Source organism: Flavobacterium sp., from assembly GCF_041911335.1.
Lineage (GTDB): Bacteria > Bacteroidota > Bacteroidia > Flavobacteriales > Flavobacteriaceae > Flavobacterium.
In genome coordinates this window covers 1-57,391 of the sequence record NZ_JAYRPD010000053.1, presented here as the reverse complement: position 1 = coordinate 57,391, position 57,391 = coordinate 1, and the positions used below count along the sequence as shown (strand labels likewise).

Sequence of the window (57,391 nt, the reverse complement as noted above, 5' to 3'; positions counted from 1 at the left end):
CTTCACCGTTTTCAATTAACTCTTTGTTTTTGGTTTCAGCTGCTTTGTTATGATTTAAAATGGCGCTTACAAAATGAAAAGCACCCATCATATTTCCCGTATCGGTCATGGCAACTGCAGGCATTTTGAACTTTGCTGAAGCTTTTACCAAATCATTAATTGCAATAGTGGATTGTAATACCGAAAACTGAGTGTGATTGTGCAAATGAGCAAAAGCAGCGTCTTTTAAATCCGCTTTTGTTGCATCTGAAATAGTGGCTTGCTCTTCTTCGCTTTGGATTTTTTGCAATCGCGCTCTGATTTCGTCCGAAGCTTTTTTGAGATTGATATGTTTTAATCCAATAAGCTGAATTTCGCCTGGATTATTTTCACGAAAACGTCTAAAATATTCTGGCGTTACGTCTAATTCTTCTTTGGTAAACACTTCTCTTTTGATTAATTCCAAAAAACAACGAGTAGTTGCTTCCACGTCGGCAGTAGCGTTGTGTGCTTCTGCGAAGGGTTGATTAAAAAGATATTGATGTAATTCGGTAAGTGTTGGCAATTTGAATTTACCTCCACGACCTCCCGGTAATTTTAATAAATCGGCAGTAGTTTCAGTACACGTATCTAAAACGGGCATTTTAGTTAAATCGGTTCCAATGCCAAATCGATGAAATTCGCAACCCATGATATTCACGTCAAACCCTACATTTTGCCCAACAATGAATTTTGCTTTTGAAAGTGCGATATTGAATTTCTCTAAAACTTCTGATAGTAGAATTCCTTGCTCCATTGCTAACTCGGTAGAAATACCATGAATTCTTTCGGCATCATAAGGAATATTGAAACCTTCGGGCTTAACCAAATAATCTTGGTGCTCGATTAAATTTCCCATTTCGTCATGCAATTGCCATGCAATTTGTATACAACGAGGCCAGTTATCGGTATCCGTTATTGGTGCCGACCAACTGCGAGGTAAACCTGTGGTTTCTGTATCGAAAATTAAGTACATCTATCTGATAATTAAGCTAAAGAAAAAAAACAAAAGCAAATTTTGAATAAAAACAAAAATACATTTTAAGTTATTGAATGCCAATTTAAGTTATCAACAAAACAAAAAACCACCTGAATCACTCCAGATGGTTTTGATATTTTTGGGTTGAATTTTTAGAATGTAGAGATTGGAATCTTATAAAAAACTCCTTCAGAGAACGTAATTACTTCTCCTTCTTCATTAACCGCATTGAATTTATAACTTCCGGTGAACAATCCGTTTTCAACTTCTTCAATTTCAATTTCTCCATTACTTTGTTGAATGTTGATTACTCTAAACGTAGCATTATTATTTCCTCCAACAATCGTAATTAAATCTCCTGGTCTATAACCAACACCTCTAGCTACAACTGTAATCGCTGTAACCGTCCCATTTGTAGTTTGAGTAGCTACTCTTAATCCAGAACCAGAACCACCTGTGGTTTGAGCTCCAGCTGAATTAGTTTGATAAGCTGTTCCTCTATTAATCATTCCAGAAACCTTAAATGCTGGTCCAGAATATAAACCTGTATCATAATAATCTTCAAAACCATCCACATCATTAGAATAGGAAGCAAAATTATCTTGATTTGTAGTTCCTAATACATAAACTCCAGGATCAGTACTAGAAGTTTCTAAAGTTACCGTTTCATACTGGTTAAATGCCGTAATTATCATTCTGCCATCCGCATCAACAGATACCCTTGCATCATTTGCTCTCCAAAAAACATCATTTTGTTTCGCTTGGAAAGCAGGCGTGTTGGTTTGAATATCTTGCTGACATGAAGCAAAAACTACAACAAGCGCTATAAAAGAAACTATTTTTCTCATTTTAATTTGTATTCGTTTAAATATGTAGGTAACAAAAATAACTTTTTTATTGAAATAAATACATTTTACACAAAAAAATATTTTATACTAACTTATACATTTGTATTGCAAAGTTTTATATATTTGCACCCTTAAATAACCGAGGTCGAGAACCTCAAATTAATCACAAGATTATGTCAGTAAAAATTAGATTACAAAGACACGGAAAAAAAGGGAAACCTTTTTATTGGGTTGTTGCAGCAGATGCAAGATCAAAAAGAGATGGTAAATTCTTAGAGAAAATCGGAACTTACAATCCAAACACTAACCCTGCAACTATCGATTTAAACATCGAGAAAGCTGCACAATGGTTACACAACGGTGCTCAGCCAACTGACACTGCAAGAGCAATTTTATCTTACACAGGTGCTTTATTAAAACACCACTTAGATGGAGGAGTTCGTAAAGGTGCTTTAACTCAAGAACAAGCTGATGCAAAATTAGCTGCTTGGTTAGAAGAAAAAGCTGGTAAAGTTGAAGCTAAGAAATCAGGTTTATCAAAAGCTGAAGCTGATGCAAAAGCTAAAGCTTTAAAAGCAGAACAAGAAGCAAACGCAAAACGTATTGCTGCTCAAGCTGAGGCTGCAAAAGCTGCTGAAGCTACAGAAGAAGTTGCTGAAGAAGTGGTTGAGGCTGCTGCTGAAGAAGCTCCTGCTGTTGAAGAAAACAACGAAGAAACTCAAGCATAATTTTATAGCGATTCCATGCGTAAAGAAGATTGTTTCTATTTAGGTAAAATCGCGAAAAAATTTAGTTTCAAAGGGGAAGTATTGGCGTATTTAGACACCGACGAACCCGAATTGTATCAAAATTTGGAATCAGTTTTTGTTGAAATCAACAAAAGTCTGGTTCCATTTTTTATTGAAAGTAGTTCGCTTCATAAAGATAAATTCTTAAGAATCCGATTTGAAGACATCCAAACGGAAGAAGAAGCTGACGAAATCATGGGAAGCGAATTATACCTTCCACTTTCAATGTTACCAAAATTAGAAGGAACTCAATTCTACTATCACGAAGTAATTGGATTTGATGTAATTGATACCCGTTTAGGAAATATTGGAAAAATTGCCGCTATTAATGACAGTGGTGCTCAACCCCTTTTTGAAATCGATAAAAACGGAACTGAAATTTTAATTCCGCTTATTGATGATTTCATCATTGCACTTGACAGAGCAAACAAAACCATTACTTTAGAGACTCCTGAAGGCTTGGTTGATTTATATCTTGGATAATTCCAATGACTTTTACATTCAAACAATTTCACGTTAATCAAGATCGTTGTGCTATGAAAATTGGCACAGATGGTGTTTTGCTTGGCGCTTGGACTCCGTTAATCAATAATCCGTACAATGTTTTGGATATTGGTGCTGGAACTGGAATTTTGTCTTTAATGCTAGCCCAAAGAAGTAACGCAGAACAAATTGACGCGATTGAAATTGACGAAGATGCTTACGAACAATGTGTTGAAAATTTTGAAGCTTCGCCTTGGAGTGATAAATTATTTTGTTTTCATGCGGGTTTAGATGAATTTGTGGACGAACCCGAAGATGAATACGATTTAATTATTTCCAATCCACCTTTTTATACCGATGATTATAAATCAGATAATGTTTCGAGGGATTTAGCACGCTTTGAAGATGCTTTGCCTTTTGAAGAATTAATTGAAGCTGCTGCCTTATTGCTTTCAGATAACGGGATTTTTTCTGTGATTATTCCTTATAAAGAAGAAGAGCGATTTGTTGCTATGTGTAAAGAATTGGATTTGTTTCCTTTAAAAATGACTCGTGTAAAAGGCACACCAACATCGGAAATTAAAAGAAGTTTACTGGCTTTTTGCCGAATAGAACAAACGCCATTGATTGATGAGTTAGTTATTGAAATTTCTAGACATAATTATACTCGAGAATACATCGAATTGACGAAGGATTTCTATTTGAAGATGTGATTATGTTTTAGAATGTTTATAAGAATCTAAACTTTTTTGGAGTATAGTAATAATTTGATTTTTAAGCGTCTCAGGCTCCAAAACAACAACTTCTGAACCCATAGATAAAAGTTCCATTACAAAATCATAAGTTGGGCTAATATACAATTCGATTACACACTCTTTAGCATTTTCAAAAATTATTTTTTGAGAATGATGCAAAGGTAATGTTTTGATGTAATTCGCTTGTTCGTGAGACAACCATAGTTTAATTTTTTCAGGCTTGATTTCATTCGTAATTATCCCAAAAGAATATTTGAATTTCTCTTCTGCATCAAAATTATTAGGATGTTTATACCTTTTTCGAGTTATTTTCAAGTTTGTGATTCGCTCAAGACCAAAAGTCTTAAAAACGCTATCTTCTGGATCTTGTGCCACGAGATACCAACGATTTTTCGCTTCTTTTAGAGCCAATGGATATACTGTGCGAATTTTTATTTCGTTAATTTCCTTCCAAAATTTTTCATGTGTAAATTCAATTATAAATTGATTTTTAATTGCGTGCAACAAACCATGCATGTTATCTGTTCCTGATAATCTTCTTTTTTCAATAATTATTTGATTAGAAATAGAATCCGACAAATTTAATGCGTTGAAAATTTGAAAAGATTCTATCAATCGTTCCGTTTTGCCTTCATCGGCATCCTCTACAATTTGATATATATTATGAGAACGAGAATATTCAATATCAATGTTATAAATTTCACTTATCTCTTTTACATCTCGTTCAAAAGTACGCTTAGAGATTTCATAATTCTCCTCATTATCTAATGAATGTTTTTTCAAATAAACCTGTAAATCTTTAAAAGAACAAGGATTAGAGCGCAATTTATTAATAATAAGGTGATGGCGTTTGATAAATTGTTTTTTGGACATTGAATACGATTATTAATGTTTTCCTACAATTGGATTGTACTTTTTTCTTAATTCTTGTTCTATTTTGTGCATTACTAAATCATAATATTCCGTTTTAACTTCTACAAAACTTAACCTAAGGTTTAATCCATATAGATGTATTCTTTCCTCTAACTTCAAAGCAGATGTGGTGCTATTAGCAGGTTTCTTAAAATGTTCCAATACTCTTTTTTTAATATTTTCAGATTTACCAATATAAAATGGAATCCATTCTAAGAAATTAATATCTTCTTGATTTATTATCCTTCCTTTTACTGTTCTTGGTGTTTTAGCAATTTCATCTTTATCCCATTTCATTTTAAAATCATCAAAACTAACAAATTGTTTATCTTTTTTAATTTCAAAAAAATAGATTCCTTGAACCTTATTCACTTCACTAAGCATTTCGTACAAATTCGTGTCTTTTTTTAACTCAAATTCTAAAATTTCTTTAAATTTTAAGGTCGAAGTATATTCTATAATATCTTTTGAAAGATTTTTAAGTGCGTCTTCAATTTTTGTTTCCATTTAAAATTTTGTTTAATCAATTATTGATATTAAATATTCATAAGTAGCTTCCCAGTCTGGAAACTTTTCAGAACCAAAATGAATATGAATTCCAGAAAAATTTTCCACTCCATTACAAATTCTGTCATCAATAAGAAATTCACCTATATTTAAATCTTTTCTATGAGTAAGAATAAGCCTTTTAGATGCCACTTCTCCAAAATGCTTCTCAATCCAAATTCTTTTCCCAGTAAATGAATGAGGTGCATTCCACATCGGGGTTGATAAAAAGTAAACGTCAAATTGCTCAAAAAGCTTAGAAACTACATCTACTGCTCCGTTTACCAAAGGCAAGTTATGAAAAAAATCGTCATTTGCTTCACAAATTTCATCTACTTTATTATTTCTAATTGTTGCTTGAATGTGATCGCTTACATGATTTCTATTATTTATTTCCGAATCATAATTTTCTAATGCTTTATCAAAATCAGCAACAACTCCATCCATATCTATATATAAAATTTTCTTTTTCATTGTAATGTTCAATTATTTTAAATTACTTATTTCAGATATTTTACTAATTCCCAAATCCAATTGCTTTTCTTAATTTAGGCTTATAATTTGTTTCAACTTCAAAATTAAATATTTCTGCTAAAGACAGGGAGTTATCTACTTCTATATCATGTCCCAATTTTTTCAACAAATCATTGGTTTTGTTTACTGTTAATGGTTTAAAGTCATAAATAGCTGTTAGTCGACCTTTACGAAGCAATGCTTTATCAATATTCTTTAAATCTGTATTAAATGTAGCTATTACTTGAATCCCTAAACTTTCACCCAACAACCCATCTGTCATATTTAATAAAAACGAAAGTCTAGAGTTATGTTGATTTTCTCTTGATATAATTAAATCTTCCGCATCTTCTATAACTAAAACACAATTTGGATTATCTAATAAGAATTCTGTAAATGCTAAATCATCAAGATTACCTGCTATTTTTGGAGATAAAAAAATCACCTGTTTATTTTGTTGATGAATTAAATACTTCACATAAGTACTTTTTCCTGTTCCTGGCAAGCCATGAAACAAATATAATCCTTTGGTGTTTAATTTTTTTAAATTCTTAACAACCAACTGATGTGTCTTTTTAAAATCATCATTGTAATGTAAATCAATATTTATTTTTGGCTTTTTTATATCAATTTTTTTTGTTAACAAACCTTTGTTATTACTTATAATAAAACTTATTTGAGCTGTTCTTTTTAGCTTAAGTTGAAACTTCAATAATTTATCTTGCAACTCTTGGGCTTCGTTTTCTAAACTTGGCTCAAAAACAATATAAACTGACTGCTGATAAAGGTTTAATATAATTTGATTTTTTAATAAAAAAAAGTGGTCTGAATAAAAGTTCTTCTTTTTTTGAGGATGATATGTTTGATTATAATGTGTTTTAATAATATCTTCAAACATCTCTTTAGCAATCCACTGCCTCATAGCAGTAATATCAATGTTATCTATCACTTTTATATTAGGAATTTCATTAAAATAACCAAAATACATTCTCAAAAGATTTATATAGTTTCCTCCACCATTAAAAACATCAAATGAACTTACATTTAATTTTAACTGATTTATTTGTTTTGCGCTATCTAAATTTTCCATAAATACTTTATTTATTAATAATTTAAAGCAAACTTATTTGTCTATAACGACAAAATATGACGTTGAAATATCTTTTTTTAAAAATTTATAGCTTTTCATATGTAATTAGTGAAAAATCTATATAAAAAGAAACCCTAGCCCAGATAGTAGCGGCATCCTTTTTGTTTTTCAAGCATTTCTTTTACAATGAAATAACGATTTGTTTTTAAAATTCGATAAAACAAAAAGATATAGCGGATAGCTGGAAAAAGCTTCTTATAAAATTATAACACTTGTTCGTTGATTTGTTAAAAATCTTTACTTACTTTTGTGACTTTCAAATCAAAAACTATGAGACCAGACTTATTTCAATCTCCAGATTATTATTTATTAGACGAATTATTATCTGACGAACATAAAATGGTGCGTGATGCTGCACGTGCTTGGGTAAAAAAAGAAGTATCTCCAATTATTGAAGAATACGCGCAAAGAGCAGAATTTCCAAAACAAATTGTAAAAGGTTTAGGAGAAATTGGAGGATTTGGTCCATACATTCCAGTGGAATATGGTGGTGCTGGATTAGATCAAATTTCTTACGGCTTAATCATGCAAGAAATTGAAAGAGGAGATTCGGGTGTACGTTCGACTTCTTCAGTTCAATCTTCTTTGGTAATGTATCCAATTTGGAAATACGGAAACGAAGAACAAAGAATGAAATATTTACCAAAATTAGCCACTGGAGAATTCATTGGTTGTTTTGGTTTAACTGAGCCAGATTTTGGTTCAAATCCAGGTGGAATGGTAACTAATTTTAAAGATATGGGCGATCATTATCTTTTAAATGGTGCTAAAATGTGGATTTCGAATGCGCCTTTCGCTGACATTGCAGTAGTTTGGGCTAAAAACGAAGAAGGAAGAATTCACGGATTAATCGTGGAAAGAGGAATGGAAGGTTTTTCAACTCCAGAAACTCACAATAAATGGTCATTAAGAGCTTCTGCTACTGGAGAGCTTATTTTTGACAACGTAAAAGTTCCAAAAGAAAACTTATTACCAAACAAATCTGGATTAGGAGCACCACTAGGATGTTTAGATTCAGCTCGTTATGGAATTGCATGGGGAGCGATTGGAGCCGCAATGGATTGTTATGATACGGCTTTACGTTATTCAAAAGAACGTATTCAGTTTGACAAACCAATTGGAGCTACACAATTACAACAAAAGAAATTAGCTGAAATGATTACTGAAATCACAAAAGCACAATTATTAACTTGGAGATTGGGTGTTTTAAGAAACGAAGGAAAAGCTACTTCAGCTCAAATATCGATGGCAAAAAGAAACAATGTTGACATGGCGTTAACAATTGCTCGTGATGCGCGTCAAATGTTAGGTGGAATGGGAATTACAGGTGAATATTCTATCATGAGACACATGATGAACTTAGAATCTGTAGTTACTTACGAAGGTACACATGACATTCACTTGTTAATTACAGGTATGGATGTTACAGGTTTCCCAGCATTCAAATAATTAAACAATAGATAAAATTGATACAAAATGCTTCTCTTTTTAGGGAAGCATTTTTACTTTTGTAATGTACGGATTCAAAACCATAAGAAGTCAGAAATTCGTATATGACAATAAAAATTGCCCTATGAATATTCAAACCATAAACAAATCGATTCAAAATCAGAAAGAACAATTATTAAATCATTCGTTATACAATAAAGTAAAAACGATAGACGATTTGCATTGTTTCTTAGAAAACCACATTTATGCGGTGTGGGATTTTATGTCGTTATTAAAAGCATTGCAAAACAAATTGACTTGCACTACTACTCCTTGGTTACCAATTGGAAATCCAGAAATTCGTTATTTAATTAATGAAATTGTTGTAGCCGAAGAAACCGATTTAACATTGGATGGAACACGTCAAAGTCATTTTGAAATGTATTTAGATGCGATGACGCAATGTGGTGCTTCAACAACTCAAATCAATTCTTTTTTGAAGAATGTGGAAGAAACAAAAAACATTTTTGTATCCATAAAACAAGGCGATTTACATCCGAATGTGAAAGCGTTTTTAGATTTTACTTTCCGTGTGATTGAACAAGGAAAACCGCATGAGATTGCAGCTGCTTTTACTTTTGGAAGAGAAGATTTGATTCCGAATATGTTTACCGAAATCTTGAAAAACTTTCAGCAAAATTTCCCTGAAACCGATTTATCAAAACTAATTTACTATTTCGAAAGACATATTGAATTAGATGCCGACGAACACGGACCAATGGCAATGCAAATGATTACTGAACTTTGTGGTGATTCAGAACAAAAATGGAAAGAAGTACAAGAAGTTTCGGTTTTAGCTTTAGAAAAGAGAATCGGACTTTGGAATGCAATTGAAGAGCAAGTAGAACACAAACATGAATTAGTATAAAATGAAAAGCGAGAATTTCTTCTCGCTTTTTTATTGTTCTGGTGCTATTTCAATTTCTAAACCTTCTAAATCTTCTGTAATTGGAATTTGGCAACCTAATCTCGAATTATCCTTTACGTGATAGGCTTCCCAAAGCATAGCTTCTTCATCTGGATTACGTTCTAAAGAAACCACATCATTTAAAACATAACACTGACAAGAAGCACACATCGCCATTCCACCACAAACACCTACGGTTCCTTCTTCGGCTAATTCATACGAACGAATTAACTCCATGATGTTCATGTTCATGTCGGTTGGGGCTAACACTTCGTGTTTAACTCCGTTTCTGTCGGTTATAAAAATTTTTACGTCTTGTGGCATTATTTGTTTTTTTTCTTTAATTGTTCAATATCAAGTAAATCTTTCAATCTTCCTGTTGCCATTTTATTTTTCATCAAATTTTCAAAATCGATATAAGGTACTTTAAAGTTTTCTAGATTTAGAAATAAACGATTTTTGAAAGCTTCATTAAAATTTAAACCGGTCACTTTAGTTAATATTTCAATTTTTCTTGGTTCTACTCCAATGCTCCAAACATCAAATTTATCACTTTCAAAATCTTCAATTGAAAAAATAGGCGCTCCAAAATCTTTATAAACCAATTGTAATTTGTTGTAATTTTCAACTGTTTGATTAATCCACAAATCCATATCACCCGTACTTCTGCCATAGCCATGCAAGATTACAGCATATCCTCCAACCAATAAATAATCGACATCATGTTTATCTAAAAGTTGTAAAAATTCTAAAAAATCAATATTGAATAAGTTCGGCATGTTTTCTTGAAGAAAAAACGGTTCTATCTACTTTCTTATCAGGAGTTGTATCAAAAATAGAATTTATAATATCACAAGCATAATTTAAACGTTCAAGAGGTGTTTTGTCTTCATAAAAAGTCACATGATCATCTGCTTCTTCAAAAGATGATTTACTCACAACGCTCCTGTCCATTCTTATACTTTCCACATTACAAATATAAAAATTTAATCAATCGATTTTACAACTGCTTTTTCAGCTTCTTTTCTAGTTCCATCAAAACCATCTACTCCTGAAACGGTGGTGTATTTCAATACGTAACGTTTTCCTGGATTGATTCTGTTGTAAACACTTTGGCACATTAAAGTAGCTTCGTGGAATCCACATAAAATTAGTTTTAATTTTCCTGGATAAGTATTTACGTCACCAATGGCATAAATTCCGTCGATGTTGGTTTGATAATCTAATGCGTTATTTACTTTGATAGCGTTCTTCTCGATTTCCAATCCCCAGTTGGCAATTGGTCCTAACTTTGGTGTTAACCCAAAAAGTGGAATAAAATAATCACATTCGACTTTCATTCTAGCACCGTTAACTTCAATATCAACAGCGGTAATTCTTTCACTACCGTTAAATCCAACAACTTCAGCCGGAGTAACTAATTTAATTTTACCCGCATTCTTTAATTCTTGTACTTTTTCAACCGAATCTAAAGCACCACGAAATTCGTTTCTTCTGTGAACTAAAGTCACGGAATTTGCTACACTCGATAAGAAAATACTCCAATCTAAAGCAGAGTCACCTCCACCGGCGATTACGATGTTCTTTCCACGATATTTTTCTGGATCTTTTACAAAGTAATCTACTCCACGGTCTTCTTTTTCGTAAAATTCGATATCTTTTAAAATTGGTTTTCTTGGCTCAAATGTCCCTAAACCACCAGCAATAGCTACTGCTTTTGCATGATGTTGCGTTCCTTCATTAGTGGTTACTATAAAAGTTCCGTCTTCTAATTTTTGAATGGTTTCAGCGGTTTCACCTAACGTAAATCCAGGTTGAAATTGCTTGATTTGTTCCATTAAATTCGTAACCAAATCACCCGCTAATACTGAAGGATAACCTGGAATATCGAAGATTGGTTTTTTTGGATATAATTCTGCTAATTGCCCGCCAGGTTGTGGCAAAGCATCAATGATATGACATTTAAGTTGTAAAAGTCCGGCTTCAAATACGGCAAAAAGTCCCGTAGGACCAGCACCGATTATAAGAATATCTGTTTGAATCATTTTTTTAATTTTGAAAGTAGCAAAGTAACAAACTAGTACAATGTAGAAATATGATTTATGTCATACTATTGCTTTACTAAGCAATATTTTCTACTGTTTCAATTTGAGGAACATATTTTTTAATTGTCGTTTCTACACCAGCTTTCATGGTACTGATACTTAAACTACAATTCGTACAAGCACCTTCCAAACGAACTTTAACATGTTTGTCTTCAATAATTTCTACTAATGAGATGTTGCCACCATCCGAATTCAAAAAAGGACGAATTTCGTCTAGTGCTTTTTCAACATTCTCTTTTATTTCTAGTGTAGTCATATTTTTTAGTTTTCAGTCGCAGTTTTCAGTCGCAGTAAACAGCTTAAACTGTAAACTGAGACTGTAAACTGAATACTATTTTTTTACAGCAGAACAACCTGCCATTGTTGTTATTTTGATAGCTTCTGTTGGTGGTAATGTTTCGTTACGATTTACCGTTTCTTGCACTACATTTCTTGTAATATTTTCGAAAACACCTTCTAAAACCGAAGCTGTTTGCAATGCTGCTGGGCGACCGTAATCTCCTGCTTCACGAATGCTTTGTACTAATGGCACTTCACCTAACAAAGGCACTTGTAAATCTTCTGCTAAGTTTTTAGCCCCTTCTTTACCAAAGATATAATATTTATTTTCAGGAAGTTCTTCTGGAGTGAAATACGCCATATTTTCGATAATTCCTAAAACAGGAACATTAATCGATTCTGACATAAACATCGAAACTCCTTTTTTAGCATCGGCTAAAGCAACTGCTTGAGGTGTACTTACAACAACTGCACCTGTGATTGGCAACGACTGCATAATTGATAAATGAATATCGCCAGTTCCTGGAGGTAAATCGATTAACATGAAATCTAATTCGCCCCAATTGGCATCAAAAATCATTTGGTTTAGAGCTTTGGCAGCCATTGGACCTCTCCAAATAACCGCTTGGTCTGGTTTAGTAAAAAATCCAATAGACAGAATTTCTACTCCATAACTTGAAATAGGTTGCATTTTTGATTTTCCATCCACCTCAACTGAAATAGGTTTTGAATTTTCAACATCAAACATTATGGGCATTGAAGGTCCGTAAATATCGGCATCTAAAACTCCAACTTTGAATCCCATTTTTGCCAATGAAACGGCCAAGTTGGCTGTAATTGTAGATTTTCCTACACCACCTTTTCCAGAAGCAACTGCTATAATATTTGAAATTCCAGGAATTTGCTTTCCACGAATTAAATTTGGGTTTTCTGGTTTTTCTGGTGCTTCTACTTTGATGTTTACTTTTACTTTGGCTTTTTCGTATACTTTTTCATGAATTACTTTTATAATATCTACTTCTGCACGTTTTTTAATGTGTAATGCTGGAGTTGACAAAAGTACATCAACAACAACTTCATCGCCAAAAGTAATTACATTTTGAACTGCTCCACTTTCCACCATGTTTTTACCTTCACCTGCTACAGAAATAGTTTCTAAAGCTGTAAGTATCTCTTTTCTATCTAGTTTCATTTTTATTCAGACTGATTTTAGATTGCAAAGATAGGAAGAAGTTTAGACGTTTAAAAGTTTAGATGTTTAAAGTTTTCTTATAATTGAATTGTTAAAATTTATTGTGTACAGAATATTAATTTTAATCACAAAAAAATCAAATATTTTTCCGAAAACTAAAAATTTGGTTCCCAAAAATGTTTGTCAAAATCGATAATTTGATTATCTATCACTTTTATTCCTTCGTTTTCTAAAAGTTGTTGCATTAAATTAGTCCCATCAAAATGATGTTTTCCAGAAAGCATTCCAATTCTATTTACAACGCGATGCGCTGGGACATCTTCTAAATTGTGAGAAGCATTCATAGCCCAACCCACCATTCGTGCTGAACGTGCTGCACCAAGTGCTTTTGCAATGGCGCCATAAGAAGTTACCTTCCCTTCGGGAATTTGGCAAACGATTTCGTAAACACGTTCAAAAAAGTTGTCGTTATTTGATTTTAATTTCGTCAAAAAATTAAAAAAACATTTTATATAGAGATGAAACAGCTACAATTCCGGTTAATGCGGCAATTAAGAAATTGATATTTTGAACTATAAAAGTAAGTTTGTGCTCAATTTTCTTGAAAAACTTTGCATATAGATAAAACACAAAATAAGTTCCAATAGCAGCTGCTAATGAAAATAAAAGAATGGAAACAATATCATACTGAAACAATTCCTTAGAAGCCATCATTAAAGTAGTTAAAGCATACCAAGGAATCGCAAACATATTAAAAGAAGACAATGCCATTCCGTAAAAGAAACGATTTCTTTTCTTGTCAATTTTCACTTCAATTTCTTTTTTCTTTTTGGCATTAAATCCCATTATGGCAAAAGCAATGGTTAACGCAATGAAAATAAAAGTTCCAATTTTTTTCAATCCTTCACTAAAAACAGGATTAGCATCTAAGAATTTTGCGAAATAAGTTCCTAAAAAACTTTGGATAAAAACCACTACGACCGCTCCTAAAGCAAAATTTAAAGCTTGTTTTTGACTTTCTTTGATACTAATTTTAGCAATCGTCATATTCAACATACCCGGAATAATGATACCGCCTATGGAAATTATCAAACCTAAAAAAATGGCTAAAACAAACGTCATAAATTGATTTTTATCAAAAGTAAGGAAGAATATTGAAATGAAAGTAACAAAGATTACTTAATTCGGAACTTAATATAAGTAATAGGTTTGTTTACTTCCAAATACTGACTTTCGTAAAACGTTTGAATTCCAGTCACTTCTGCTGGTGCTCCTTCGTTTTTATAAATATTGTGGTTCGCATAAATTACTTCATGACCTAAACCATGCAACAAGCCTAAAGTATAACCGTGCATGAATTCTGAATCAGTTTTTAAATGCATCAATCCACTTGGTTTTAGGATTTTTTTGTAGCGGTCTAAAAACTCAGCATTGGTCATTCTGTGCTTCGTTCTCTTGTATTTGATTTGTGGATCTGGGAAAGTAATCCAAATTTCAGAAACTTCGTTTTCGGCAAAAATATGATTGATTAATTCGATTTGCGTTCTCACAAAAGCTACGTTATTCATACCAGATTCCACCGCAGTTTTTGCACCACGCCAAAATCTTGCACCTTTGATATCAATTCCAATGAAGTTTTTTTCTGGGAATCTTTCGGCTAACCCAACAGAGTATTCTCCTTTTCCACAGCCTAATTCTAATACTATTGGATTATCATTTTTAAAGAATTCGCTACTCCATTTTCCTTTCAACGGAAATTGATCCCCTACCACTTCTTCTCTGGTTGGTTGAAATACATTGGTAAACGTTTCGTTTTCTTTAAATCGCTTTAATTTATTTTTACTTCCCACTTCTAATTTATTTTGGGCAAAATTAATCAAATAATTAGCAACACAAATAAACTTTTAATAATGTTTCAATAACCTTAACATTAGATAGGTTATCGTTTTTTGCATAAAACTTTTATTTTGAGGAAACGTAAAGTTGAAGTGGCTGTTATTTCCGATGTTCATCTTGGAACATATGGTTGTCATGCCAAGGAATTATTGGATTATTTATCTTCGATAAAACCTAAAATTTTAGTGCTGAATGGCGATATTATCGATATTTGGCAATTTAGAAAATCTTATTTCCCATCGAAACACTTAGAAGTAATTAAAAAGATTATTTCGATGAGTACCAAAGACACAAAAGTGTACTACATCACCGGAAATCACGATGAATTTCTTAGAAAATTTACCGATTTACACATGGGAAATATCAGTTTAATTGATAAACTCGTATTGGAATTAGATCATAAAAGAGCTTGGATTTTTCATGGTGATGTTTTTGATGCTTCGATTACTCAAGCCAAATGGTTAGCAAAATTAGGCGGTTGGGGTTATGATATGTTAATCCTAATCAACCGATTTATCAATTGGGTTTTAGCCCGATTTAACAAAGAACCGTATTCGCTTTCTAAGAAAATTAAAAACAATGTAAAATCTGCTGTTAAATTTATTACTAACTTTGAAAATGTTTGTGTGGAATTGGCAATAGAAAACGACTACGATTATGTAATTTGCGGGCATATTCACGAACCCAAAATTGAGTTCATGGAAAATGAAAAAGGAGAAGTTTTCTATTTGAATTCGGGTGATTGGGTAGAAAATTTAACCGCTTTAGAATACAACAACAAAAAGTGGAAATTATACCAACACGATAGAAATTTTAGTTCGGAGGAAAATGAGTATAATTTTGAAGATGAAAATAAATTAGCCGAACAATTTATTGCGGTTTTGAAAAAGTAATGAAGAAAAAAATACTCATAGCGCCATTAAACTGGGGTTTAGGACATGCCACAAGATGTATTCCTATTATAAAAGCATTGGAAGAAAATGGTTTTGAACCCATTATTGCTTCTGACGGAGTAGCTTTAGCTTTATTAAAAAAAGAATTTCCAAATCTTTTGAATATCGAATTACCTGCATATAACATCCAATATGCAGAAAAAGGAAAAAACTTTAAGTGGAAATTAGCGCTTCAAATGCCAAAAATGATGTTGGCAATCAAAAAAGAGAAATCAAAAATCAACAAGATTATCGAAAATTATGAAATTGATGGAATTATTAGTGATAATCGATTGGGCGTTTATTCTTCAAAAGTGCCTTCGGTTTTCATTACACATCAATTAAATGTACTTTCTGGAAAAACTTCTTGGCTGACTACCAAATTGCATTCACGTTACATTTCTAAATTTGATGCTTGTTGGGTTCCCGATGTGGCTGGTGCGGAAAATTTATCTGGTAAATTAGGGCATCCTGAAAAAATAGTTGAGAAAATCAATTACATTGGACCTTTAAGTCGTATTGAAAAAAAATCGTTACCAATTAAGTACGATATCATGGTTTTATTATCGGGACCAGAACCGCAACGCACTTTATTGGAAAAAAAACTTATCAAAGAATTAGAAAATAGTTCGAAAGAAATTCTTTTTGTAAAAGGTATTGTGGAATCGCAACAGCAAATAGAGAAAGTAAATTCGATTACGTATTACAATTTTATGAACTCAGAGGAGTTAAGTACCGCTTTTAACGAAAGTGAATTTGTGGTTTGCCGTTCGGGTTATACAACGGTTATGGATTTGGCAAAATTGGAGAAAAAAGCTTTTTTTATTCCGACGCCTGGGCAATACGAACAAGAATATTTGGCTAAAAAGTTTAAATCGGAAATTGTGGCTCCAAGTTGCAAGCAAGAGAAATTCAAAGCTTCCAAATTAGAAAAAATTCACTTTTACAAAGGATTTAAGGATTTTTCGGTTGACCCGAATTGGAAAGAATTATTTCGTCTTTTCCAAAGTAAATGAAAATTCTGAACCAACACCAATTTGACTTTCTACATAGATTTTTTCATCGTGTCCTTCGATAATATGTTTCACGATGGCTAATCCTAAACCAGAACCGCCTTCGCTTCTTGCGCCACTTTTGTCCACACGATAAAAACGTTCGAATAAACGTGGAATGTTTTGTTTTTCGATACCTTCACCGTTATCGGTAATTCTTACGATGACTTTATTTTTGGTTAAATCTTCTATTCCTACTTCAGTTGTTCCCCCTTTTTTACCGTATTTGATAGAATTTACTACCAAGTTCGTCACTACTTGTTGGATTTTCTCTTGATCGGCCATTACCCAAATAGGTTTAGCGTATTTCATATCAAAAGTCAAGGTAATGTTTTTGTTAGCTGCTTTCATTTCGAACAAATCAAACACGTTTTGAATTACCTCAACAATATTAAAACGAGTTACATCTAGATTGATTTCACCAACTTCTAATTTGGTAATCATATCCAAATCTTTCACGATGTAAATCAAGCGTTCTACCCCTTTTTCAGCACGTTCTAAATATTTTGTTCGGATATTTTTGTCTTCCATCGCACCATCAAGAAGCGTCAATAAATAACCTTGGATTGTAAAAAGAGGGGTTTTTAATTCGTGCGAAACGTTTCCTAAAAATTCTTTTCGGTATTCTTCTCTAATTTTTAAGGTTTCGATTTCCAATTTTTTATCTCGGGCAAACTTTTTTACTTCTTTCGTCAACGTTGCCATATCGGTTGTCACAGGTTGATTTACATAAGAAGTAGTTTCTAAAAGCGAAACGTCGTCATAAATTTTCTTTACTCTTTTGTAAATAAAATGCTCCACTCTAAATTGAATTAAGAAGAACGTCGCCGCATAAAAAACAAGCGAAAAAGCGAAAACAACTAGTAAATTTAATGACTGAACAAAATAATGATATAAAAAAATAGTCGCTAAAAAGAACAACGTTACGTATACCGATGACTTTAAAGCGAACTTATAAGATTTTTTAAATTTTAATTGCATTAAAATTCGATTTTATATCCCACTCCTTTTATGGTTTTAAAGAAGCTATCTCCAATTTTTTCTCTTAATTTTCTTATGTGAACATCGATAGTTCTTCCACCGACTACTACTTCGTTACCCCAAACTTTGTCTAAGATTTCTTCGCGAGTAAACACTTTTCCTGGTTTTGTAGCTAACAAATAGAACAATTCAAATTCTTTTCGAGGCAGGATGATTTCTTCGCCCTCTTTGATAATTTTGTATTCTTCTCTGTTGATTTCGATATTTCCTACTGTTAAAGTTGTGGTTGACGAAACGCCTTCAACACCTTTTAATCTTCTTAATAATGCTTGTACTTTACTTACTAAAACTTTTGGTTTAATAGGTTTTGCTATGTAATCATCAGCTCCAGCATCAAAACCAGCAACTTGTGAATAATCTTCGGAACGAGCGGTTAAAAAAGTAATGATTGTATCTTGAAGTTCTGGAATTTTTCTAATGTTTTCACAAGCTTCCATTCCGTCCATTTCGGGCATCATTACATCCATAATAATTAATTGAGGATGCTCTTTTTTTGCTTTTGCAACAGCTTCTTTTCCATTAGATGCTGTAACAATTTGATAGCCTTCTTGAGAAAGATTGTATCCTACAATTTCTAAGATATCTTGCTCATCATCAACCAATAAGATCTTAATGTCTTTTTTCTTCATTACAAAATTTGTTATGTTTTGGTTTGTAAAGGTAAAGATAAAATAAAATGTTCAAAGGAGTTTACAATTATTTAATCTATTAACAATTCGGTAACGCATTCACAACTAATTCATAACAGGCAAGTAACTTTACTGTAACACTTCAGCAGTTCCTTTGCACCAAAATTAACAACACAAAATGAAACTACGTTATTTATTATTATCATTATTCTTTTCAGTAGCAATGTTTGCTCAAAATGGAACTGTTACCGGAACTATTTTAGATAAAGAATTTAACAACGAACCTTTACCTTTTGCTAACATTATTATTAAAGGTACTAAACAAGGAACTTCTACAGATGAAAATGGTAAATATTCCATTTCCCTAAAACCTGGCAACTACACTATAGTAATTGGATATTTAGGATACGAAACTAAAGAAATTCCATTTACCTTAAAAGCTAACGAGAAAAAAGTAATTAATTACACTTTAGAAGCTAGTGGAGTTCAATTAGCTGATATTGAAATTATTCAGGTGGTTTCTAAAGAAAAAGAAAGTGCTTTATTGCAAGAACAACAAAAGGCAGTTGAAATTAAACAAAGTATTGGAGCTGAAGAAATTTCGAAAAAAGGAATTGGAGATGTAGCAGCAGCAGTTGCAAAAACATCGGGTATTTCTAAACAAGAAGGCTCAAGCGATATTTTTGTTAGAGGTTTAGGTGATCGATATAACTCTACTACAATGAATGGATTACCATTACCATCAAATAATCCTTCTACTAAAAACATGTCTTTAGATGTTTTCTCAACTGACATTGTAGAATACATTGGAATTGATAAAACATTCAATTATAAAAACTATGGAGACTTTGCAGGAGCAAACGTTGATATTGTTTCTAAAACATACAAAGGAAGCGGAATGATTGAAGTAGGAAGTGGTATGAATGCAAATTCAAATGCCATTTCACAGAACAAATTCTATTTGCAAGACGGACCAAATTTTCATGGTTTCAGTAATCAACCTATACCAAATAATCCATTAGCTAGTTATAATTTTACTACAAGTTGGGACAAACAAGCAGCAACACCTATAGGAAGTTCGTTTTATTTACGTGGCGGTGATTCTTATTCGGTGGGTTCTAACGGAAAATTAAGTTTCTTTTTAAACGCTTCTTTTGACAACAATTACAATTACAAAGAAGGTGTAAGAAGAGGTGGTGTTGAAGCAAGTCAGGGTGTTGCTTATAAAGATTTATTTAGAAAAGCATATGAATACCAAACAAGTTCAAATGCTATGGCTAATATTAATTATAAAATAAACAGTAATCACAACATCAAATTAAATACGATGTATATTAATTCTACATCTCAAAAACACGAAGAGTTTACAGGTGTAATTGATATTTTTGATGCAGCTCCTAATGGTGGAGGATATTTAACACGTTCTACATTTGAAAGAACTTCATTACTTATTAATCAGTTATTAGGTAATCATACTTTCAGTGATCGTATCAACCTTGATTGGGGACTTTCATACAACATGATGACAAACGTAATTCCTGATCGCATGCAAAACACATTCGTACCATCAGATAATGACAACCCAACAACATCTCCACTAATTGTTTCAAACTTAAACAAATCGGACAATCATAGATTTTTTCAAGAAATGACTGATGATGAATTAGCTGGAAATTTTACCTTGTCATACAAATTTGGAAAGACATCTGATGATAAATACAAAGGAAAGTTCATCGCAGGATATAGCGCCAGATATAAAGAAATTAATTTTGATGCAACTCAATTTAACTTCAAAATTAACTCGCAACAAATTATTGATGTAAATAACATTGATGGATATTTTAATCAAAATAGCTTCAATCTAGGGTATTTCGATATTCAAACATTTAGAGGTGGTTTAAGTGCTCCAAATGCATTAGATCCTCAAAATTTTAATGGTCAACAAATTATTTCTGCAGGTTTTGGAGCTATTGAATATCAGTTTACACCAAAATTATTTGTAATTGCTGGTTTCCGATCAGAATATATTATCCAAGATATTTTTTACAGCACTTCATTAAAGTCTGGAAAAAAATTATCTGATACCATGGAATATTTACCTTCATTAACTGCAAAATATGAAATAAGCGAAAAACAAAATATAAAATTTGCAGCTAGTAAAACTTATACTTTACCTCAGTTTAAAGAAAGAGCACCTTTCTTATTTGAAGAAGTAGGACAAAGTTTCTTTGGAAATGAAAACTTATACAACTCTACTGATTATAACTTTGATCTAAAATGGGAAATGTATCCTAAAAATGGTGAAGTTATATCATTTACAGGATTTGGTAAATATATTCAAAACCCAATCAATCAAGTTACAGTTGCTTCTGCTACAAATGATATTTCTTGGGTAAATACAGGAGAAAAAGCAATCGGTTTAGGGATTGAAGGGGAATGGAGAAAAAACATTATTTCAAGAGAAAATAGTACAACAGGTGAAAAAACTAATTTAGGATTTGGATTAAATGTTTCTTATTTATTTACTAATCAAGATTTAGATACTCAAAAAGTAATTGAAGAAAATCCAGGAATTAGTGTAGCATTTACAAATAAAGATTCAAGACTTACAGGAGCTTCTGATTTATTAGTAAACTCTGATATCAGTTTCAACAAAGATTTTAAAAATGATAAATCGCTAACGGCAACTTTAGCTGGAGGTTACTTTTCAGACAGAATTTATGCGCTTGGTGTTACCGGAAAAGGAGATTTAGTAGATAGTGAAGTTATTACTTTAGATTTTGTATTAAAATATAAAATAAACAAAAATATTGGGTTTGGATTTAGTGCAAAAAACTTAACTGACCCAACTATTGAAAGAACACAAGATATACAAAATGTTGTAGTTGACTCTTACAAGAAGGGTAGAAATTTTAGTATTTCGATGAAATATTCATTCTAAACATTGAATTAACAATTAATAAACAAAAGGTGGATTTTACTTAAAATTCACCTTTATTAATTTAATAAACTCATAACATTTAGATAAACGCCTAAAAACAATTCAATTATAGTTTTGTATCAACAAATTAAATAACACAAAAATGAAAAATTTACTATTATCAGCTTTAGCAATAGCTGTTTTAACTTTCACATCTTGTTCAAGAGAAGAAGAATCGGATAACAACAACAATACAGTAACTATTAATCCTGCAGATTTTAAAGGTGAATTATTAGCAGGTCAATCAGCTACTTTAGATCCTACTCAAGTTTATAATTTAACAGGTTCATTTATTGTAAGAGGCGGAGCAACTCTAACAATTCCAGCTGGAACAAGAATTGAAGCTACTGGTGGAACTGCATCGTACATTGCAATTGCACAAGACGGATTACTTTATGTAAATGGAACTTCTACAAATCCTGTTATTATGACAAGTGGAAACGCTGTTAAAGCAACTGGAGATTGGGGTGGTTTAGTAATTTGTGGTAGAGCAAACACTAACAAAGGTGGATCTACAGGTCAAACTGCAACTTCAGAAGTTGGAGATTTAACTTATGGTGGTACTGAAAACACTGACAGTTCAGGTGTTATTCGTTATTTAAGAGTTGAATATACTGGTGCTGCTTTTAATGCTACTAAAGAATTTAATGGAGTATCATTATTTGGAGTAGGAAGCGGAACAGTTTTCGAATATGTTCAAGCTTACAAAAGTGGTGATGACGGAATTGAATTTTTCGGCGGAAATGTAAACGCTAAGTATTTAATTGCTTTACACAGTGAAGATGACGCGGTAGATTTCGCTGATGGATATTCTGGAACACTTGAAAATGTTTTCATTAAAGATGTCGCTAAAGCTGGTGTTGAAGGTTCAAACAACGGAGATAATGGAGCTGCAACTCCAACAACAAACGCAACATTAAAAAACTTTACAATCTTAAAAGGAAGTTTAGCCGGTTCTGAGCACGGAATGTATTTAAAAGAAGGTACTGGTAAATGGAACTGTCAAAACATATATATTGATGGATTTACTAAAGGTTTAAAAATCAATTCATCAACAGCTGATGCTAATTCAAACTTAAACGTTGATAATGGTTTTGTTACTTTCAATCCTATCTATTTTGGAGCAACTATAACAACGAATTCTGAATACGCTGGTACAAATACAACTTATTTAACTGTAGGAACAAACACTGGAGCTGGAAATAGTGGTGCAACACCAACTTGGGCAACTGGCTGGACAACTGGTTTTTAATTAAAAACAAAATTGTATTACATAATCCCTCTTCGCGAGGGATTTTTTATTTGGCATTGTATTTGCAATTAAAAAAATTATTATCTTTACACTCAATAATAGTTGTACATGAAAAAAAATTACTTTTATATTTTTCTTCTTATGTTTTTGTTTTCTTTTAGCCTTCAGGCACAAGAGAACAAATCTGCTATTGCAACTAAAACTCAAGAACCCACAATTGAGGGCTTAGCTATTTATCCAAACCCCGTAAACTCTGATAAAATTTACATTACTACTAAATCGTCTTTAGACAAGAAAGTAGAAATTTTTAATGTACTTGGAAAAAAAGTATTAGAGACGGTTATTACTTCTAAAGAAGTAAATGTGAGCAATTTGGCTGCTGGAGTCTACATTATCAAAATAAAAGAAGGCGATGCAACCGCAACAAGAAAATTAATTATTAACTAGTTCCCTTCTAAAATTAAAACACTAAACTGAAAATTAAGCATAAGTTCTTACTACTCTAATGCCTTTTGTTAATAAAAAAACTTATTAAAAACGTGTTTTTTAGATAATTATAAAAGCAAAAACACAAAATTAATTTAAACTTAACATCTTTTTATTAGTAAGAAATTTAATTTGTTTTTATCTTTGTATTCAATTTTAATTCATATAAACATGAAAAAACTTTACACTTTATTTTTAATAACAATTAGCTGTTTGTCTTTCGGACAAGGTCCTTTTACAGCAACTTATGATTTCGCTTCAGTAACTACAACAACTGGAGCTACTGATCCAACACCTGTCCCAGTTGTTTCAGGGTTGACACTTGGAAGCTTTAATGCTGTTAACACAACAACTCCTCCTACTAATTCTGCAGGAGCTGGGAGATTTGCTTTCGCAAATCAACCTCTTGGCGCAACTAATGGAGATAACACTTACACAAACTATACCGGTGCGCTAGATCCAACTATTTACTATCAAGTTACTGTTACACCAAATTCAGGTACAACTTATAATTTAACAGGAATTACATTTAGAGTTCAAAGATCTGGAACTGGCGTAAGAAATTATGCTGTAAGATCAAGTGCTGATAGTTATGCATCAAACTTAACGGCATCAATCAACCCAGCAAATACAGCTTTAGAAGTTGTTGCAGGAGATATATTCTTTTACAACGCAGATGCAACAGGTGGCCAAAATGGAAGTACCATCACTCTTAGTGGACCAAGTTTTACAAATCTAACAACTCCTGTTACTTTTAGATTTTATGGATATAATGCTGAAGCAGCAGGTGGAAATTTTAGTATTGACGATGTTGCAATTTCTGGAAACGTAACAACATTATCCTCTTCATCTTTCGATGCAATCGAAGGTTTAACAATGTATCCAAACCCTTTAAAAGGAAATACATTATTTATTACTTCAACTGCTAATGCAGAAATGAATGTAAAAATCTACAATGTCTTAGGCAAAGAAGTTTTATCAACTAAAGTTAACAACACTTCAGTTGACGTAAGCAACCTAGCTTCAGGTGTTTATATGGTTAAAATTACTGAAGAAGGAAAAACTGCTACAAGAAAATTAGTTATTCAATAATTAGTTTTTACAATATATTGAAAAGCATCAACGAAAGTTGGTGCTTTTTTATTTAAGACCAATTTGTTTCCTATTTTTGCACCATGATTTCACAAGAAGATATTTTCCAAATTGGCTCTAAAAAAGAATTTGAAAAAATTACTTTAAAAGTATTTCGTCATCAGTACGATAACAATTTGGTGTACCAACAATTTTGCAACTTCTTGAAGAAAGACAAAACCAATGTGAAATCGTTAACCGAAATTCCGTTTTTACCCATTCAGTTTTTCAAAAGTCATAACGTTTTAAGCTCTTCAGAAACTGTTCAACAAACGTTTACAAGCAGCGGCACAACTGGAATGCAAACTAGCAAACATTTAGTTACTGATGTAAGTTGGTATGAAATGAGTTATCGTTTAGGCTTTTCAGAATTCTATGGTAATATTGAAGATTATTGTGTTTTAGCCTTACTTCCATCCTATTTAGAGCGCAAAGGTTCATCTTTAATTTATATGGCAGAAGATTTAATTCAAAGTAGCAATCATGAAGATTCTGGATTTTATTTAAACAATTATGATGAATTGATTTCAAAATTGATTGAATTGGATGATTCGGGTCAGAATGTGATTTTAATTGGAGTTACGTATGCTTTGTTGGATTTAATTGAGAAGCAAAAATTCCAATTAAAAAACACTATCATAATGGAAACCGGCGGCATGAAAGGCAAACGTAAAGAAATGATTCGTGAAGAATTACATTCCATTTTATGCAACGGATTTGGTGTTTCAAAAATTCATTCCGAATATGGTATGACCGAATTACTTTCACAAGCCTATTCATTAGGAGATGGGATATTCGAATGTCCGCCTTGGATGCAAATTTTAGTTCGCGATACAGAAGATGCTTTAACTTATGTTTCCGAAGGAAAAACGGGTGGAATTAACGTTATTGATTTAGCTAACATCAATTCGTGTTCATTCATTGCAACTCAGGATTTGGGAAAAAAATATCCCAACCATTCTTTCGAAGTGTTGGGACGTTTTGATAATTCTGATATTCGTGGTTGTAACCTGATGGTTATTTAACCTTAATAACGTAATAATTTTTCTTTCCTTTTTGTAATAACAAGAATTGATTGTTGATTAAATCCTCTTTTGTAATGATTTTATCTTCACCAACTTTCTCTTTGTTTAAAGAAATCGAGTTTTGTTTCAATTCTCTACGCGCATCACTATTTGAAGCCAAGAAGTTTGTTTTTGCTGCTAATGCCGCAATCATATCCAAACCTACATTCAAATCTTCCATAGAAATCTCAGCTTGAGGAACACCATCAAAAACTTCTAAAAACGTTTTCTCATCTAACTTTTTCAACTCATCCATTGACGGACTAAAGAATGCATTTGAAGCTGCAATTGCATTTTCCAAATCTTCTTTAGAATGAACCATTATAGTGATTTCTTCTGCTAAACGTTTTTGCAACGCTCTTAAATGAGGTGCTTCGTTGTGTTCTGCAATTAATTTTTCAATCGTTTCTTTATCTAAGAACGTGAAAATCTTAATGTATTTTTCAGCATCAACATCCGAAGTATTTAACCAGTATTGGTAGAATTTGTAAGGCGAAGTTCTTTCCGCATCTAACCAAATATTGCCACCTTCCGATTTTCCGAATTTTGTTCCATCAGCTTTTGTAATCAACGGACAAGTTAACGCATACGCTTTCCCAGATTCAATTCTACGAACTAATTCTGTTCCTGTTGTGATATTTCCCCATTGGTCACTTCCACCCATTTGTAGCGTACATTTTTTAGCACGGTATAAATGTAAAAAGTCGTAACCTTGAACTAATTGGTAAGTGAATTCCGTAAACGACATTCCTTCTGAAGTTTCCCCAGTTAAACGTTTTTTAACCGAATCTTTCGCCATCATGTAGTTCACCGTAATGTGTTTTCCTACATCGCGAATGAAATCTAAGAATGAAAATTCTTTCATCCAATCGTAATTGTTTACTAATTCAGCCGCATTTGCTTCGGCTGAAGTAAAATCTAAAAAGCGAGCCAATTGACCTTTAATCGCTTCTTGATTGTGACGTAAAGTAGCTTCGTCTAATAAATTTCTTTCATTAGATTTTCCTGATGGATCACCAATCATTCCAGTTGCTCCACCTACAAGCGCTAACGGTTTATGACCACTCAATTGGAAATGCTTCAACAACATCACTCCAACTAAATGTCCTATATGCAATGAATCGGCGGTTGGATCAATACCCACATACGCCACTCGCATCTGCTCCATCAAATGTTCTTCTGTGCCTGGCATTACGTCGTGGAGCATTCCTCTCCAAGTCACTTCTTCAATAAAATTTTTCATGATTCTTAAATAATTTGAGCAAAGATAGTTTTTAGTTTAAAAGTTTAAAAGTTTTATTCAAAATTCAAGGGCAAATTCAAGGGCAAATTCAAGGGCAAATTCAAGTTCAATTTCAAATGCAAAAACCAATACTAAAGTCAAGTCTATTTTCTGACTTCTAATATCTATATTCTATCTTCTCAAAAAATAGTATCTTTACAACATGATTTTAGTCACAGGAGCAACAGGATTAGTAGGTTCGCATTTATTAGTGCAACTTCTTCAAGAAAATGAGGAAGTCAAAGCCTTATTCCGTTCCGAAAAACAAATTGAAAAAGTAAAAAATGTTTTTGCTTTTTATAATCAAACCGCTCTTTTTGATAAAATCCAATGGGTAAAAGGCGATATTACGGATATTCCTTCGCTAGAAATTGCTTTTGTAAATATCACTCACGTATATCATTGCGCTGCTTTGATTTCGTTTGACCCAAGCGATGAAGATGAACTTCGAAAAATCAACATTGAAGGAACTGCAAACATTGTAAATTGTTGTATTGACTTTGGTGTGAAAAAACTTTGTCATGTAAGTTCAATTGCTGCTTTAGGAAATCCAAAAGAATACGAAACGACCATCACAGAAGAAACCGAATGGAATCCAGAAGAATTACATAGTGATTATGCGATTACAAAATATGGCGCTGAAATGGAAGTTTGGCGTGGACATCAAGAAGGTTTAGAAGTCGTAATTGTGAATCCAGGTGTGATTTTTGGTTACGGTTTCCCGAAAAAAGGAAGTGATGTAATTATTCAATCCGTTAAAAAAGGATTATCATTTTACACTAAAGGAAATATTGGAATTGTATCCGTTGACGATGTTGTGAAAAGCATGATGCAATTAATGAAAAGTGATAGTAATGGAGAACGTTATACTTTAGTGGGTGAAAATATTTCCACGAAAGACTTACTCGATTTTATTGCAGAGGAATTGAAATTGAAAAAACCAACTATCGAAGCATCAAAATGGATGACTTCTTTCGCTTGGCGAATGGATTGGTTGATTTCAAAATTACTGAATCGTAAAAGAAAATTAACCCGAAGTACTGCAAATGCATCGCACACTGCAACCACTTTTGATACTTCAAAAATTGAAGGTGCACTTAATTTTACTTTTCAGAAAAAAGAAAGTTATTTAAAAGCTATTCTACAGATGAATCAATAGCGCTTTTGCCTGTTTCTTGATTTGCACCTTTATCCCCAGGGTTCTCTTTTTCCAATCTTTCTAAAACTTTATCGTAGATTTTTTTGTATTTTCTAGCATCTCCAGCATAATACAATTGATTTTGACGATAAGTTGTACTATCAATTTTATACTTTTCAAAAATATATTGATCCATCTTTATGTCTTGCTCCATCAATTTATTTGGCATAGAACCATCAATAGCTTGAAGCAGAGAAATATCATATAAAATATTTATCATAGTTTCCTCGTCTAACAAATTATCCGGTTTTGGAACGGGATTCTTTGAACAAGAAACTACAAATAAAGCAAAAAACAAAATGAATAACTGTCTCATTATATTTCTCTTTCAAATAATAAACGTTGGCCTACTTTTAAATCTTTTACTTTACCGTTTTGATAAACTAATTTTCCGTTAACAAAAGTATGAGTTACTCTTGATTTGAAATTATATCCTTCAAATGGCGACCAACCGCATTTATATAAAATATTCTCTTTTTTTACATTCCAAGGCAAATGCGCATTAACAATTGCTAAATCGGCATAATATCCTTCACGAATAAAGCCACGTTTCTCAATTTTAAAAATTTTAGCTGGATTGTGACACATCTTTTCTACAATCTTTTCTACTGAAATTTTTCCTTGATGATGCGCTTCAAATAAAGCTACAACCGCATGTTGTACTAACGGACCTCCTGAAGGACAAGTTAAATATGGATTACATTTTTCTTCTAAAGTATGAGGAGCATGATCAGTAGCAATTACATCGATTCTATCATCTAATAACGCTTTCCAAAGTGCATCTTTGTCTGCTTGAGTTTTCACTGCTGGATTCCATTTAATTAATGACCCTTTTGCATCATAATCCGCATCGGTAAACCACAAATGATGAATACAAACCTCAGCGGTAATTTGTTTTTGCTCTAATGGAATTTTATTGGTAAATAAATCCATTTCTTTTGCCGTTGACAAATGAAAAACATGCAAACGAGCTCCTGTTTTCTTTGCTAACTCAATTGCTCTTGAAGAAGACAAATAACATGCTTCTTCACTTCGAATTAAATGATGAAATTTCATAGGAATATCATCACCATATTCTTCTTTATATTTTTGAGTATTGGCTTTAATCGTAGCCTCATCTTCACAATGAACCGCAATTAACATTTTTGTTGAAGAAAAAATCTTTTCTAAAACTTCCGGATTATCCACCAACATATTACCTGTTGAAGAACCTAAAAACAATTTAATTCCGGCAACATTTCTTGGATTGGTTTTTAAAACTTCTTCTAGATTGTCATTGGTTCCTCCCATCATAAACGAATAATTCGCATATGATGTTTTAGCTGCAATTTGATATTTATCTTCTAAAAGCTCTTGCGTAACGGCATTTGGAACTGTATTAGGTTGCTCTATAAATGACGTGATTCCGCCTGCAACTGCAGCTCTACTTTCTGTCTCAATATTTCCTTTATGAGTAAGTCCTGGTTCTCTGAAATGCACCTGATCGTCAATAGCTCCTGGAATCACATAACTCCCTTCTGCATCAATAATAACACAGTCAGATGATTTTGGACTAATTTTCTCAGCAATTTCCTTAATGAATTCATTTTCAATTAAAATATCACCCTCAAAAATAGCTCCTTCATTAACAATTTTGGCATTTCGAATTAAAATAGTACTCATTATAATCTATTAAATATTTTACGTAATCTCAACATTATCACTCCAACAACAGCTTCACGGATAATTCCTCCACTCATTTTGGATTGTCCTTTAGTTCTATCGGTAAAAATGATAGGCACTTCTACAATTTTAAAATTTTTGACAAAAGCACGGTATTTCATTTCAATCTGAAACGCATAACCCACAAACTTTATTTTATCTAAGTTGATAGCTTCTAAAACTTGTCTTTTGTAACATTTAAAACCTGCCGTAGCATCTGCAATTTTCATACCTGTTATCATTCTTACATATACAGAAGCAAAATATGAAAGCAAAACACGACTCAAAGGCCAATTTACCACATTAACCCCGTTAGAATATCGAGAACCAATTGCTACATCGGCACCGTTTTCACACGCAGCTAACAGCTTTTCTAAATCGTTTGGATTGTGAGAAAAATCGGCGTCCATTTCAAAAATATAATCATATCCATGAGAAAGCGCCCATTTAAACCCAGCCACATAAGCCGTTCCTAAACCCGATTTTTTCATGCGTACTTTCAAGTGCAACTGTGTTGGAAATTCTTTTTGTAATTCTTCTACTTTTGCCGCTGTACCATCAGGCGAATTATCATCCACAATTAAAACATGAAAAGGAGTTGGCAAAGCAAAGACCGCCTTTACAATCGCTTCTATATTTTCAATTTCGTTGAATGTTGGAATAATAACTATACCCTGAGCCATAAAAAAACTTGTATTTCAATTGCAAAAATAAGGTATTTCTAGCTGACTATTCTTAATAATTTTATAATAATGAATATGACAGTATTTTTTGTAATTTTGCAGCAATTATGTTAGCAATTCAATTACACGACAGAATCATCGAAAGCAAAGATTGGGCCACCATCTTGTTTGTGATTTGCGTGGCTATAATTGCTATTAATAAAACTATATCATCTGTTCGATTTAACGAGTTTGTTCGATTGGCTTACTCCGACAAATACACTAAAATTTATCGCGATAGTAGTAACTTGATGAGTGGTTTTACTATTTCGATGTTTGTTTTACAATTGATTTCGTTTTCATTTTTTACGCTATTGGTTTTAAATCAATTTAATAGAGCTGAAAAAACGGACTTGATTGTTTACATCCAAATCTTCACTTTTTTGAGTGTTTTTATCCTTTCCAAATTCTTAGTTGAAAAAATTATTGCAACAGCTTTTAAAATTGAAGAATTCAACGAGCAATTTAACTTGTTGAAAGTGAATTACAGAGCTTATTTTGGATTCATTTTATTACCTGTTAATATCATTTTATTCTACAATTCGTTTGATTCGGATTGGTTTTTTTGGACATTATTGATTACCCTAATCACGATAAACATCACTACTTACTTGGTTGCATTGAAATTGTATCAAAATTTACTATTACGTAAAATATTTTATTTTATTTTATATCTTTGCACCCTTGAAATAGCACCTTACTATTTTATTTATAATTGGTTTACAAAAAATTAGAGAGAAATATGTCAAATTTGAAAGTGAAAACAATATTAGTTTCACAACCAGAGCCTAAAGTAGAAAATTCTCCGTATTTTGAGCTTCAAAATAAACTGAAAGTAAAGGTTGATTTTCGACCTTTCATCCATGTAGAAGGTGTTCCAGCTAAAGAAGTTCGCGCTCAAAAAATCGACTTAAATAATTATACTGCCATCATATTAACAAGTAGAAATGCTGTAGATCACTTTTTTAGAGTGGCTGAAGAAATGCGCTACAAAGTGCCAGAAGATTTAAAATATTTCTGTCAATCTGAAGCGGTTGCTTTTTACTTACAGCGTTATGTAGTATATAGAAAGAGAAAAATTTATGTGGGTCAAAAAGACTTCGCTGATTTAGCTCCGCTAATTAAAAAATACAAAGACGAAAAATTCTTATTACCAAATACCGACCAATTAAACGCTGATGTTCCACAAACATTAGATGGTTTAAAAGTAGAATGGAAACAAGGTATTTTCTACAGAACAGTAATGAGTGATTTATCAGACTTGAAAGATGTTTATTACGACATTTTAGCGTTTTTTAGTCCAACAGGAATTAAATCGTTATTTAAAAACTTCCCTGATTTTCAACAAAACAATACTAGAATTGCTGTTTTTGGAGAAACCACTAAAAAAGAAGCTTTAGAACATGGTTTACGTGTTGACATCATGGCTCCAAGCCCTGGAACACCATCGATGACAGGAGCTTTAGAAAAATATGTAGCTGAAGCTAACAAAGGAAAATAAAAACAAACAAAAATATCTACAGAACCCAAATTCGAAAGAGTTTGGGTTTTTTGTTTGATTAATACCAATAAAAAAGTCCCGAAATTTTCGGGACTTTTTACTATATAAATTTCTTTAGATTACAATTGAGGACCAGCTGCGACTAATGATTTTCCTTCTTCGTTATCTGTATATTGAACGAAGTTTTTGATGAATCTTGAAGCCAAATCTTCTGCTTTTGTTTGCCATTCAGCAGCATCAGCATAGGTATTTCTTGGATCTAAAATGTTAGTATCTACATTTGGCAAAGCAGTAGGAACTACAAAATTAAATACTGGAACTGTTTTCGTTTCTGCTTTCTCGATAGAACCATCTAAAATAGCATCAATAATTGCACGCGTATCTTTAATAGAAATACGTTTTCCTGTTCCGTTCCAACCTGTATTAACCATGTAAGCAGTAGCATTGTGTTGCTCCATTTTCTTCACTAATTCTTCACCGTATTTTGTTGGGTGTAATGATAAGAATGCTTTTCCGAAACAAGCAGAGAATGTTGGTTCTGGTTGCGTTACTCCTCTTTCAGTTCCAGCTAATTTAGCTGTAAATCCTGATAAGAAGTAATATTTTGTTTGCTCTGGAGTTAATTTAGAAACTGGAGGCATTACTCCGAATGCATCAGCCGTTAAGAAAATAACTTTAGTAGCGTGACCTGCTTTAGAAACGGGTCTTACAATGTTATCAATATGGTAAATTGGATAAGAAACACGCGTATTTTGTGTAACTGAACCATCTTTGAAATCAATTTTTCCGTTAGCATCAACTGTTACGTTTTCTAATAACGCATCTCTTTTGATAGCTCCGTAAATGTCTGGTTCGTTTTCTTTACTTAAATCGATAGTTTTTGCATAACATCCACCTTCGAAGTTGAAAACACCGTCATTATCCCATCCGTGCTCGTCGTCTCCGATTAATTCACGTTTTGGATCAGTTGATAACGTAGTTTTTCCTGTTCCAGATAATCCAAAGAAAACCGCTACATCGCCATCTTTTCCTTTGTTAGCTGAACAGTGCATAGAAGCAATTCCTTGTAATGGCAAGTAATAGTTCATCATAGAGAACAATCCTTTTTTCATTTCTCCACCGTACCAAGTTCCTCCAATTAATTGGATTTTCTCAGTTAAATTGAACGCGATATATACTTCCGAATTTAATCCGTGAGCTGCGTAATCTTTGAAACTTGTTTTTGAACCATTCATTACAACGAAATCTGGCTCACCAAAGTTTTCTAATTCAGCTTCTGTTGGACGGATGAACATGTTTTTTACAAAATGTGCTTGCCATGCTACTTCCATAATGAAACGAACTTTCAATCTTGTATTTTCGTTTGCACCACAAAAAGCGTCAACAACATATAATTTTTTATTTGATAATTGCTTTACCGTAGTTTCTTTTAAAGCATTCCAAGTGTCTTGAGAAATTGGTTTGTTATCGTTAGCCGCTTTATCAGAATTCCACCAAATTGTGTTTTCTGTAACGCTATCTTTAACAATATATTTGTCTTTAGGAGAACGACCTGTGAATTCACCTGTCATTACGTTAACCGCGCCAAGTTCTGACAACTGACCTCTTTCAAAACCTTCTAAAGCTGGGTTTAATTCTTCATTATATAAATAATCGTATGAAGGATTGTATATGATTTCTGATACATTAACGATTCCGTACTTTTCTAACGAAATCGATTTCGTAGTTTGAGCATTCGTATCCATAAAATTAGGTTATGTTGTGTTTAAAATAAAGTGCAAAATTATAAATTAAATTTGAGATAGCGTTTTAATTTAGTGTTTTTTAGATAAAACAGCGTAAAATAAGTATCCCCAAGCCGAAACCAAGAACAGTCCACCTATTGGCGTTATCGGCCCTAAAAATTTCGTCTTTAAATTCGTAACAGTATTTGTTGCCAAAAAATAAATCGAGCCTGAAAAAAACAAAACTCCAATAATTGTTAAATAAAAAATGATAGAACGTTCTTTCTCTCCTAAAAAAGAAAAAGTTCCTATAAACAAAAGAAACAACGCGTGATACATTTGATAACGTACCCCAACTTCAAATGTTGCCAATTGCTCTACTGAAAGTACTTTCTTTAATCCATGAGCACCAAATGCTCCTAAAATTATTGCTGTTACCCCTAAAATAGCCGCAACCAACAGTATTTTCTTATCCATTTTATAAAATTTGAGACCAAAGATAGCAAAAGTTTTTATGTTAAATTATGACATAAATCAAGAAAATGTTTTCATAAATATAACATTTTACTATCTTCGTGTGATATTTTTACAACACACCAAAGATGAGACATATTTTAGTCATTGGAGCAGGACGTTCGGCTTCATCACTTATAAAATACCTTTTAGACCATTCAGAAGCTGAGAATCTTCAAGTTACTATTGGTGATTTGTCAGAAGAATTGGCAAAACAAAAAACCAATAATCATAAAAATGCCAGAGCAATTGCTTTTGATATTTTTAATGAAGCGCAACGAAAAGAGGAAATTCAAAAAGCAGATGTGGTTGTTTCGATGTTGCCAGCGCATTTGCATTTAGAAGTGGCTAAAGATTGCATTACCTACAAAAAACACATGGTTACCGCATCTTATATCAGCCCAGCGATGCAAGAATTAGATGCTGCAGCTAAAGAAAATGGTTTGGTTTTTATGAATGAAATTGGGCTTGACCCAGGAATCGACCACATGAGTGCAATGAAAGTATTAGATGAAATTCGCGAAAAAGGCGGAAATATCATTTTATTCGAATCGTTCTGTGGAGGTTTAGTAGCTCCTGAAAGCGATACCAATTTATGGAATTACAAATTCACTTGGAATCCTAGAAATGTAGTATTAGCTGGACAAGGTGGTGCAGCAAAATTTATTCAAGAAGGCACTTATAAGTACATTCCATATACCAAATTATTCAGAAGAACCGAATTTTTAGAAGTAGAAGGCTACGGAAGATTTGAAGCTTATGCCAACAGAGATTCTTTAAAATATAGAAGCGTTTACGGATTAGACAATGCCTTAACTTGTTACCGTGGAACAATTAGAAGAGTTGGATATTCAAGAGCTTGGGATATTTTAGTACAATTAGGTATGACCGATGATTCGTATACGATTGACAACTCAGAAAACATGACGTATCGCGAATTTACGAACTCATTTTTACCTTATCACCCAACCGATACTGTGGAAATCAAATTGCGTCATGCACAAAAAATTGACCAAGATGATATCATTTGGGATAAATTAGTAGAAATAGATTTGTTTAATCCGAACAAAAAAATTGGTTTAATAAAAGCTACGCCAGCACAAATTTTAGAAAAAATATTGTCTGAAAAATGGGCTTTGGAACCAAATGACAAAGACATGATTGTGATGTATCATAAATTTGGTTACGAATTAAACGGCGATAAAAAGCAAATTGATTCTACCATGGTTTGCATTGGTGACGATCAAACATATACATCAATGGCAAAAACGGTTGGGCTTCCTGTTGCAATTGCCACATTGAAAATCTTAAATAAAGAAATTACAACTCCTGGCGTACAACTACCAATTACAAAAGAAGTTTACAATCCCATCTTGAAAGAATTAGAAGATTATGGCGTAATTTTCAAAGAAACTGAAGTTCCGTATTTAGGTTACAATCCGCTAAATATAAAGAATTAAGCAATTATAATTCAAAATAGAAAATCCGAAATCGTAATTGATTTCGGATTTTTTTTAGAAGAACTTCAAAATGTCATCCCTACGGGATTTCTTTAATACTATACGATTTTATTTTACCTAAATTTCGCACCTAACGGCGCTTTAAAATTATTTTTGAACCATGTAAGTTATTTAATTGATCTCATACTAGTAGTTCCGTAGGAACGAAATATTGGTAACTGAATAATAACACTGTGAAAAAAGTCCCGTAGGGACGACATAAAACCAAATAAAAAATACAATTCTGAGATCAAATTTGTATTTTTACTTTCAAATCAATTGAAAATGAAAATAAATCAATTACAAATTGAAATCGACGGAATCGACAAAGAAATCCTTCGCGATTTGATGGAAGATGCGCGTAAACCTATTTTACAAATTGCGAATAAAATTGGGATTTCAGGCGCTGCGATTCATCAACGTTTACGTAAATTAGAACAAGCGGGTGTGATTTCAGGTTCGAAGTTTATTGTGGATACGAAAGTTTTGGGTTATAGTACGATGGCTTTTATCGGAATATATTTAGAAAAAGCGTCAAGTAATCCAGAAGTAGTGAAAGAATTGAAGAAGATTCCAGAAGTTTTGGAATGTCATTATACGACTGGGAATTGGAGTATTTTAATCAAAATCATTTGTCGAGATAACGAGCATTTGATGCAATTACTCAACAAGAAAATACAACCCATTGATGGAGTTTCAAGAACCGAAACCTATATTTCTTTGGAACAGCAAATTGAAAGACAAATACAATTATAAAATTCAAGTTCAAGTTCAAAACTCAAAAAGTAAAACGTCTCTGTGAATCTCAAAATCGACACAATAAAATTCAAAAAAACTCGGTATCACTCGGTGTAAAAAACCAAAGAAAAAACCCAAACTCTAATCGAATTTGGGTTTTAAAATATAATATCAAACCAATTACTCTCTCGAACCTAAAATTTGGAAAGCCCAATATAATAAAGACGCTAAAGCTCCTAAAGCGGCTACCACATAAGTTCTTGCTGCCCATTTTAATGAATCTTCGGCACCTGCATATTCTTGTTGGCTCACCATGTTTTTATTTTTCAACCAAGCTAATGCTCTGTTACTTGCATCGTATTCCACCGGAAGCGTAACAAAACTGAAGGTAGTTGCAATAGCCATTAAAATTAAACCTGCAACCGCAACGTAAAAACCAATACTAGATTTTGATGCAAAGCCTAAAATCAAACCACCCATAATTAACCATTGCGACATGCTTGACGAAATGTTTACCACAGGCACCATTTTAGAACGCATCGTTAACCAACTGTAAGCATGCGCATGTTGCACAGCATGCCCAACTTCGTGAGCTGCAACCGCAGCCGCAGCCGCATTTCTTTGATTGTAAACTGCTTCTGATAAATTTACAGTTTTATCCATTGGATTATAGTGGTCTGTTAATCTTCCTGGTGTTGAAATGACTTTAACGTCAAAAATTCCGTGATCGTGAAGCATTTTCTCTGCGATTTCAGCACCACTCATTCCATTGCGTAACGACACTTTTGAATAGTGTTCAAACTTGCTCTTCAAACGAGAACTCACCAACCAACTTACTAGAGCTATTGCTCCAATTAATATCATATAAGTTAAATCAAACATATCTTTTAAATTTTAATTTCTAAATTTAGTAAAATCAATAACAAATTACAAGCCAAAGTTACAAAATGACAATTTGGCATTCGTTAAATATTTCAAAAAACAATTATTCTTGCATTTGTTTTACAGGAGATTTCTTCGAAACATCCATCACGGGAACCATTCCGTTTGTTGGCACATAGATAATTTGAGGCAAATCCCCTTTATCTGCTAGCTTTTCTAAGGTTCTGATGAATAAATATTGGTTATAGGTTTCGCTCAAAGTTCCGTTTTCAACTCGCATCGCTTCTGCCATACCTCTTGCTCGTTCGATTTCGGCTTGTGCGTTTAATTTTTCAGCTTCTAATTTGGCCTTAGCTTCTTCAACTAAAATTCTACGGTTTTGTTCGGCTTTAGCCATTTCTGCTTTTCCTGCCATTTCTTGTTGCCAAACATTATATCTTGGCAAACCGAACATTAATGCTGCAATAAATACAAATGCAATGATTACAACTCCAGCAATTAGTTTTCCAACGTTTCTTTTTTCCATTTTTATAGTTTTTTAGTTTACCTATTATACGTAAAAAATGAAAAATGTTACAAAAACGAATAGAAAAAACCGCAGATTCTCAGATTTCAAATTAATCTGCGAATCTGCGGTTTAATATTATACACCTAGTTTGTCACTGTGAAAGAATTTCTACAAAGTTTGCGTTAGACTTTTACGTAATGACAAAAATGTGCCGAAATTACCCCACCAAATTAATAATCTTACCTGGAACGATAATCACTTTGTTTGGTATTCTTCCTTGTAATTGGTTTTGTGTTCTTTCATCAGCCATTACGATTTCTTCGATTTGAGCTGCTGTTAAATCTAAAGGCAATTTAATCGTGAAACGCATTTTTCCGTTGAATGAAACTGGATATTCTTTTTCTGATTCAATTAAATATTTTTCTTCAAATTTTGGAAAACCAACTGTTGCTACAGAACCTTCGTGACCTAAAGCGCTCCATAATTCTTCTGCAATATGAGGTGCATAAGGCGAAACTAAAACCGCTAATGGTTCTAAAATCGCGCGGTGATGGCATTTTTGTTGCGCCAACTCATTCACACAAATCATAAATTGTGAAACTGACGTATTGAAAGAGAAATTCTCAATGTCTTCCGTAACTTTTTTGATGGTTTTGTGTAACGATTTGTACATATCCGCTGTTGGCTCATCATTGGTAATGTTTAAACCATTATCATCAAAATACAAACGCCATAATTTTTTCAAGAAACCATAAACTCCAGTAATACCAGCTGTATTCCATGGCTTTGCCTGCTCTAATGGTCCTAAGAACATTTCGTACAAACGCAACGTATCCGCACCATATTCATTACAAATATCATCTGGATTGACTACATTGTATTTTGATTTCGACATTTTTTCTACTTCACGACCTACGATGTATTTGCCATCTTCTAAAATGAATTCAGCATCTTTGTAATCTGAATATAATGGATGTGCTTTAAATTTTTCGATGTCTAATTCGTTGGTGATGTCATTAATACATGATAAATCTACGTGGATTGGAACTAATTCTGAAAAATTAATATTAAGCAAGTCATACTTCTTGCATAATTTATCCATTATATCAGAAACTTCACTATATAAATATTCTTTATCATTTCCAGGTTTTGAAAAATGCAAATCAATAGCATCTTTGTAACCTTTTGAGATTAAAATATTAATAGTTTTAAATTCTTCATTGTCTGATTTCACCTTTCTCGCAATAGAGGAAACTCTATACACAAAAGCACTCATTCCCAAAATCATTCCTTGATTAATCAATTTCTTGAATGGCTCTTCGGTTGGAGCATAACCTCTGTCTTTTAAGAATTTATTCCAAAAACGAGAGTATAACAAATGTCCAGTTGCGTGCTCGCTTCCGCCTATATATAAATCTACGTTTTCCCAGTATTTTAATGCGTCTTCGCTTGCAAAATCGTTTTCGTTTTTCGCATCCATATAACGCATCCAATACCAAGAAGAACCTGCCCAACCTGGCATGGTGTTCAATTCTAATGGAAAAACTTTTGTGTTATCAATTAAATCATTGCTAACCACTACATTCTTCTCCGTATCCCAAGCCCAAACCGTAGCGTTTCCTAATGGTGGTTGGCCGTCTTCTGTTGGTAAGTATTTTTCTACTTCTGGTAACACAATTGGCAAGTGTTTTTTGTCAATCATTTGTGGTAAACCATTCACATAATATACTGGAAAAGGTTCACCCCAATATCTTTGGCGAGAGAAAACCGCATCACGTAAACGGTAATTTACTTTGGCTTTTCCTGCGCCTATTTTTTCTAATTCTTCGATTACTTTTTTAGTTCCGGTTTTGTAATCCAATCCATTTAAGAAATCAGAATTTACTAATTCGAAACCACTTTTTTCTCCAAAAGCCGCTTCAGAAATATCTTGATTGAAAATATTTTTAATTTCAGGCATTCCGTGTGTTCCTTTGAAGAAATTCGCGAAAGCATAATCACGCTCATCACCACATGGAACCGCCATCACCGCACCTGTCCCGTAACCAGCTAATACGTAATCGCCAATCCAAACCGGAATTGGTTCTTTTGTGAAAGGATGTTCCGCATACGCACCTGTGAAAACACCAGAAATGGTTTTTACATCAGCCATTCTTTCACGTTCCGAACGTTTTGCTGTTGCTTCTACATAAGCTTCAACCGCAGCTTTTTGTTCTGGAGTTGTGATTTGAGCAACCAATTCGTGTTCGGGCGCTAATGTCATAAACGTAACTCCGAAAATCGTATCAGGTCTAGTTGTAAATACTTCAATAACCTCATCATGATTTTTCACATTGAAAGTCACAGCTGCTCCAACTGATTTTCCAATCCAGTTTCTTTGTGATTCTTTGATAGATTCGCTCCAATCGATAGTTTCTAAACCTTGAAGTAAACGCTCGGCATAAGCTGAAATTCGCATCGACCATTGGGTCATTTTTTTACGAATTACTGGATGTCCGCCACGTTCTGAAACACCGTTTACGATTTCATCATTCGCTAAAACCGTTCCTAAAGCCGGACACCAGTTAACTTCTGTTTCAGCCAAATAGGTTAATCTATATTGTAATAAGATTTTTTGTTGTTGTTCTGATGAAAAAGATTTCCAATCCTCTGCTGAAAATGGTGCGATGTTATCATCACAAACCGCATTTACATTTGCATTTCCGTTTTTCTCGAATTCTTGAATTAACGTACAAATGCTTTCTGCTTTATCCGAATTATTATTGTACCAAGATTCGAATAATTGGATAAAAATCCACTGCGTATGTTTGTAATAATCTGGATTTGATGTACGCACTTCTCTACTCCAATCGAATGAAAATCCGATTTTATCTAATTGTTCACGGTAACGTGCAATGTTCTCACGAGTTGTTTTTTCTGGATGTTGTCCCGTTTGAATCGCATATTGTTCCGCTGGCAAACCAAATGAATCGTATCCTTGTGGATGCAATACATTAAACCCTTGATGTCTTTTATAACGCGCCACAATATCCGAAGCAATGTAACCTAGCGGATGCCCAACGTGTAACCCAGCTCCAGAAGGATAAGGAAACATGTCTAATACATAGTATTTAGGCTTTTCTGAATTATTAAATGCAGCAAAAGTTTGGTTTTCTGCCCAATATTGTTGCCATTTGGCTTCGATGTCGTTATGGAAGTACTTCATTATTTTAGTTTTCAGTCTCAGTTTTCAGTCTCAGTTTTTAGCCTCAATTTGAACAACTGATGACTGCGACTGCGACTGACTACTATTTTTTTCGATGCAAAAATACATTTTATAATACTAAAGTTAAAACTTTGTTGTTATATTCTATGTAAACAAAATTTCTTTACTATTTTTACGGCTTAAATAGAATTATATGGCATCATCTTTTGAAAATTACAACAAACGACGTTTGATATCTTCTTACTTTTCGGTAGTATTGAGTATCTTTTTAGTATTGTTCCTTTTGGGAGCTTTAGGACTTTTTGTAATTAATTCGAAAAAGATAACCAACGATTTTAAAGAAAATATTCCTATGACCGTTTTCTTTGATAACGATGCAAATGATTCTATCATCAGTGCTTTTGATACTGAAATGAAAAATGCAAAATTCATCAAAGAATATGCGTTTGTTCACAAGGATAGTGCTGCTAAAAATAATGTGGACATCGTTGGTAAAGATTTTATGGAGTTTTTAGGATTCAATCCACTTCAAAATTCATTTGATATTCACTTAAAAGGAGATTACGTTAATGCAGATAGTATCAAGAAAATTGAGCGTAACATTCGTAAAAACGAAATGGTTTCGGAAATTATCTACGATAAAGAATTAGTAGATATGGTAAACGAAAACGTAACTAAAATTACTTTTTGGATTTTAATTATCAGTGGAATTTTAACAGTTGTAGCGATGTTGTTAATCAATAGTTCTATGCGATTATCGATTTACTCACACCGATTCACTATTAAAACAATGCAAATGGTGGGAGCGACAAAATCGTTCATTAGAAAACCGTTTATTTGGAGAAGTATTAAATTAGGATTAATTGGTTCTGGATTAGCTATTATTGGAATTATCGGTTTAGCTATTTATGTAGATGGGTTATTCCCAAGTTTAGGCATTGCTAAAGATTACGTTTCGCTGGGAATAGTAATTACAGGTGTTTTAGGAATTGGAATTCTAATCACTTGGATTAGTACCTTCTTTGCTACACAACGTTTCTTAAATTTAAAAACAGACGATTTATATTAGTATTCAGTGTTCAGTTTACAGTGTTCAGTGGATTTAAAAAAACATAAAAATGGAAAACAATAACAAACCTGAATTTCTTTTTGATAAAGTAAATTATAAAATTCTTTTAGTTGGATTAGCCGTTATTGCGCTTGGATTTATTTTAATGAGTGGTGGCGGAAGCGACGATCCAAATGTTTTTAAAGCAGATGAATTATTCAGTTTTAGAAGAATCCGCTTGGCTCCAACTGTAGTTTTAATTGGATTTGGAATTACGATTTACTCTATTTTAAAAAATCCGAAGAAGTAATACTTTATGGATATTTTTCAAGCTATCATTATTGCCATCATTGAAGGTTTAACGGAATATTTACCCGTTTCTTCAACGGGACACATGATTTTTGCCAGTTCTTATTTCGGAATTGAAAAAGAAGAATTTACTAAACTTTTTCAAGTTTCAATTCAATTTGGAGCCATTTTAGCCGTTGTAGTTTTGTATTGGAAGAAGTTTTTCGATTTCTCGAAATTTCAATTCTTTATTAAATTAGCCTTTGCCGTTATCCCAGCCTTAATCTTAGGAAAGTTATTTGACGATAAAATTGAAGCGGTTTTAGAACACCCAACACCAATTGCAATTGTGCTTATCATTGGCGGAATCATTTTATTATTTGTTGATAGATTTTTTAAGAATCCAACTATTTTTAAAGAAGAAGATATTACCATAAAAAAGGCGGTAACTATTGGTTTTTGGCAATGTTTGGCTATGATGCCAGGTACAAGCCGAAGTGCAGCAAGTATTATTGGCGGTATGCAACAAGGATTGTCACGACAAGCTGCGGCCGAATTTTCATTCTTTTTAGCAGTACCAACTATGCTAGCTGTTACGTGTTATTCTATCTTTTTAAAATCGTATGAAGCAAGTGGTTTAAAAGGGTACGAATTGATTTTAAAAACACCCGAAAACACAAAAATGTTTATCGTCGGAAATGTTGTGGCTTTTATTGTAGCGGTTTTAGCTATCAAGTTTTTTATTGAAATCATCAAAAAATACGGTTTCAAACCGTGGGGTTGGTATAGAATTGTTGCTGGAATTCTTTTATTAGCGTACTTTAATTTATATAAATAATGAGTGCCGAAGAATTTTTAGCGGGAAAAGTACTTTTAATTGACAAACCTTTGACTTGGTCTTCTTTTCAAGCGGTGAATAAATTGAAATACATTTTAAAACGCAAATACGACTTACCAAAGAAATTCAAAATTGGTCACGCTGGAACTTTAGATCCGTTAGCAACTGGTTTATTAATTATTTGTACCGGGAAATTCACCAAAAGCATTACTGAAATTCAGGCACAAGCTAAAGAATACACAGGAACTATTTTGATAGGAGCTACTACTCCATCGTATGATTTAGAAACTGAAATTGACGCTACTTTTCCAACCAAACATATTACGGAAGAATTGATTTTGGAAACCACAAAGCAGTTTTTAGGTGAAATCGACCAGAAACCTCCTGTTTTTTCTGCCATTAAAAAAGATGGAAAACGTTTGTATGAACACGCACGCGCTGGTGAAGAAGTAGAAATTCAATCGAGAAAAACTACTATTTACGAATTTGAAATCACTAGAATTCAATTACCAGAAATCGATTTTAGAGTAAAATGTAGTAAAGGAACTTACATCCGTTCGTTAGCGTATGACTTTGGATTAGCATTAAAATCAGGCGGACATTTAACCGCGCTCCGAAGAACTAAAATTGGAGATTATGATGTTAAAAATGCAATTACTCCTGATGATTTTGAAGAATCTTTAAGTTAAAATATTCTGAATCTGAAGTTTAGAACCAAATTATTTCTTATTTTTACGTAACATAAATTTCTTTTCCAATGAAAACTGCAGATAAAAAAAATAAAAACTTAGCCATTCCAGGCAAACCGATGTCTCAAAAAGCATTCGCTGACTTAATCAAAGAAGCGGAAAATGGTCCTTTTTTGACTGAAAAAGAGTTTGAAAAAAGATTTGAAGAATGGAGGCTAAACAGAAAAAAGTAGTTCGCTCTTCTTTTTATCTCTATGATATTCAAGATATTTTTGAATATGGTGAAGCTACGTTTGGTGAAAAAGCTGCCATTTACTTTTATCAAGAAATTAAATCTATCGTTCAAAGGTTAGAAACCGAATACCTACTTCATCCCGAATGTCACCATTTGGAAACCAAAACTAAAATCTATCGCAACATTATTCTAGGCTCGTACTTAATTATTTACAGAATTCGCGCCAATAGAATTGAAGTTTTAAGAGCTTTTCACGGAAGTCATTCTCCAAAAATTTTAAAAACTGCCAAAAAAATAAAAATCTAATCTTTTGAAAACTTTTTTACCAAAATTATACTTATCAAGCTTATTTCTTGTTTTATTCCAATTTAGTTTCTCCCAAAATGTAAAACTAAAAACCGGTGATTTATTATTTCAATCGATGAATTGCGGTCCACTTTGCGAAGCTATTAACGAAGTTACTGAAGGTTATCAGGGAAAAGATTTTAGTCATTTGGGAATGGTTTACATCAAAAATGATTCTATTTTCGTAATTGAAGCTGCTGGAAAAGCAGTAAAAATAACTCCATACGAAACCTTCAAAACCTATACAAAAGAAGAAATGTTCGTAGGAAGATTAAAAAGAAAATACCGAAAATACATTCCTGAGGCTATCACTTTTTCGTTACAACAAGTTGGTGTTCCTTATGATGATGAATATTTATACGATAATGGAAAATATTATTGCTCGGAATTAATTTATGATGCGTTTTTGCATTCTTATAAAAAACCCTTGTTTGATTTATTTCCGATGACATTCAAATCACCAAAATCAAATGAGTATTTTGAAGTTTGGGCTGACTATTACGAGAAACTAAAAATGGAAATCCCAGAAGGTCAACTAGGTTGCAACCCTGGTGGAATTTCCACTTCTGATAAATTAAAAATTATAGGAACTTTACGCTAAGATATTTTCATGCAGTTCCACTATTTCATTCTGAATCGAAATTCCTTTATCGTGTAAATACCATTTTTGCAATTCAATTTTAGCCGTTTCATCTACTACACCATGAGCCGCTTTGTAATCTAAGATTAATTTTTTTGCACCATCAGGTCTTGGACCCCAATCAGCCACAACTTCTAACGTTTCAGCATCTAAAAGGATTAATTTAGGAATTGCTTTCCCACCATTCGTTAAGAAATGTTGCATTAAAGCATCGTTATCATCACGCAAAGCAATTTTTAATTCTACTTTATCTGTTACTTCTGCCATTTTGTGAATTACAGGAACAATCTGCGCCGCATCGCCACACCAACCTTCGCTTAATACCAACCAAATGTACTTTTTGTCTAAATTTTGTAATTTAGCTTTTACCTCTGGAGTTACTTCAATGGTTTTATCTAAACGATGCATTCTCGCTTCGTTTAATTCTGAATATTTCAACAAATCTTCTGATTGTTCGTGACCCGTAGATTTCCCTTCAGCGATTAAACTTGTTACTTTTTTTCGGTAATCAGCATAAGAAAAACTGCTTTCTAATGCTTGTTTTATAGTATTTATCATCTTATTAACTTTATTTGGCAAATTTAGTTCTATTTTTGATATTAATATGTAAGAAATGTTACACATGGAAAACCCTTCTAAATCTATCGGAATCGTATTGTCAGGTGGTGGTTCTAAAGGAATTGCACATGCAGGTGCTTTGCAGTTTTTAACCGAAAAAGGGATGCAACCCTCTTGTATTGCAGGAACAAGTGCTGGTGCCATCGTTGGTGGATTATTTGCATTTGGAAAAACGCCTGAAGAAATTCTAGAATTTTTTAAATCGATTTACTTTTTTCATTGGAAACATTTTACCTTTAAAAAAGCAGGATTGATTGATTCAGAATCCTTCAAAAGTTATTTTGCTGAAATTTTCGGTGATATCACTATTGGCGAATTAAAAATTCCAGCCTACATCACAGCGACCGACTTGGTCAAAGGAAAACTCAAAATTTTTAATTCCGAAACAAAACTTATCGATGCCATTTTAGCTTCTTCCTCTTTTCCAGGAATGTTATCCCCTTATGAAATCAATAACAAATTGTATAGCGATGGTGGTATTTTGAATCATTTCCCAACCGACATTTTACAAGGAAGATGTGACTATTTGATTGGAGTTTATGTGAGTCCAATTCAAAATATAGAACCCAAGGACTTAAAATCGATTAAATCTGTTACTAGTAGAGCCTTTGATTTGTTGTATGCAAATTATAATTATCAGAAATTCAATTTGTGCGATTGGGTTATCGAACCTAAGGAATTAGCCAATTTTAGTACGTTTGAAACTAGTAAAACTAAGATGGATACCATTTTTGAAATCGGCTACAACGAAGCAAAAAAATCATTTCAGGAATTAAATTTATAATTGTTCCAACATTTTTTTCAGAAAAAACCGATTTAACTATATTTGCACCAAAATAATACAACACGATGAAGTACAAAAGAATTCTTCTAAAATTAAGTGGTGAAGCTTTAATGGGCGAAAGACAATATGGAATTGATCCAAAACGCCTTGCAGAATACGCACAAGAAATCAAACAAATTCACAATAAAGGAGTTGAAATTGCAATTGTAATTGGTGGTGGAAACATTTTTAGAGGTGTTGCAGGTGCAAGTAACGGAATGGACAGAGTGCAAGGAGATTATATGGGAATGTTAGCAACAGTAATCAACGGAATGGCCTTACAAGGTGCTTTAGAAGAAGCTGGAATGCAAACGCGTTTACAAACCGCTTTAAAAATCGAAGCTATTGCAGAGCCTTATATCAAAAGAAGAGCTACTCGCCATTTAGAAAAAGGAAGAATTGTTATTTTTGGAGCTGGAACAGGAAATCCTTATTTTACAACGGATACTGCGGCTGTTTTAAGAGGAATTGAAGTAGGTGCCGACGTAATTTTAAAAGGAACTCGTGTAGATGGTGTTTACAATGCCGACCCAGAGAAAAATGCAGATGCTGTTAAATTTGACTTTATTTCATTTGAAGATGTATTAGCAAAAGGATTAAATGTAATGGATACGACAGCTTTCACACTAAGTCAAGAAAATAAATTGCCTATTATTGTATTCGATATGAATAAAGATGGTAACTTGTTAAAAGTTTGCGAAGGTGAAACTATCGGAACAACAGTAACAATATAATTTTGTTTCACGTTTCATGTTGTTATTGTTCTTAACTTGAAACCTGAAACCTTAAACTTGAAACAAAAAAATGACAGAAGAAATTAATTTTATTTTAGACAGTGCAAAAGAAGCCATGAATGGTTCGATTGCTCATTTAGAAAAAGAATTCTTAAATATTAGAGCTGGAAAAGCTTCGCCTCAAATGTTAGGTGGTGTTTTTGTAGATTACTATGGTTCTCAAACCCCAATTTCACAAGTAGCCAACATTAATGCTCCAGATGCGAGAACATTAACCGTTACTCCTTGGGAAAAAAATATGTTAGGCCCAATTGAAAAAGCAATTATGATTGCTAATCTAGGGTTAAACCCAATGAACAATGGTGAAAACATTATCATTAACATCCCAGCTTTAACAGAAGAAAGAAGACGCGACTTAGTAAAACAAGCAAAGCACGAAGCGGAAGAAGCAAAAATTGGTATCCGAAATCACAGAAAAGATGCGAATACTGATATCAAGAAAGAAGAAAAAAATGGAACAGCTGAAGACATCTGTAAAAAAGCAGAAGAAGATGTTCAAAAATTAACGGATGCGTTCATCAAGAAAATTGAAGAGCTTTTAGCCGTTAAGGAAGCTGAAATCATGAAAGTATAAATTTTAAATCCCGATTAACACTCGGGATTTTTTATTTTGAATATATTTGTATTAAATAAAAACCTTTCATGAAATACTTTTGGCTTTTTTTGTGCTTTTTCATTACCAATAGTTTTGTTGCACAAACCAAAATAAAAGGTCAAGTTATCGACTTTGATAACTCAGTTCCAATAGCTTTTGCAACTATTACTCATAACAACACCAAAATAACTGCCGATTGGGAAGGAAAATTTACAATTGACGTTAAAGAAACCCAATTACCTATTAAAATTAACCACAAAGGATATTATGAAAAAATTGTTTATGCAAACAAACAGACTACAACATTAACCATAAAACTCATTACAAATCTTAACGAGAAAAGAGAAAAGATTTATTCCGATCAAACGGTTAACAACATTATTAAAAAAGTAATTGAAAACAAAAAAACGAACGATCCCGAAAAAGCATTAACTAGTTTTCAATACAAAAATTACGAATACCTTCAGGTAACTGCTAATCCAGATAGTGTTTCAAGTAAAATCGACACGGTCTACAAAAAACGCTTTTTGAGAAAAACAGAAATGAAGCTCGACTCTTCAAATTATAAATTCAAGCGAATTGTAGAAAAACAACATTTATATCAAACCGAAAAAGTAAATCTAATTCAACATAAAGGAAAAGAAAACAAAGAAACATTAATTGCCAATCGAATGGCTGGTTTTGAAAAACCGTTATACGAATTCTTAGGCTTGAAATTAGTATCTTATTCCGTTTACGAAAATCCGTTTGAAATATTAGAAAATCCAATTCAAAATCCTATTTCAAACTACGGAAGAAAACTATATAGTTACAAATTAATTGATACCGTTTCTATCCAAGGTAGAAAAGCGTATCGAATTTTCTTCCAACCTAAAAACCTAAATTCCAACCGAATTAGAGGTCTTTTGTATATAGACACCGAAAGTTATGCCATTTCAAAAGCCTATTACAGAATTTATGGAATTGTAAACATCAATGCCACTTATAGTTTTAAATATTTAAAAGAACATAATATTTGGTTTCCCGAAAAAAGAAAATTTATCGTAAAAAAAGGCAACAATCACAACGACTTGAATATTTTGGGCGAGACGATTAAATTCACTTCATCTTTAGAAGAAACCGAAAGTAAAAATGCTACCGATCAAGCCTATCTAATATTAGAATCAACACCTTTTGATATCGAAATCAACACTCCTTTTACCATTCAAAAACCTAAGGTAAAAATTGAAATTCCAGAAAGCAGTTTGAAATTACCCAAAGAATATTGGGCACAGCACACAAAAGACACTTTAGACAAAAGAAAGTTAAGAACCTACTTAACCATAGATAGTTTATCGGTTGCCGAAAAAATTGAAAGCCGTTACATCTTAGGAAAAAAAATTATTAACGGCTATTTTCCTGTAAGCATCCTTGATATCGATTTAAGAAGTATCATCAAATACAACAATTTTGAAGGCTTCCGATTTGGTTTTGGAGCCGTTACCAACACCAAACTATCCGAAAATTACAAAATTGCCTTTTATGGCGCTTATGGATTAAAAGACGAAGAATTCAAATTTGGTATTACACCATCGTACTTACTTGATAAAAAAAGTGAAACTTGGATAAATGCCTCATATATTGACGACATCAGCGAGATTGCTCAAACCAATTTTGCTACCGATTTGCGTCGTTTTAAAATTTATGACCCGCGCCCTATCAATATTTCTACTTTTTACAATCACAAAACCAGTGCAGTGTTTTTAGAAAGTAAAATATTTTCAAAAACTTCAGGCTATTTTAGTTTGTATCAAAGTCAAATTCAACCTTTGTTTGAATACACTTTTATTAATGATGGAAAGTCCTACACCAATTATAACATAACGGCAGCCCAACTAGCTTTTCAATGGAATCCGTTTAGTAATTACATGCAAACTCCGATTGGAAAAATTGAATTTGAAAAAAGACATCCAAAGTTCTCTATTCAATTTACACAAACATTACCAAACATGTTAGACAACGATTTTGTTTTCACTAAAATAGATTTCAAAACGTATTATGAAATTCCTTATTTATCGGGTCATAAAAGTTCTGTTTTGTTGCAAACGGGTATTGCATTTGGCGATGTTCCAATTACGCATTTATACAGTATTGTTCCCAATAACTTAAACAAAGACGCCATTTTACAACGTATTACTTTTGCAGGTAAAAACAGTTTTGAAACCATGTATTTCAATGAGTTTTTCTCCAATCAATATGCTTCTTTACAATTAAAACACACCTTTAACAAAGTCCGAATAGGTTATAAAATTAATCCCGAATTTACTGTTGTAACCCGAATGGCAGTAGGATCAAACAACAAAAACAATCAGCATGTTGGTATCGAATATAAAACCCTTGAAGACGGATTTATCGAAAGCGGTGTGGAATGCAATAAAATATTCAAAGGATTCGGTCTTGTATTTTTCTACCGATATGGTCCAAATCAACTCCCAGTGTTTGACGACAACATTGCTATCAAAATATCTTACAATTTAGATTTAGGACTTTAAATTTAACTTAATTGTTGCATTCTAAACCAATAAATTAAGGAAGATTACTTACCTTTGCACCCTAATTTTTGAGAGATGTTAAAGTGGTTAAGCACCAGTTTTTGGGATTATATTGCCAGTAGAATTTTAAGAAACCGCGTTTTTTTATTAATTCTTGTTTTACTTTTTACTATTTTCATGAGTTTTCAGTGGAAAAACATGCGTTTTACCTTTACTGAAGCTAATCTATTACCCGATGATCATGAAGTAAACATTCAATACAATTCTTTTTTAGAAAAATTTGGTGAAGAAGGAAATCTAGTTGTCTTAGGATTTAAAGACAAAACCTTTTTTAATGAAAAAAACATTAAAGCTTGGGAAAAATTTATTGCCGAAATAAAAAAGGATAAAGCTGTTGAGCTCACCTTATCTATTGAAGATTTAAAAGTACTTGAGAAAGACACATTAGAACAAAAATTCAAATTAGTTTCTTTCATCAATAACGATAGTATTTCTGACGCCTATTTAAAAGAAAAAGAAAAAGAGTTTTTCAACGATTTACCTTTTTATGAAGGCATGCTGTTCAATAAAGAAAGTGGCGCAGTGCGTTTTGCCATTTACATGGATAAAAAAATTGTAAACACCCCTGCAAGAAAACAATTTATTGAAAAACATCTTAACCAAGACAGAATTAACGCCTTCGAAAAAGAAACCGGATTAGATCTTCGTGTTTCCGGAATGCCATACATTAGAACACTGAATGCTAATAGCATTATTAGTGAAATTGGATTGTTCGTTGGTGCTGCACTTGGAATTACTTCATTACTATTCTTCTTCTTCTTTAGAAGTTTTAGAGCAACCATGGTTTCCATGTTTGTGGTAATTATTGGCGTAATGTGGTCGTTTGGAACATTAGGCTTGTTACATTATGAAATAACCGTTTTAACAGCAATTATTCCTCCATTAATTATTGTTATCGGAATTCCTAACTGTATTTTCCTTATCAACAAATATCAGCAAGAAATTAAAAATCACGGAAATAAAGCCAAATCCTTACAACGGGTAATCTCTAAAGTAGGGAATGCTACTTTAATGACGAATTTAACTACTGCTGCTGGTTTTGGAACCTTCATTTTTACAGATAGTAAATTATTGAAAGAATTTGGAGTCGTAGCTTCATTAAACATTGTTTTCTTATTCATACTGTGTTTAATTATCATTCCAATTGTCTACAGTTACATGCCAATGCCTAAAGAGAAACACTTAGCGCATCTTGGAAAAAACTATATGGCCAAATTCATTAATTGGATTGAAAATACGATTAGACATCACCGAGTTGCTGTTTTTTCAACTGCCATTGGAATTTTAGTGATGGGAATTATTGGAATTTATCAAATTAAAATTTCGGGAAGTATTATTGAAGATATGCCTAAAAAAGCTCCTTTCTTTAAGGATATTTTATTCTATGAAAAAGAATTTGATGGTGTTATGCCTTTAGAAATTGTTATTGACACAAAAAAACCAAAAGGCGCTTTAAAATCAGTAACATTAAAACGAATTGAAGAACTTCAAGAAACTATTGAAGAAATTCCTGAATTATCAAAACCTGTTTCTGTTGTTGGCCTTGTAAAATATTCAAAACAAGCGTTCTACAACGGAAATCCTGAATATTACGAATTACCTACCAAACAAGAGGAAGCTTTTATTTTATCCTATATAAAAAATTCGACTAAAAAAGGAAATGAGAACATGCTGAAAAGCTATGTAGATAGCACAGGTCAATATGCTCGCATCACTACTTTTATGCGCGATATTGGAACCGATAAAATGAAAAAAATAGAGGAACGATTACAAGATAAAATCAATCACATTTTTCCAAAAGAGCGCTACGAAGTTTCGCTAACTGGAAAAGCGTATGTTTTTGAAAAAGGAACGCATTATTTAATTGACAACTTAGTACAATCGTTACTTTTTGCTATTGTTCTGATTTCATTGTTGATGGCGTATATGTTTCGTTCGTTCAAAATGATAATCGTTTCGTTATTACCCAACATTTTACCTTTAGTGATGACTGCAGGATTAATGGGCTTTTTAGGAATTCCAATTAAACCTTCAACCATATTAGTGTTTAGTATTGCTTTCGGAATTTCAGTTGACGATACCATTCACTTTTTGGCGAAATACCGACAGGAATTAAAAGCAAACGATTGGAAAATAAAACGCTCTGTTTACGCTACTTTAAAAGAAGCAGGAATTAGTATGTTTTACACTTCAGTTGTCTTGTTTTTTGGATTCTCAGTTTTTACGCTTTCAGATTTTGGCGGAACAGTTGCTTTAGGTGGATTAGTAGCAACAACCTTATTATTCGCTATGTTATCTAACTTAATTTTGTTGCCAGCATTGCTACTTTCTTTAGACAAAACCATTGCTAACCAACAAGAATTCTTAGAACCAACATTAGATATTTTAGCAGAAGATATTGAAGAAGAAAATTCAAACGAGAAATAGTATATTTTTTCTTTAGTGTTATCTTTGCCTAAGGAAAGAAAGAACCTACATAATAAACCAGAAAGCCCTATATAATATTGAAATTTTATGTAGGTTTGCATAATAATATTAGACAAAAATGAAACACTCAAAAGTAATAGACCTTTTAAACAGCACGAAAACATTACATGAAGTAACAGCAAAAGGTTGGGTTAGAACATTTAGAAACAATCAATTTATTGCGTTGAACGATGGTTCAACCATTCATAATATTCAGTGTGTGGTAGATTTTGAAAACACACCTGACGAAACCTTAAAAAGAATTACTACTGGAGCTGCAATTTGCGTTACAGGAACCTTGGCAGAAAGCCGTGGCGCTGGACAAAAAGTAGAAATTCAAGTTACGAAGTTAGAAATTTTAGGCGATAGCGATGCGGAAAAATTCCCAATGCAACCTAAAAAACACTCGCTAGAATTTTTACGTGAAAACGCTCATTTACGTGTAAGAACCAATGCTTTTGGTGCTATTATGCGTGTGCGTTCAACGTTAGCGTTTGCAGTACACCAATATTTCCAAGAAAAAGGATTTTTCTACGTAAATACACCAATCATCACAGGTTCTGATGCCGAAGGTGCTGGAGAAATGTTTCAAGTAACTTCTTTACCCCTTGATGGTTCTGCTCCAAGAAACGAAGACGGAAGTATCAACTACAAAGAAGATTTCTTCGGAAAACAAACTAATTTAACTGTTTCTGGACAGCTAGAAGGTGAAACTTTTGCCATGGCTTTAGGTCAAATTTATACGTTTGGACCAACTTTCCGTGCAGAAAATTCAAACACTTCGCGTCACTTAGCTGAGTTTTGGATGATTGAACCAGAAGTAGCTTTCAATGATTTAGCAGACAACATGGATTTGGCGGAAGATTTCATCAAATACGTTATCAAATATACCGTCGATAAATGTAGCGATGATTTAAAATTCCTAGAAAACAGATTGTTAGAAGAAGAAAAATCAAAACCACAAGCAGAAAGAAGCGAAATGACGTTGTTAGAAAAATTAAGTTTTGTACTTGATAACAACTTCAAACGTGTTTCTTATACGGAAGCTATTGATATTTTAAAAGATTCAACACCAAATAAAAAGAAAAAATTCCAATACATCATCAACGAATGGGGTGCTGATTTACAAAGTGAGCACGAACGTTTCTTAGTAGAAAAACACTTTAAATGTCCGGTAATTTTATTTGATTATCCAGCAAAAATTAAAGCGTTTTATATGCGTTTGAATGACAATACTGAACCTGGAAAAGAAACCGTTAGAGCAATGGATATCTTATTCCCAGGAATTGGAGAAATCGTTGGTGGTTCGCAAAGAGAAGAACGTTACGATGTATTAGTAGAAAAAATGAAAGCCTTAGGAATTGACGAAGAAGAACTTTGGTGGTATTTAGACACTAGAAGATTCGGTTCGGCTGTTCACTCAGGTTTCGGATTAGGTTTTGAAAGATTAGTACTTTTTGTAACTGGAATGAGCAACATTAGAGACGTAATTCCGTTCCCAAGAACACCACAAAACGCAGAATTCTAAAAATAGTTGTTTCAAGTTTCAGGTTTCAGGCTGTCTTTGTTAAGCAACTTGAAACTTGAAACCTTAAACTTTAAACAAAAAAATGCTTAAACACAGTTTACAATTCAAATTATCTCAAAAATTATCGCCTCAACAAATTCAGTTGATGAAGTTAATTCAATTGCCTACGCAAGCTTTTGAGCAACGTCTTCAAGAAGAATTAGTAGAGAATCCTGCTTTGGAAGAAAGTAGCAAGGAAGATAATTATGATTTAGATGATTATGGAAGTGATACTGATGATTACGACGATTACGATAACGAACACATCGATACAGGCGACATCAATATTGACGAATATTTAAGCAATGATGAAACGCCAGATTACAAATACCAAACCAACAATTATAGCGATGATGATGAAGACAAAACTATGCCATTTGCGGCTCCAGTAAGTTTTCATCAGGATTTAATTAATCAGTTAAATACGTTTATTTTAACCGATGAAGAACGCGATATTGCTGAATTTTTAGTGGGAAGTATCGATGACATGGGCTACATCAGAAGAAGCATTCAAGATATTGTGGATGATTTAGCTTTTACACAAGGAATTTATACGGATGAACCGACTGTTGAACGCATTTTGCATTTGGTTCAAGATTTAGAGCCGGCTGGTGTTGGTGCTCGCGATTTACAAGAATGTTTGTTGTTGCAATTAAAACATAAAACACCTTCGGATTCTATCACTTTGGCAATTAATGTGATTGAACAACAATTTGATGCATTTACCAAAAAACATTACGATAAATTACTACAAAAATTCGATGTTTCCCAACAGCAATTACGCAAAGCTATTGATGAAATTGAAAAACTAAATCCAAAACCAGGAGGTAGTTTCGACGGTAATCAAAAAGCTGTAGAACACATTGTTCCGGATTTTACCATTCGAATTGTAGATGGCGAATTAGAACTTTCGTTAAACGGTAGAAACGCTCCAGAATTGCACGTTTCTAAAGATTATCAGGAAATGTTGCAGAGTTATAAAGACACTCCCGAAAAATCGAGTTCGCAGAAAGATGCAGTGCAATTTATTAAGCAAAAATTAGATTCGGCAAAATGGTTCATTGATGCGATTAAACAGCGCCAGGAAACCTTATATGTTACAATGAATGCCATTATGCATTATCAAAAAGAATATTTTTTAGAAGGAGAAGAAACCAAACTTCGTCCAATGATTCTAAAAGATATTGCCGATATGGTAGGATTAGATATTTCAACGGTTTCTCGTGTAGCCAATAGCAAATATGTTGATACGCCATACGGAACAAAACTAATCAAAGAATTCTTTAGCGAATCTATGACAAACGATCAAGGGGAAGAAGTTTCGACTATAGAAATTAAAAATATCTTACAACAAGTTATTTCGGAAGAAGATAAAAGAAAACCATTACCAGACGATCAATTAGCAGAAATTTTAAAGGAAAGAGGTTATCCAATTGCCAGAAGAACCATTGCAAAATATCGCGAACAATTAGACATTCCCGTGGCGCGATTAAGAAAGAAAATCTAATAAGATGGATTTAAAAAAAATATTACCTGTTTTCTCCTATATTTTTCATCCCATATTTGTGTCTTTATATGGGACTTTGTTTTTCTTTTTAATTACCAATTCTTTCTTTTATAACTCACAAATCATTGTAACGTTAATTCAAGTAACAATTCTTACTTTACTATTACCTTTATCGATGTATTTTTTATTTCGATCATTAGGCGTTGTTTCCTCTTTTACCGAAGCCAGCATTAGCGAAAGAAAAATGCCAATTGCAGTTCAAGCTGTTTTATTATTTGTATTGATAAAATTCAGTGTTTCAAGAGATACAGTTGCTGAGTTATATTTCTTTTTTCTTGGCGGATTCTTAAGCAGTGTAATCGTTTTAGCAAGCGTTATTTTAAAATTCAAAGCCAGTTTACACATGATTGGAATTAGCGCTTTAACTTGCTTTATTTTTGGTTTGAGCATGTATTACCAAATGCCTTTTGTAAACCTTGTAGCATTTTCTATTGTTTGCGTGGGATTAGTAGCTTCTTCCCGCTTATACATGAAAGCACATACGTATCCAGAACTTATTGCAGGAATAATTATTGGAGCTGGTCCACAGTTGTTTTTATATCAGTATTGGTTATAAAATATAAAAAATCAAACCAATTTTCAATGTTGTTACATTGTTCTCTGTTGTCGTTTTATTTTTATCAAAAAAGGGATTTAATCCGTAATGAATATAAGCATTCCATGTATTAAATCCGAAAGTTAAGTACGTTGCGTATTGAAACTTATTTAATAAATCATTTATATTTTCAGTTCCAGAACCAAGACTTCCTTCATATTTAAACTTACCATTTATTAAATAACTCGCCATGAAACCGCCATAAATTCTCCAAAATTTATGACTATCCGGAGTAGCATTTCGCCATCGCACTTCTAACGGAAAATCAACATAATGTAATATAATTCTACTTTTTACGATTTCTGTATCTGTGCTATTAGAAATGGAAGAAAAATCGATATTCTGTTTTAAATCATTAAACGAATAACCAATACCTGGCGCAATTGCCCAATGTCTGTTATCTGAAATAGGAAAATCTCTTAAAAACCCAGCGGATAATCCTGTTGAAAAAGAATACTGACTAAAATTGTCGGGCTTATTTTGAAGAAAATTATAGGAAATAGATACATAAAATTGATCTTCACGAAAAAGAGAATCAACTACAGGTTTTGTTCCAGATTGTGAAAATCCAATTGTTACAAAAAATAGAAAAAAAAGGGATACTAATAATCGCATTATATTTTTTTATAAAAATAATAAAAAAAGGCACGCAATTTAGACTGCACCCAAAAGTTTAGACAAATTTATAATTAATTTTGATAATAGTGAGCTCGATATTTAATCGGGCTCATTTTGTTTAGATTTGATTTAATTCTTTCGTTATTGTAATAGTTTATATATTGTTTTATTTCAT

General features: G+C 32.7%; 61 protein-coding genes (1 of these 61 cut by a window edge). 32 read left to right on the top strand and 29 right to left on the bottom strand.

Annotated features, from left to right (window positions below; all coding sequences use genetic code 11):
* Positions 1 to 994: the start of a DNA polymerase III subunit alpha gene (dnaE, locus tag ACE3PD_RS08745; protein WP_374401540.1), read on the bottom strand. The gene continues 3,533 nt to the left of window position 1, outside the view; the window shows 994 of its 4,527 coding nt (coding positions 1-994); the start codon lies at positions 992 to 994; the stop codon falls past the left edge of the window.
* A gap of 155 nt (positions 995 to 1,149) precedes the next feature.
* Entirely contained in the window at positions 1,150 to 1,845 is a 696-nt protein-coding gene (locus ACE3PD_RS08740; protein WP_374401538.1) for a DUF6252 family protein, read from the bottom strand.
* 173 nt (positions 1,846 to 2,018) lie between these two features.
* On the opposite strand from ACE3PD_RS08740, the gene ACE3PD_RS08735 reads away from it, so the two are divergent.
* From ACE3PD_RS08735 to ACE3PD_RS08725, 3 genes are read left to right on the top strand one after another with little or no spacing between them, the layout of a single operon-like run.
* On the top strand, positions 2,019 to 2,573 hold the full coding sequence (locus ACE3PD_RS08735) for a 30S ribosomal protein S16 (RefSeq protein WP_194093409.1): 555 nt from the start codon (positions 2,019 to 2,021) through the stop codon (positions 2,571 to 2,573).
* Between the two features lie 15 nt (positions 2,574 to 2,588).
* The gene (gene rimM, locus ACE3PD_RS08730; RefSeq protein ID WP_374401536.1) at positions 2,589 to 3,116 is read left to right on the top strand and encodes a ribosome maturation factor RimM; all 528 of its coding nucleotides are present in this window, start codon (positions 2,589 to 2,591) and stop codon (positions 3,114 to 3,116) included.
* A gap of 53 nt (positions 3,117 to 3,169) precedes the next feature.
* The gene (locus ACE3PD_RS08725) at positions 3,170 to 3,829 is read left to right on the top strand and encodes a tRNA1(Val) (adenine(37)-N6)-methyltransferase (protein ID WP_374401534.1); all 660 of its coding nucleotides are present in this window, start codon (positions 3,170 to 3,172) and stop codon (positions 3,827 to 3,829) included.
* Here ACE3PD_RS08725 and ACE3PD_RS08720 read toward each other — a convergent pair whose 3' ends face one another.
* The 4 genes from ACE3PD_RS08720 to ACE3PD_RS08705 are packed head-to-tail and all read right to left on the bottom strand — an operon-like array spanning position 3,830 to position 6,932.
* Positions 3,830 to 4,744, bottom strand: a complete 915-nt coding sequence (locus tag ACE3PD_RS08720) for a helix-turn-helix transcriptional regulator (protein WP_374401531.1) — start codon at positions 4,742 to 4,744, stop codon at positions 3,830 to 3,832.
* A gap of 12 nt (positions 4,745 to 4,756) precedes the next feature.
* A complete protein-coding gene (locus ACE3PD_RS08715) occupies positions 4,757 to 5,290 on the bottom strand; it encodes a hypothetical protein (RefSeq protein WP_374401529.1) in 534 nt (177 codons plus the stop codon).
* A gap of 12 nt (positions 5,291 to 5,302) precedes the next feature.
* Entirely contained in the window at positions 5,303 to 5,803 is a 501-nt protein-coding gene (locus tag ACE3PD_RS08710; RefSeq protein ID WP_374401527.1) for a hypothetical protein, read from the bottom strand.
* Positions 5,804 to 5,846: 43 nt separating this feature from the next.
* Positions 5,847 to 6,932 (bottom strand): AAA family ATPase, encoded by a 1,086-nt coding sequence (locus tag ACE3PD_RS08705; protein WP_374401525.1) that lies wholly within the window; start codon positions 6,930 to 6,932, stop codon positions 5,847 to 5,849.
* A gap of 330 nt (positions 6,933 to 7,262) precedes the next feature.
* Here ACE3PD_RS08705 and ACE3PD_RS08700 point away from each other — a divergent pair, with 330 nt between their 5' ends.
* Positions 7,263 to 8,441, top strand: coding sequence for an acyl-CoA dehydrogenase family protein (locus ACE3PD_RS08700; RefSeq protein ID WP_374401523.1), 1,179 nt, complete (start codon positions 7,263 to 7,265; stop codon positions 8,439 to 8,441).
* 124 nt (positions 8,442 to 8,565) lie between these two features.
* Positions 8,566 to 9,348 carry a DUF3050 domain-containing protein gene (locus ACE3PD_RS08695; RefSeq protein ID WP_374401671.1) on the top strand — a complete coding sequence of 261 codons (783 nt, stop codon included), beginning with the start codon at positions 8,566 to 8,568 and terminating at the stop codon, positions 9,346 to 9,348.
* A gap of 30 nt (positions 9,349 to 9,378) precedes the next feature.
* On the opposite strand, the gene ACE3PD_RS08690 is transcribed toward ACE3PD_RS08695, so the two are convergent.
* From ACE3PD_RS08690 to trmB, 9 genes are all read right to left on the bottom strand, one after another.
* Positions 9,379 to 9,711, bottom strand: coding sequence for a ferredoxin (locus ACE3PD_RS08690; protein ID WP_374401521.1), 333 nt, complete (start codon positions 9,709 to 9,711; stop codon positions 9,379 to 9,381).
* A complete protein-coding gene (locus ACE3PD_RS08685; RefSeq protein WP_374401519.1) occupies positions 9,711 to 10,166 on the bottom strand; it encodes a DUF6036 family nucleotidyltransferase in 456 nt (151 codons plus the stop codon). Before ACE3PD_RS08685 ends, ACE3PD_RS08690 begins: the two co-directional genes overlap by 1 nt.
* Complete coding sequence (locus ACE3PD_RS08680; RefSeq protein WP_111566236.1) at positions 10,144 to 10,341, bottom strand: hypothetical protein; 198 nt, start codon at positions 10,339 to 10,341, stop codon at positions 10,144 to 10,146. Before ACE3PD_RS08680 ends, ACE3PD_RS08685 begins: the two co-directional genes overlap by 23 nt.
* A 32-nt stretch (positions 10,342 to 10,373) precedes the next feature.
* Complete coding sequence (locus ACE3PD_RS08675) at positions 10,374 to 11,432, bottom strand: NAD(P)/FAD-dependent oxidoreductase (RefSeq protein WP_374401516.1); 1,059 nt, start codon at positions 11,430 to 11,432, stop codon at positions 10,374 to 10,376.
* A 76-nt stretch (positions 11,433 to 11,508) separates the two neighbouring features.
* Complete coding sequence (locus ACE3PD_RS08670; RefSeq protein ID WP_026724438.1) at positions 11,509 to 11,748, bottom strand: NifU family protein; 240 nt, start codon at positions 11,746 to 11,748, stop codon at positions 11,509 to 11,511.
* 75 nt (positions 11,749 to 11,823) lie between these two features.
* Complete coding sequence (locus ACE3PD_RS08665; protein WP_374401514.1) at positions 11,824 to 12,963, bottom strand: P-loop NTPase; 1,140 nt, start codon at positions 12,961 to 12,963, stop codon at positions 11,824 to 11,826.
* Between the two features lie 155 nt (positions 12,964 to 13,118).
* Positions 13,119 to 13,454: an MGMT family protein gene (locus ACE3PD_RS08660; RefSeq protein ID WP_374401512.1), complete on the bottom strand. Its 336-nt coding sequence runs from the start codon at positions 13,452 to 13,454 to the stop codon at positions 13,119 to 13,121.
* Positions 13,455 to 13,458: 4 nt separating this feature from the next.
* Positions 13,459 to 14,085, bottom strand: coding sequence for a LysE family transporter (locus ACE3PD_RS08655; protein ID WP_374401510.1), 627 nt, complete (start codon positions 14,083 to 14,085; stop codon positions 13,459 to 13,461).
* A 53-nt stretch (positions 14,086 to 14,138) separates the two neighbouring features.
* On the bottom strand, positions 14,139 to 14,813 hold the full coding sequence (trmB, locus tag ACE3PD_RS08650; RefSeq protein ID WP_374401507.1) for a tRNA (guanosine(46)-N7)-methyltransferase TrmB: 675 nt from the start codon (positions 14,811 to 14,813) through the stop codon (positions 14,139 to 14,141).
* Between the two features lie 117 nt (positions 14,814 to 14,930).
* On the opposite strand from trmB, the gene ACE3PD_RS08645 reads away from it, so the two are divergent.
* Both ACE3PD_RS08645 and ACE3PD_RS08640 read left to right on the top strand, forming a co-directional pair.
* The gene (locus ACE3PD_RS08645; protein WP_374401505.1) at positions 14,931 to 15,752 is read left to right on the top strand and encodes a UDP-2,3-diacylglucosamine diphosphatase; all 822 of its coding nucleotides are present in this window, start codon (positions 14,931 to 14,933) and stop codon (positions 15,750 to 15,752) included.
* Positions 15,752 to 16,807 (top strand): glycosyltransferase, encoded by a 1,056-nt coding sequence (locus tag ACE3PD_RS08640; RefSeq protein WP_374401503.1) that lies wholly within the window; start codon positions 15,752 to 15,754, stop codon positions 16,805 to 16,807. The genes ACE3PD_RS08645 and ACE3PD_RS08640 overlap by 1 nt, the downstream gene beginning before the upstream one ends.
* On the opposite strand, the gene ACE3PD_RS08635 is transcribed toward ACE3PD_RS08640, so the two are convergent.
* Together ACE3PD_RS08635 and ACE3PD_RS08630 are read right to left on the bottom strand one after the other, a co-directional pair.
* Positions 16,781 to 17,824 carry a sensor histidine kinase gene (locus ACE3PD_RS08635; RefSeq protein ID WP_374401501.1) on the bottom strand — a complete coding sequence of 348 codons (1,044 nt, stop codon included), beginning with the start codon at positions 17,822 to 17,824 and terminating at the stop codon, positions 16,781 to 16,783. The genes ACE3PD_RS08640 and ACE3PD_RS08635 overlap by 27 nt on opposite strands.
* Complete coding sequence (locus tag ACE3PD_RS08630) at positions 17,824 to 18,513, bottom strand: response regulator transcription factor (protein ID WP_374401499.1); 690 nt, start codon at positions 18,511 to 18,513, stop codon at positions 17,824 to 17,826. Before ACE3PD_RS08630 ends, ACE3PD_RS08635 begins: the two co-directional genes overlap by 1 nt.
* Positions 18,514 to 18,691: 178 nt before the next feature.
* Between ACE3PD_RS08630 and ACE3PD_RS08625 the strand changes: the two genes are divergently transcribed.
* From ACE3PD_RS08625 to ACE3PD_RS08605, 5 genes are all read left to right on the top strand, one after another.
* A complete protein-coding gene (locus tag ACE3PD_RS08625; protein ID WP_374401497.1) occupies positions 18,692 to 21,454 on the top strand; it encodes a TonB-dependent receptor domain-containing protein in 2,763 nt (920 codons plus the stop codon).
* A 142-nt stretch (positions 21,455 to 21,596) separates the two neighbouring features.
* The gene (locus ACE3PD_RS08620; protein WP_374401495.1) at positions 21,597 to 22,745 is read left to right on the top strand and encodes a hypothetical protein; all 1,149 of its coding nucleotides are present in this window, start codon (positions 21,597 to 21,599) and stop codon (positions 22,743 to 22,745) included.
* Between the two features lie 108 nt (positions 22,746 to 22,853).
* Positions 22,854 to 23,192 (top strand): T9SS type A sorting domain-containing protein, encoded by a 339-nt coding sequence (locus ACE3PD_RS08615; protein WP_374401493.1) that lies wholly within the window; start codon positions 22,854 to 22,856, stop codon positions 23,190 to 23,192.
* A 210-nt stretch (positions 23,193 to 23,402) separates the two neighbouring features.
* Entirely contained in the window at positions 23,403 to 24,323 is a 921-nt protein-coding gene (locus tag ACE3PD_RS08610; protein ID WP_374401491.1) for a T9SS type A sorting domain-containing protein, read from the top strand.
* 83 nt (positions 24,324 to 24,406) lie between these two features.
* On the top strand, positions 24,407 to 25,387 hold the full coding sequence (locus ACE3PD_RS08605) for an acyl transferase (RefSeq protein WP_374401489.1): 981 nt from the start codon (positions 24,407 to 24,409) through the stop codon (positions 25,385 to 25,387).
* Here ACE3PD_RS08605 and tyrS read toward each other — a convergent pair.
* Positions 25,380 to 26,669, bottom strand: coding sequence for a tyrosine--tRNA ligase (gene tyrS, locus ACE3PD_RS08600; RefSeq protein ID WP_374401487.1), 1,290 nt, complete (start codon positions 26,667 to 26,669; stop codon positions 25,380 to 25,382). The two genes, ACE3PD_RS08605 and tyrS, sit on opposite strands and share 8 nt — an antisense overlap.
* A 202-nt stretch (positions 26,670 to 26,871) precedes the next feature.
* On the opposite strand from tyrS, the gene ACE3PD_RS08595 reads away from it, so the two are divergent.
* On the top strand, positions 26,872 to 27,867 hold the full coding sequence (locus ACE3PD_RS08595; RefSeq protein ID WP_374401485.1) for an NAD-dependent epimerase/dehydratase family protein: 996 nt from the start codon (positions 26,872 to 26,874) through the stop codon (positions 27,865 to 27,867).
* On the opposite strand, the gene ACE3PD_RS08590 is transcribed toward ACE3PD_RS08595, so the two are convergent.
* The 3 genes from ACE3PD_RS08590 to ACE3PD_RS08580 are packed head-to-tail and all read right to left on the bottom strand — an operon-like array spanning position 27,845 to position 30,290.
* Entirely contained in the window at positions 27,845 to 28,222 is a 378-nt protein-coding gene (locus ACE3PD_RS08590) for a DUF4296 domain-containing protein (RefSeq protein WP_374401483.1), read from the bottom strand. The two genes, ACE3PD_RS08595 and ACE3PD_RS08590, sit on opposite strands and share 23 nt — an antisense overlap.
* On the bottom strand, positions 28,222 to 29,568 hold the full coding sequence (locus ACE3PD_RS08585) for a dihydroorotase (protein WP_374401481.1): 1,347 nt from the start codon (positions 29,566 to 29,568) through the stop codon (positions 28,222 to 28,224). Before ACE3PD_RS08585 ends, ACE3PD_RS08590 begins: the two co-directional genes overlap by 1 nt.
* On the bottom strand, positions 29,568 to 30,290 hold the full coding sequence (locus ACE3PD_RS08580) for a polyprenol monophosphomannose synthase (protein WP_374401480.1): 723 nt from the start codon (positions 30,288 to 30,290) through the stop codon (positions 29,568 to 29,570). Before ACE3PD_RS08580 ends, ACE3PD_RS08585 begins: the two co-directional genes overlap by 1 nt.
* Before the next feature lie 107 nt (positions 30,291 to 30,397).
* On the opposite strand from ACE3PD_RS08580, the gene ACE3PD_RS08575 reads away from it, so the two are divergent.
* Positions 30,398 to 31,063, top strand: coding sequence for a DUF4271 domain-containing protein (locus ACE3PD_RS08575; protein WP_374401478.1), 666 nt, complete (start codon positions 30,398 to 30,400; stop codon positions 31,061 to 31,063).
* Between the two features lie 17 nt (positions 31,064 to 31,080).
* Positions 31,081 to 31,830, top strand: coding sequence for a uroporphyrinogen-III synthase (locus tag ACE3PD_RS08570; protein WP_026724456.1), 750 nt, complete (start codon positions 31,081 to 31,083; stop codon positions 31,828 to 31,830).
* 119 nt (positions 31,831 to 31,949) lie between these two features.
* Here ACE3PD_RS08570 and pckA read toward each other — a convergent pair whose 3' ends face one another.
* Positions 31,950 to 33,575, bottom strand: coding sequence for a phosphoenolpyruvate carboxykinase (ATP) (pckA, locus tag ACE3PD_RS08565; RefSeq protein ID WP_374401476.1), 1,626 nt, complete (start codon positions 33,573 to 33,575; stop codon positions 31,950 to 31,952).
* Positions 33,576 to 33,644: 69 nt separating this feature from the next.
* Positions 33,645 to 34,031, bottom strand: coding sequence for a DUF423 domain-containing protein (locus ACE3PD_RS08560; RefSeq protein WP_374401474.1), 387 nt, complete (start codon positions 34,029 to 34,031; stop codon positions 33,645 to 33,647).
* Positions 34,032 to 34,156: 125 nt separating this feature from the next.
* On the opposite strand from ACE3PD_RS08560, the gene ACE3PD_RS08555 reads away from it, so the two are divergent.
* Both ACE3PD_RS08555 and ACE3PD_RS08550 read left to right on the top strand, forming a co-directional pair.
* The gene (locus ACE3PD_RS08555) at positions 34,157 to 35,527 is read left to right on the top strand and encodes a saccharopine dehydrogenase family protein (protein WP_374401472.1); all 1,371 of its coding nucleotides are present in this window, start codon (positions 34,157 to 34,159) and stop codon (positions 35,525 to 35,527) included.
* 324 nt (positions 35,528 to 35,851) lie between these two features.
* Entirely contained in the window at positions 35,852 to 36,322 is a 471-nt protein-coding gene (locus ACE3PD_RS08550; RefSeq protein WP_333809449.1) for an Lrp/AsnC ligand binding domain-containing protein, read from the top strand.
* Between the two features lie 162 nt (positions 36,323 to 36,484).
* On the opposite strand, the gene ACE3PD_RS08545 is transcribed toward ACE3PD_RS08550, so the two are convergent.
* The 3 genes from ACE3PD_RS08545 to ACE3PD_RS08535 all read right to left on the bottom strand — a co-directional run bounded on the left by ACE3PD_RS08545 (position 36,485) and on the right by ACE3PD_RS08535 (position 40,899).
* Positions 36,485 to 37,186, bottom strand: a complete 702-nt coding sequence (locus ACE3PD_RS08545; RefSeq protein ID WP_374401470.1) for a zinc metallopeptidase — start codon at positions 37,184 to 37,186, stop codon at positions 36,485 to 36,487.
* A 103-nt stretch (positions 37,187 to 37,289) separates the two neighbouring features.
* The gene (locus tag ACE3PD_RS08540) at positions 37,290 to 37,712 is read right to left on the bottom strand and encodes a hypothetical protein (protein ID WP_026724463.1); all 423 of its coding nucleotides are present in this window, start codon (positions 37,710 to 37,712) and stop codon (positions 37,290 to 37,292) included.
* A 199-nt stretch (positions 37,713 to 37,911) separates the two neighbouring features.
* On the bottom strand, positions 37,912 to 40,899 hold the full coding sequence (locus ACE3PD_RS08535; protein ID WP_374401467.1) for a leucine--tRNA ligase: 2,988 nt from the start codon (positions 40,897 to 40,899) through the stop codon (positions 37,912 to 37,914).
* 193 nt (positions 40,900 to 41,092) lie between these two features.
* Here ACE3PD_RS08535 and ACE3PD_RS08530 point away from each other — a divergent pair, with 193 nt between their 5' ends.
* The 7 genes from ACE3PD_RS08530 (at position 41,093) to ACE3PD_RS08500 (ending at position 44,943) form a co-directional block, all read left to right on the top strand.
* Positions 41,093 to 41,968: a cell division protein FtsX gene (locus ACE3PD_RS08530; RefSeq protein ID WP_374401465.1), complete on the top strand. Its 876-nt coding sequence runs from the start codon at positions 41,093 to 41,095 to the stop codon at positions 41,966 to 41,968.
* Between the two features lie 49 nt (positions 41,969 to 42,017).
* Positions 42,018 to 42,257: a DUF3098 domain-containing protein gene (locus ACE3PD_RS08525; protein WP_374401463.1), complete on the top strand. Its 240-nt coding sequence runs from the start codon at positions 42,018 to 42,020 to the stop codon at positions 42,255 to 42,257.
* Between the two features lie 6 nt (positions 42,258 to 42,263).
* Positions 42,264 to 43,073 (top strand): undecaprenyl-diphosphate phosphatase, encoded by an 810-nt coding sequence (locus tag ACE3PD_RS08520; RefSeq protein ID WP_374401461.1) that lies wholly within the window; start codon positions 42,264 to 42,266, stop codon positions 43,071 to 43,073.
* A complete protein-coding gene (gene truB / locus ACE3PD_RS08515) occupies positions 43,073 to 43,762 on the top strand; it encodes a tRNA pseudouridine(55) synthase TruB (RefSeq protein ID WP_374401459.1) in 690 nt (229 codons plus the stop codon). Before ACE3PD_RS08520 ends, truB begins: the two co-directional genes overlap by 1 nt.
* Before the next feature lie 68 nt (positions 43,763 to 43,830).
* Positions 43,831 to 43,995, top strand: coding sequence for a hypothetical protein (locus ACE3PD_RS08510; RefSeq protein ID WP_291282751.1), 165 nt, complete (start codon positions 43,831 to 43,833; stop codon positions 43,993 to 43,995).
* Positions 43,971 to 44,303, top strand: a complete 333-nt coding sequence (locus ACE3PD_RS08505) for a type II toxin-antitoxin system RelE/ParE family toxin (RefSeq protein WP_374401457.1) — start codon at positions 43,971 to 43,973, stop codon at positions 44,301 to 44,303. The genes ACE3PD_RS08510 and ACE3PD_RS08505 overlap by 25 nt, the downstream gene beginning before the upstream one ends.
* Before the next feature lie 4 nt (positions 44,304 to 44,307).
* Entirely contained in the window at positions 44,308 to 44,943 is a 636-nt protein-coding gene (locus ACE3PD_RS08500) for a YiiX/YebB-like N1pC/P60 family cysteine hydrolase (RefSeq protein WP_374401455.1), read from the top strand.
* Here ACE3PD_RS08500 and ACE3PD_RS08495 read toward each other — a convergent pair.
* On the bottom strand, positions 44,935 to 45,540 hold the full coding sequence (locus tag ACE3PD_RS08495; RefSeq protein ID WP_374401453.1) for a thioredoxin family protein: 606 nt from the start codon (positions 45,538 to 45,540) through the stop codon (positions 44,935 to 44,937). The genes ACE3PD_RS08500 and ACE3PD_RS08495 overlap by 9 nt on opposite strands.
* 64 nt (positions 45,541 to 45,604) lie before the next feature.
* On the opposite strand from ACE3PD_RS08495, the gene ACE3PD_RS08490 reads away from it, so the two are divergent.
* From ACE3PD_RS08490 to ACE3PD_RS08455, 8 genes are all read left to right on the top strand, one after another.
* Positions 45,605 to 46,384 (top strand): patatin-like phospholipase family protein, encoded by a 780-nt coding sequence (locus ACE3PD_RS08490; RefSeq protein ID WP_374401668.1) that lies wholly within the window; start codon positions 45,605 to 45,607, stop codon positions 46,382 to 46,384.
* 65 nt (positions 46,385 to 46,449) lie between these two features.
* A complete protein-coding gene (gene pyrH / locus ACE3PD_RS08485; protein WP_374401451.1) occupies positions 46,450 to 47,157 on the top strand; it encodes a UMP kinase in 708 nt (235 codons plus the stop codon).
* Positions 47,158 to 47,227: 70 nt separating this feature from the next.
* Positions 47,228 to 47,791: a ribosome recycling factor gene (gene frr, locus ACE3PD_RS08480; RefSeq protein ID WP_250580698.1), complete on the top strand. Its 564-nt coding sequence runs from the start codon at positions 47,228 to 47,230 to the stop codon at positions 47,789 to 47,791.
* Between the two features lie 68 nt (positions 47,792 to 47,859).
* On the top strand, positions 47,860 to 50,343 hold the full coding sequence (locus ACE3PD_RS08475) for a DUF5686 family protein (RefSeq protein WP_374401448.1): 2,484 nt from the start codon (positions 47,860 to 47,862) through the stop codon (positions 50,341 to 50,343).
* Between the two features lie 75 nt (positions 50,344 to 50,418).
* Positions 50,419 to 52,830 (top strand): RND family transporter, encoded by a 2,412-nt coding sequence (locus ACE3PD_RS08470; RefSeq protein WP_374401446.1) that lies wholly within the window; start codon positions 50,419 to 50,421, stop codon positions 52,828 to 52,830.
* 118 nt (positions 52,831 to 52,948) lie between these two features.
* Complete coding sequence (gene asnS, locus ACE3PD_RS08465) at positions 52,949 to 54,397, top strand: asparagine--tRNA ligase (protein WP_374401444.1); 1,449 nt, start codon at positions 52,949 to 52,951, stop codon at positions 54,395 to 54,397.
* Between the two features lie 82 nt (positions 54,398 to 54,479).
* A complete protein-coding gene (gene rpoN, locus ACE3PD_RS08460) occupies positions 54,480 to 55,943 on the top strand; it encodes an RNA polymerase factor sigma-54 (RefSeq protein ID WP_374401443.1) in 1,464 nt (487 codons plus the stop codon).
* A 4-nt stretch (positions 55,944 to 55,947) separates the two neighbouring features.
* The gene (locus ACE3PD_RS08455) at positions 55,948 to 56,559 is read left to right on the top strand and encodes a hypothetical protein (protein WP_374401441.1); all 612 of its coding nucleotides are present in this window, start codon (positions 55,948 to 55,950) and stop codon (positions 56,557 to 56,559) included.
* Here the strand turns inward: ACE3PD_RS08455 and ACE3PD_RS08450 are convergent.
* Positions 56,554 to 57,213 (bottom strand): porin family protein, encoded by a 660-nt coding sequence (locus tag ACE3PD_RS08450; RefSeq protein ID WP_374401439.1) that lies wholly within the window; start codon positions 57,211 to 57,213, stop codon positions 56,554 to 56,556. The genes ACE3PD_RS08455 and ACE3PD_RS08450 overlap by 6 nt on opposite strands.
* A gap of 74 nt (positions 57,214 to 57,287) precedes the next feature.
* Complete coding sequence (locus ACE3PD_RS08445) at positions 57,288 to 57,386, bottom strand: IS3 family transposase (RefSeq protein ID WP_374398722.1); 99 nt, start codon at positions 57,384 to 57,386, stop codon at positions 57,288 to 57,290.
* Between the last annotated feature and the right edge of the window lie 5 nt (positions 57,387 to 57,391).

Excerpts from the sequence above, each read along its gene's own strand:
- ACE3PD_RS08675 (WP_374401516.1), bottom strand. The coding sequence starts at position 11,432 with ATGATTCAAACAGATATTCTTATAATCGGTGCTGGTCCTACGGGACTT.
- ACE3PD_RS08710 (WP_374401527.1), bottom strand. The coding sequence starts at position 5,803 with ATGAAAAAGAAAATTTTATATATAGATATGGATGGAGTTGTTGCTGAT.
- tyrS (WP_374401487.1), bottom strand. The coding sequence starts at position 26,669 with ATGAAAAATTTTATTGAAGAAGTGACTTGGAGAGGAATGCTCCACGAC.
- ACE3PD_RS08635 (WP_374401501.1), bottom strand. The coding sequence starts at position 17,824 with ATGCAATTAAAATTTAAAAAATCTTATAAGTTCGCTTTAAAGTCATCG.
- ACE3PD_RS08685 (WP_374401519.1), bottom strand. The coding sequence starts at position 10,166 with ATGCCGAACTTATTCAATATTGATTTTTTAGAATTTTTACAACTTTTA.
- ACE3PD_RS08455 (WP_374401441.1), top strand. The coding sequence starts at position 55,948 with ATGGATTTAAAAAAAATATTACCTGTTTTCTCCTATATTTTTCATCCC.
- ACE3PD_RS08615 (WP_374401493.1), top strand. The coding sequence starts at position 22,854 with ATGAAAAAAAATTACTTTTATATTTTTCTTCTTATGTTTTTGTTTTCT.
- ACE3PD_RS08695 (WP_374401671.1), top strand. The coding sequence starts at position 8,566 with ATGAATATTCAAACCATAAACAAATCGATTCAAAATCAGAAAGAACAA.
- ACE3PD_RS08715 (WP_374401529.1), bottom strand. The coding sequence starts at position 5,290 with ATGGAAACAAAAATTGAAGACGCACTTAAAAATCTTTCAAAAGATATT.
- ACE3PD_RS08490 (WP_374401668.1), top strand. The coding sequence starts at position 45,605 with ATGGAAAACCCTTCTAAATCTATCGGAATCGTATTGTCAGGTGGTGGT.
- ACE3PD_RS08610 (WP_374401491.1), top strand. The coding sequence starts at position 23,403 with ATGAAAAAACTTTACACTTTATTTTTAATAACAATTAGCTGTTTGTCT.
- ACE3PD_RS08700 (WP_374401523.1), top strand. The coding sequence starts at position 7,263 with ATGAGACCAGACTTATTTCAATCTCCAGATTATTATTTATTAGACGAA.
- ACE3PD_RS08520 (WP_374401461.1), top strand. The coding sequence starts at position 42,264 with ATGGATATTTTTCAAGCTATCATTATTGCCATCATTGAAGGTTTAACG.
- ACE3PD_RS08560 (WP_374401474.1), bottom strand. The coding sequence starts at position 34,031 with ATGGATAAGAAAATACTGTTGGTTGCGGCTATTTTAGGGGTAACAGCA.
- ACE3PD_RS08670 (WP_026724438.1), bottom strand. The coding sequence starts at position 11,748 with ATGACTACACTAGAAATAAAAGAGAATGTTGAAAAAGCACTAGACGAA.
- ACE3PD_RS08680 (WP_111566236.1), bottom strand. The coding sequence starts at position 10,341 with ATGGACAGGAGCGTTGTGAGTAAATCATCTTTTGAAGAAGCAGATGAT.
- ACE3PD_RS08640 (WP_374401503.1), top strand. The coding sequence starts at position 15,752 with ATGAAGAAAAAAATACTCATAGCGCCATTAAACTGGGGTTTAGGACAT.
- ACE3PD_RS08450 (WP_374401439.1), bottom strand. The coding sequence starts at position 57,213 with ATGCGATTATTAGTATCCCTTTTTTTTCTATTTTTTGTAACAATTGGA.
- ACE3PD_RS08525 (WP_374401463.1), top strand. The coding sequence starts at position 42,018 with ATGGAAAACAATAACAAACCTGAATTTCTTTTTGATAAAGTAAATTAT.
- asnS (WP_374401444.1), top strand. The coding sequence starts at position 52,949 with ATGAAACACTCAAAAGTAATAGACCTTTTAAACAGCACGAAAACATTA.
- ACE3PD_RS08585 (WP_374401481.1), bottom strand. The coding sequence starts at position 29,568 with ATGAGTACTATTTTAATTCGAAATGCCAAAATTGTTAATGAAGGAGCT.
- ACE3PD_RS08740 (WP_374401538.1), bottom strand. The coding sequence starts at position 1,845 with ATGAGAAAAATAGTTTCTTTTATAGCGCTTGTTGTAGTTTTTGCTTCA.
- ACE3PD_RS08530 (WP_374401465.1), top strand. The coding sequence starts at position 41,093 with ATGGCATCATCTTTTGAAAATTACAACAAACGACGTTTGATATCTTCT.
- ACE3PD_RS08690 (WP_374401521.1), bottom strand. The coding sequence starts at position 9,711 with ATGCCACAAGACGTAAAAATTTTTATAACCGACAGAAACGGAGTTAAA.
- ACE3PD_RS08550 (WP_333809449.1), top strand. The coding sequence starts at position 35,852 with ATGAAAATAAATCAATTACAAATTGAAATCGACGGAATCGACAAAGAA.
- ACE3PD_RS08475 (WP_374401448.1), top strand. The coding sequence starts at position 47,860 with ATGAAATACTTTTGGCTTTTTTTGTGCTTTTTCATTACCAATAGTTTT.
- ACE3PD_RS08595 (WP_374401485.1), top strand. The coding sequence starts at position 26,872 with ATGATTTTAGTCACAGGAGCAACAGGATTAGTAGGTTCGCATTTATTA.
- ACE3PD_RS08510 (WP_291282751.1), top strand. The coding sequence starts at position 43,831 with ATGAAAACTGCAGATAAAAAAAATAAAAACTTAGCCATTCCAGGCAAA.
- ACE3PD_RS08505 (WP_374401457.1), top strand. The coding sequence starts at position 43,971 with ATGGAGGCTAAACAGAAAAAAGTAGTTCGCTCTTCTTTTTATCTCTAT.
- ACE3PD_RS08665 (WP_374401514.1), bottom strand. The coding sequence starts at position 12,963 with ATGAAACTAGATAGAAAAGAGATACTTACAGCTTTAGAAACTATTTCT.
- truB (WP_374401459.1), top strand. The coding sequence starts at position 43,073 with ATGAGTGCCGAAGAATTTTTAGCGGGAAAAGTACTTTTAATTGACAAA.
- ACE3PD_RS08725 (WP_374401534.1), top strand. The coding sequence starts at position 3,170 with ATGAAAATTGGCACAGATGGTGTTTTGCTTGGCGCTTGGACTCCGTTA.
- ACE3PD_RS08575 (WP_374401478.1), top strand. The coding sequence starts at position 30,398 with ATGTTAGCAATTCAATTACACGACAGAATCATCGAAAGCAAAGATTGG.
- ACE3PD_RS08720 (WP_374401531.1), bottom strand. The coding sequence starts at position 4,744 with ATGTCCAAAAAACAATTTATCAAACGCCATCACCTTATTATTAATAAA.
- pckA (WP_374401476.1), bottom strand. The coding sequence starts at position 33,575 with ATGGATACGAATGCTCAAACTACGAAATCGATTTCGTTAGAAAAGTAC.
- ACE3PD_RS08735 (WP_194093409.1), top strand. The coding sequence starts at position 2,019 with ATGTCAGTAAAAATTAGATTACAAAGACACGGAAAAAAAGGGAAACCT.
- ACE3PD_RS08625 (WP_374401497.1), top strand. The coding sequence starts at position 18,692 with ATGAAACTACGTTATTTATTATTATCATTATTCTTTTCAGTAGCAATG.
- ACE3PD_RS08495 (WP_374401453.1), bottom strand. The coding sequence starts at position 45,540 with ATGATAAATACTATAAAACAAGCATTAGAAAGCAGTTTTTCTTATGCT.
- ACE3PD_RS08470 (WP_374401446.1), top strand. The coding sequence starts at position 50,419 with ATGTTAAAGTGGTTAAGCACCAGTTTTTGGGATTATATTGCCAGTAGA.
- rpoN (WP_374401443.1), top strand. The coding sequence starts at position 54,480 with ATGCTTAAACACAGTTTACAATTCAAATTATCTCAAAAATTATCGCCT.
- ACE3PD_RS08655 (WP_374401510.1), bottom strand. The coding sequence starts at position 14,085 with ATGACGTTTGTTTTAGCCATTTTTTTAGGTTTGATAATTTCCATAGGC.
- ACE3PD_RS08555 (WP_374401472.1), top strand. The coding sequence starts at position 34,157 with ATGAGACATATTTTAGTCATTGGAGCAGGACGTTCGGCTTCATCACTT.
- frr (WP_250580698.1), top strand. The coding sequence starts at position 47,228 with ATGACAGAAGAAATTAATTTTATTTTAGACAGTGCAAAAGAAGCCATG.
- ACE3PD_RS08605 (WP_374401489.1), top strand. The coding sequence starts at position 24,407 with ATGATTTCACAAGAAGATATTTTCCAAATTGGCTCTAAAAAAGAATTT.
- ACE3PD_RS08580 (WP_374401480.1), bottom strand. The coding sequence starts at position 30,290 with ATGGCTCAGGGTATAGTTATTATTCCAACATTCAACGAAATTGAAAAT.
- ACE3PD_RS08540 (WP_026724463.1), bottom strand. The coding sequence starts at position 37,712 with ATGGAAAAAAGAAACGTTGGAAAACTAATTGCTGGAGTTGTAATCATT.
- ACE3PD_RS08705 (WP_374401525.1), bottom strand. The coding sequence starts at position 6,932 with ATGGAAAATTTAGATAGCGCAAAACAAATAAATCAGTTAAAATTAAAT.
- ACE3PD_RS08630 (WP_374401499.1), bottom strand. The coding sequence starts at position 18,513 with ATGAAGAAAAAAGACATTAAGATCTTATTGGTTGATGATGAGCAAGAT.
- ACE3PD_RS08545 (WP_374401470.1), bottom strand. The coding sequence starts at position 37,186 with ATGTTTGATTTAACTTATATGATATTAATTGGAGCAATAGCTCTAGTA.
- ACE3PD_RS08590 (WP_374401483.1), bottom strand. The coding sequence starts at position 28,222 with ATGAGACAGTTATTCATTTTGTTTTTTGCTTTATTTGTAGTTTCTTGT.
- rimM (WP_374401536.1), top strand. The coding sequence starts at position 2,589 with ATGCGTAAAGAAGATTGTTTCTATTTAGGTAAAATCGCGAAAAAATTT.
- ACE3PD_RS08620 (WP_374401495.1), top strand. The coding sequence starts at position 21,597 with ATGAAAAATTTACTATTATCAGCTTTAGCAATAGCTGTTTTAACTTTC.
- pyrH (WP_374401451.1), top strand. The coding sequence starts at position 46,450 with ATGAAGTACAAAAGAATTCTTCTAAAATTAAGTGGTGAAGCTTTAATG.
- ACE3PD_RS08535 (WP_374401467.1), bottom strand. The coding sequence starts at position 40,899 with ATGAAGTACTTCCATAACGACATCGAAGCCAAATGGCAACAATATTGG.